Raw genomic sequence first — 57452 nt, 5'->3', positions numbered from 1 at the left:
CGCGGCTGATGAAATCGTCAAGAAGATCGGCGAAAAAGGCGAATATGCGGTTCTGGAAAATCCGGGCCAGAGTAACCACGATCTGCGCGTCACCGCCCTCATCGATTATATGGGGCGCACCTACCCGCAGATGAAGCTGGTTGGCCGTCAGGCGACCAATCAGGATTCGAACCTCGCCTATCAGGCAACTGGCGCATTGTTGCAGGCCAACCCCAATCTGGGCGCCCTGTGGATTCCCGAGGCCGGTTCGGCCGAAGGCGCGACGGCCGCTGTTATGGAGGCAAAGAAGAAGGTCCTGATCCTGCACGCGGACATTACGCCTGCGACGCTCGAGCATATCAAGCAGGGCAATATCTACATGTCCATCAATCCTAATCAGGGCGTACAGGGCTTTATGGGTTTCATGAACACCTTTCTGGGTGCCCATTCGGATCTGATCGACCCGTTCAACGACTATAAGGTGTCGGGCTTCAACCCGATGCAGGTTCCGTCGATGGACAATGGTTTTGCCGTGATTACCAAGGCGAATGCCGCTTCGTTTGATCTCAACGACTATATGAAGGGGCGCTGACGCGTCGCCCTTGAACCGGCGGGGTTTGAGCCTCGCCGGTCAAATGGGAAGCAGCTTCGGGAGGGCGTTATGGGCGAGGTCATCCTCAGCATGACGAATATTCATAAGGCGTTCGGCCCCGTGCGGGCGTTGCGCAGTGCCGCACTCGAATTGCGGCGTGGTGAAATCCACGCGCTGGCGGGTGAAAACGGTGCCGGCAAGTCGACGCTGATGCATATTATCGATGGCATTCTGCAGCCGGATGGCGGCGAAATCCTGCTGGACGGCAAACCGGTGCGGATATCTTCGCCCAATGCGGCGAACCGGCTCGGCATCGGTTTTGTCCATCAGGAAATTGCCCTTTGCCCGGAAATTTCGGTTGCCGAGAACATGTTCATGTCGGAGACGGGCCAAAGCCGCTCCTTGTTCATGAATTATCGCGATCTCGGCAAGCGGGCCGCAACCATCCTGCGGGAAATCGGCGATATCGACCCCGCCAGCCGCGCCGGTGATCTGTCGATCTCGCAACAGCAGATAGTCGAAATCGCCAAGGCGCTGACGCTGGATTGCCGTATCCTGATCCTGGATGAGCCGACGGCGGCTCTGACCGAAACTGAAGCCCAGACGCTTTTTCGTATCATGCATCGGCTGGCGGAACGCGGGATTGCGATCATCTATATTTCGCACCGGATGGCGGAGATTTTCGAGCATTGCGACCGCATCACTGTCATGCGCGACGGTTGTCACATCAAGACGGCGAATATCGCGGAGATTTCCCCGGAGGAGGTCGTCAACAGCATGGTCGGGCGGGTTCTGGATAAGCTTTATCCGCTGAAACTCTCGGACGATGAAAAGTCGGACGAAGTCATTCTGTCCGTTCGGGGATTGAACGAAGGAAAGCGGGTTTTTGATGTCGATTTCGATCTGCGTCGCGGTGAAATCCTCGGTCTTGCCGGTCTGATCGGTGCGGGCCGAAGCGAGATCGCACGAGCGGTTTGCCGGCTGGAAGGGAAACCCAGCGGCGAAGTTACGCTGCGCGGTCGGCCGCTGAGGCTCAAGGACTATCGCGACAGCATCCGCGAGGGGCTCGTCTACCTGTCCGAGGATCGCAAGGGTGACGGGCTTTTCCTCAATATGTCCATCGCCGAAAATGTCTCGGCACTCGATGTCGGCAGGATATCGAACGGCATGGGCTTCATCGAGCGGCGCAAGGAAATGAAGCGCGCCGATGAGTTGGGCAAGCGGCTGAAATTGCGGGCCAATAGCGTTGGCGACGCTGTCTCCACCTTGAGCGGTGGCAACCAGCAGAAAGTGGCTCTGGCAAAGATGCTCTCGGTGGAACCCGAGGTCGTCTTTCTGGATGAACCGACGCGCGGGGTGGATGTGGGTGCAAAGGCCGAAATCCACCGCCAGATACGGGAACTGGCGCGCGAAGGCGTCGGCGTGGTGGTCATATCCTCGGAGCTGCCGGAACTCATCGGCGTCAGCGATCGCGTGCTGGTCGTGCGCGAAGGGCGCATTGCCGGTGAGGTGCAGGGAGAGGACATGACGGAGGAGAAGATCATGCAGCTTGCATCGATCAATATTGTGCATAGCCCGGCCGGGGCTTGAGGGAGCGGGAAAATGGCAACATCGGAAACACCTTCAAGCCTTGCCGAGACGGCGGTTCGCCGTACTGCGTGGTGGGAGCCGGCGCTGAAAGCACGGGAAACCGGACTGATCGTCATCATCCTCGCGCTTTTCGCGGTGATGTCGTTCATATCACCGTATTTTCTGACCGTGGACAATCTGCGGGCCATGGCCATGGTTTTCGCCATCGAAAGCATCGTCGTGGTCGGCATGACGATCCTGTTGATCTCCGGTGGTATCGATCTGTCAGTTGGTTCCGTCACGGCACTTGCCATGGTCGCCGCCGGCTGGCTGTTCCTCAACGGTGTCGATCCCTGGGTGGCGGCCGGACTGGCGATCTGCCTCACCACATTGGTCGGCATGGCCATGGGCTTCCTGACAACGGTTATCGGCCTGCATCATTTCATCGTGTCGCTGGGCGTGATGGTGATTGCCCGCGGTGTCTGCCTGCTGGCAACGGGTGGTCGACCGCTCGGGCTCTTTTCCCTGCCGCCGGAATTCAAGTTCATCGGCCAGGGCGCGCTTGGTGGAATTCCGCTGGTGCTGATCATCTTCGCGGTGGTGGTGGTCTCGTTCGATCTATTGCTGCGGCGCACGACCGCCTTCCGCAAGGTGTTCTATACCGGCAGCAATCCCAAGGCGGCGGCCTATTCCGGCATCCGCGTCGGTCGGGTGGTCTTCGCCACCACCACGCTGTGTTCGATGCTGGCCGGCGTCGCAGGCGTGATCTACATGGCTCGCTTCGGGTCCGCCCAGCCGAGCTTCGGTATTGGCATGGAGCTTAACGTCATCGCGGCGGCGGTCATTGGCGGCGCCAGCCTTTCGGGCGGCTCGGGCACCATTCTAGGTGCGATCCTCGGGGCAATCCTTCTGTCGGTCGTTTCCAGCTCGCTTGCCTTGCTCAATGTGTCTGTCTACTGGCAGGACATTATCAGGGGCAGCATATTGCTGACAGCGGTTCTGTTCGACCACTATCTGGTCAGGCGTCGCCGCTGAGCGCCCATCGAGCGCGCATTGAACGCCTGAAGGTAACTGGAGAAAGATGATCATGCTGGATATCAAGGACGACTTCGATCAACAGAGACAGGTGTATTCCGTCCTCGTGCTGCATTTCATCGAGGGTGTAAAACAGTCGGAGATCGCCGAGCGGCTCAATCTTTCCCATACCAAGGTAAACCGCATGATTGCCGCCGGCCGCAAGGCCGGCATGGTGAAGATCACCATCGCCAGCCCCTATCAGCGGCTGGTGGATCTCGAAAACGAGATCACCCGCCGTTTCGGTCTCAGGCAGTCGGTGGTGACGCCGACGGTTTCCGATAATCCCGAAACCGCGCTGCAGATGGTCGGGCGGGTGGCTGCCAATCATTTGCTGGAGACGATCCGGGACGGTGACGTGATCGCGATTACCGGCGGCAAGGCGGTAAGCGCGGTTGTCGACAACCTGGAGGCGGAGCGCCGCTTCGATGTGCGGGTGGTGCCGCTGACCGGCGGTGTGCAGGGCAAACACTATACGGATGTGAACCATCTCGCCACGCAGCTGGCGGAAAAGCTCGGCGGCAGCGCCTCGCTTCTGCATGCGCCGCTGTTTGCCGAGGATGAGGAGCAGCGTGATCTGCTGATGAATGTCGCATCGATCCGCGAAGTGTTTGATCTGGCGCGGCAGGCGCAGGTGGCGCTGGTCGGTATCGGTTCGGTGGAGGCGCCGGGTTCCGGTTATTACGACCTTCTGCCGGATGTGGCCCGCGGCGGGCAGGCGCTGGTGGATGCGGGCATTGCCGGGGAATTCCTCGCCCACCTTACCATGGCGGACGGGCAGCTGGCGCGGATCGATCTCAACTCGCGCGTGGTGGCGCTCGACCCCGGGCAGCTTGCCCGGTGCCCGAACATCATTGGTGTGGCGGCGGGCGCCATCAAGGCAGGGCCGGTGGCGGCCACGCTTGTGGGCCGATATCTGACGTCGCTCGTCGTGGACGAGGCGATCGCTGGCTATTTACTGGATCAGGAAGAAGGGGAAACTTCGTGACGGACAATGCTATATTGACCCGGACGATTGGCGGCAGTGGCATCAGCGCTTCAGTCGTGGGGCTCGGCACCTGGGCGATTGGTGGCTGGATGTGGGGCGGCACTGATGAGCGGCAGTCCATCGCCGCCATTCAAGCCTCCATCGATGCCGGCATCTCCCTCATCGATACCGCACCGGCATATGGCATGGGGCTTGCGGAAACCATTGTCGGCAAGGCGATTGCCGGCCGGCGCGACAAGGTGGTGCTGGTCACTAAATGCGGCCTCGTCTGGCATGTGAACGAGGGCGCTTATTTCTTCCATCAGGATGGCAAGCCCGTTCACCGTTATCTCGGCGCGGCGTCGATCCGGCATGAGGTTGAAGAGAGTCTTAAGCGGCTCGGAACCGATTATATCGACCACTACGTCACCCATTGGCAGGACGCCACGACCCCGATTGCCGAAACGGTTGAGACTTTGGTGCGGCTGAAGGAGGAGGGAAAGATACGCTCGATCGGGGCAAGCAATGTCTCGCCTGGCGATCTTGAGGCCTATATCGACACCGGTGCGCTCGATGCCATTCAGGAAGAATATTCCATGGTGAAACGGGACATCGAAACGACGCTCCTGCCTCTGTGTCGAAAGAATGCCGTTTCCGTGCTCAGCTATTCGTCGCTGGCGCTTGGTCTGCTGTCGGGCAAGGTCGGGCCTGAGCGGATCTTTGCAGAGGATGATCAACGTCACGGCAATCCCCGTTTCAGCCAGTCGAACCGTCAGAAGATCGCCCGGTTGATGGGTGTGCTGGAACCGGTGGCGGCCGGGCATGGGGCCTCGGTCGCGCAGGTGGTGATTGCCTGGACGATTGCTCAGCCAGGCATCACATTTTCACTGTGCGGTGCGCGTGATCCAGCCCAGGCGGTCGAAAACGCCGCGGCAGCCCGCCTGCGCCTCACGGACAGTGAAGTGGCCCTCATCAGCGCCGGCGTTGCCGAGCATCTTGTGGGGCTTGATAGCTGAACACGTAGTCGGGACGGGTCTTACGGCGAATAGCAGATAATTTTCACCGCCCGTCTCTCCTGTCGCTTTGAACGGTCAACAACATTGGGACGCTGGTCATCCACCAGCGAACGGTATTTCTATGCCCAGTTTTCGCGAGGACGCTCTGCGTCGCATCCGGCAAGATGGTGATTTTGATGCCGTCGTCATCGGCGGCGGCATCAACGGCATCGCCGCCTATCGCGATCTCGCCTTGCAGGGCTTGCGGGTACTGCTGGTCGAGCGCAACGATTTTTCCTCCGGCTGCAGTGCGGCGCCGTCACGCATGATCCATGGTGGCCTGCGTTATCTCGAAAACGGCGAATTCGGCCTCGTGGCGGAATCTTTGCGGGAGCGCGATGCGCTGTTGACGCTCGCACCGCACATGGTTCATCCGCTGCCGACGACGATCCCGATTTTCTCGACTTTCAGCGGGTTGTTCAACGCGGCAGCGACCTTTTTCGGCTCCGGCGGCAAACCCGCGAGCCGGGGGGCGCTGGCCATCAAGGCGGGCCTCACGCTTTATGACTTCGTTACCCGCAAAAACCGGATCCTGCCCCGCCATGAGTTTCGCAGCGCCGGCAAGACGCTGCAGCACTGGCCGGGCCTGACACCTGACATCAGATATTCGGCCACCTATTACGATGCATGGATAAGCCAGCCTGAACGGTTAGCGCTGGAACTCCTGATCGATACTTATACGGATGCACCGCAAAGCATTGCGCTCAACTATGTGGAGCTTGTTCGCACCGGGGATGAATATCGTCTTCGGGTCGAGGAAACGTCAGAAAGTCTGGCCATCCGGCCCCGGATCATTGTCAATGCCACGGGTGCGTGGATCGACGAGACGATCGGCGCGCTGACGGAAGCTCCGACTGCGGAGAAAGCAAAACCTACGGTTTCCGGCACCAAGGGATCCCATTTGATCCTGGCGAACGAGGCGCTTCTCAAAGCCCTGAACGGGCATATGATTTTTTTCGAGAATGCTGATAACCGTGTCTGTATCCTCTTTCCCTATCTCGGCCGGGTTCTCGCGGGTTCGACCGATATAAAGGTAGATCGTCCTGAGCGGGTGCGATGCGAGCCGGAGGAGCGCGACTATATTCTCGATGCGATCCGACAGGTTTTTCCGGATATCGCTATCGACCATTCCGACATCGTCTTTAGCTTCAGCGGCATACGTCCGCTACCGCGCAGCGATGCCGCCTTTACCGGGAGAATATCGCGCAGCCATTTCATTCACCGCGTCGCAGGCGATCCGCCGCAGCTTTGCATGATCGGCGGCAAGTGGACGACCTTCAGGGCTTTTGGTGAGCAGGTGACCGACGAGGTTCTGGCCTTTCTCGGACGCAAGCGGCTGACCGGCACGATGGGTCGCCCAATCGGCGGCGGCAGGAATTTTCCAACCAGTGCCGGACGTCTGCCCGCCTTGCTATCAGAGGAGTTTTCGATCGGCAGGGACCGGGCCGAACATCTGGCGTCGGCCTATGGTTCACGTGCGCTTGAATTGATGGGCTTTTGCCGGGGCCGCGCGGATGACACACCGCTTTGCGAAAAACTGCCCGTCACGGTTGCGGAGGTGATCTGGCTGATCCGTTCCGAACATGTCCGGCACCTGACCGATCTCATTCTGCGGCGAACCACACTTGCCATAACCGGTCGCATCGACGCGGATCTGATCGACGCAATCCTCGGCGTCACGGCACGGGAACTGGGCTGGTCATCAAGCCAGGCGGTGGAAGAACGGCAGCGGCTTATTCATGAGCTGGAGACCTTTTATGGGGTCAGTCCGGCAATGCTTCAACACAGATGCAAGGAGAATGCATGATGATGCGGATTTCGAAAAAGGCGCGCATGAACCGGTTGTTCCGCAATGGCGGATGCCTTGATGTGGCCATCGATCACGGGGTTTGCAACGAGCCGAGTTTCCTCATCGGGCTTGAGGATATGCCGCAGACCGTCGAAAAGCTGGTTGAGGCCGGTCCCGATGCCATCCAGATGGTCTACGGGCAGGCAGATCTGTTGCAGCAGAGGCCGGAGCGGGACAAGCCGGCCCTCGTCATGCGCATAGATATGGGCAACCCCTATAATTCCACGCGCCACAGAACCATGTGGTCGCAGCTCCAGAATTATCACGATCCAATCATCGGCGCGCTGGAAATGGACGCGGCCTGCGTTGTCGTGAACCTGTTCATGCTGCCGGATGAGCCGGAACTGTTTCGCCAATGTGTCGAAAATATCAGCCGTGTGCGGGCCGATTGCCACCGCTTCGGCATGCCACTGATGATCGAGCCGCTGGTAATGCTGCCCAACGATGTGCGCGGGGGCTATCAGGTGGATGGCGATGCCGAAAAGATTGTTACGCTGGTGCGCCTTGCCTCGGAAATGGGTGCCGATATCATCAAGGCCGATCCCACCAGTGATCCGCAGGATTTTCACCGGGTGATCGAGGCGGCGCGCTGCCCGGTGCTGGTGCGAGGCGGAGGGCGAGAGGATTTGCGCAACGTGCTGGCAAAATCGGCGGCCTTGATGGCTCAAGGGGCGAACGGACTGGTTTATGGTCGCAACATCTATCAGCATGACAATCCGAAGGCCGTTGTTGCGGCCCTGATGGCCATCATCCATGAGGGTGCGAGCGGTGAGGAAGCATGGGACATCTATAATCGTGGCTGAGAAAAATCACATATTGGGTCTGGATGTCGGCAACACGGTCATCAAGGCCGTGCTGTTCGACACGGCGGGCCGGCAGGTCGCACAACATGCCATCGACGGCCATTCGACATTTCCGCAGCCCGGTTATGTCGAGCGCGACCTTGAAGAATTATGGCGCAATGGCTGCGAGGCGATCCGCCAGCTTCTGGCAAAATCCTCGGTCGATCCCAGAAGCATTGTGGCGGTGGGATGCGCCGGTCACGGCAATGGTCTTTACCTGCTGGACAAGCGGCAAAAGCCCTTGCTCGGAATCCAGTCGCTCGACAGCCGTGCCGCTGATATTGCGGCCGAGCTTGACGGGAAAAGCGGAGACTTGCTGCAGGTACGCTGCCTGCAGCGGCCATGGCCCGCGCAAACGCCCAGCCTGCTTGCCTGGGTAAAACGGCATGCACCTGACATTTACGCGCAGACCGGAACGGTGCTGTTCTGCAAGGATTTCGTCAATTTCCGTCTGACGGGCTGCCTTGCCAATGACATTTCCGACCTCAGCGGTGCGGGATTGCTTGCCTTCCCCGAAGCCGGGCTCGACCGAGAACTCCTGTCGCTTTATGGCCTTGATGATGCCGTTGCCTTTTTCCCGCGTCTTGTGGAATCGGCTGACATCGTCGGCCGCATCACAAGCGAGGCTTCAGAAGCAACCGGGCTCTCCGAAGGCACGCCCGTCATTGGCGGGTATTTCGATGTCGTCTCCAGCGCCATGGGGTCGGGTGTCATCAATGCCGGGGAAGCTTCCATCATTGCCGGCACCTGGAGCATCAATCAGGTTTTCGCAGACAAACCGGTCATCAGCCCGGATGTCTTCATGGTGACGACATTCGGCCGGGACCGCTATGTCAATATCGAATCCAGCGCCACATCCGCCGCCAATCTCGAATGGTACGTACACCGCATTCGCGACGACCATGGCGATCATGCCTTCGACCGGTGTAACGACCTCGTCGGCTCGGTTACGCCGCGCGCCGACGATCCGTTCTTTCACCCCTTCATCTTCGGTTCGCGGCTGGGTGCGGAATTCCGCGGCGGCTTTTACGGTCTGGCCGGCTGGCATGGCGAAGGTCATATGTTGCGTGCCCTGTTCGAAGGCGTCTGTTTCGAACATCGTCGCCATATCGGTGTCCTGCGTGAAGCCGGCCTGCCGGTCGAAAATGCCGTGATGTCCGGCGGCGGTTCCCGCAGCCAGCATTGGCCGCAGATCATGGCGGATGTGCTGGAAATTCCCCTGCGTGTCGCCGAAGCCCGCGAAACGGGCGCGCTTGGGGCGGCGATCGGCGCAGCCGTCGCTGTCGGTCTCTATCCCGGTTATGAGGAAGCGGTTGCGGCGATGACGCGCGTGGCGAGCGCCTACGAACCGAAAGAGAACCAAGTTCGGCATTACCGTCGGCGTTATGGTCTCTACACACAATTGACCGGCCAGTTGCGAGGCTTCTGGAATGCTCTTCGCCTGCAGGAATAGAGACTTCCGGCTCCGCGGTGCGCAATCACGCGCACCGCATTGCGCTTTCGAGAGTTCGAATATCGCGCAGTATTTTGTATATACTGCAATAATACAACTTCATGATGTATCTCGCTTCCCTTGGACTGCTTAAATGCAGGGTGGAAAGTAATTTTTAAGCATAGTTTTCTAATATTACCTTCCAGCCCGATCATTGACAGTTGCGGGCACCCGTAGCGGCGTCCGCCGTCGCGGCAGGGACTTTTGGGGGGAAGGGCATGCTGTTTAAATCGACTACGGGCCGCAATATCTTCGCGGTCGCCGCGTGCGGCGTAATTGCAACAATCGCGGCCTCTGCCGTGCTGTTTTATCGCTCCTTTGAGGATACAAAGACCAACAGCCTTGAGCGTATGCGGCAGATAGCGCATGCCGAAGCCTTGGTGACCGAAAAGAAGATCGGTGGCACCATTCATATCGTCAACAGTCTCGCTTCCGTTCTGGAATCCATGAAGCAGTCGGGCGAGGCCGATCGGAGCAAGGCTGATCAGCTTATCCAGCACATGCTGGCGAACAATCCTGAAGTCCTTGGTCTTTGGACCGGGTGGGAACCGAACGCCTTCGATGGCAGGGATGCGGACTTCGTCAACAAGGCGGGGTATGACGCAACCGGTCGTTATGTGCCCTATTGGGTGCGCAGCGGTGGCAAAATAAGCAATACCGCGTTGACGGACTATACCACTGCAGGCCCGGGCGATTATTATCAACTGCCCTTCACACAGAAGAAAACCGTCGTCATCGAACCCTATGCTTATGCGATCGACGGCAAGGAGGTTCTTATAACTTCGGTTGCCAAGCCGGTTGTCGTCGATGGTAAGCCATTGGGGGTCGCCGGCCTCGATCTTTCGCTGGAGGAAACGAGCAAGGCGCTGTCAACGGTTCGGCCCATGGGAACGGGTTTCGTAAGCCTTGTCAGTGGCAGCGGCAAGATCATCAGCCATCCGGATGCGGCGATCATGGGAAAAAGCCTCGCGGATGGCGGTGCGCAAACCGCCGGCTGGGATCAGCTGATCGCAAATCCCGGCGTCGAGCGGGAAATGACGGCACAGGACGGAACGGTTTCGCTTAACGTTGCCTCGCCGGTCACGCTGACCGGGGACATGAAATGGTACGCAATCGTCTCGGTGCCGGAAGACACGGTCTTTGCGCAGCTGCATGCGATGATGCGTGATGCTGCCTTGACGATCATGACGGCAGCGGTGCTTCTGGCGCTGGCGGGCTGGTTCATTGCCCGGCGGTTCATCGGCCGCATCACGAACATCATCGGTGAGACCGCCCAGATCGCACAGGGAAACCTCCAGCTGACATTGAAGGATATTGCGACCAGGGATGAGATCGGTGATCTGGCCCGCTCGCTGGACGTCCTTCGTGAAAGCAACCGGCAAAAGGCCGCGCTTGAGCACGACGCAGAGACCAATCGCACTCTCGGGGAACAGGAGCGCTTGACGCGCGAACGCCAGGCCGCCGATGAGGCGGGCAACATCCGGTTTGCCGTCGACAGTCTGGCTTACGCCTTGGCAAAACTTGCCGAGGGCGACGTATCGTGCCGTATCAATGAACCCTTTGTCGAACAGCTCGATGCGGTTCGTAATGATTTCAACGGCTCCTCCGGAAAGTTGCAGAATGCGCTGCTACGCGTGTCGGAAAATGCCTCCGGCATCGATTCGGGCGCTCATGAAATCAAGGCGGCGGCCGATGATCTGGCAAGGCGCACGGAGCAGCAGGCAGCTGCCGTGGAAGAAACGGCAGCTGCCCTTGAAGAGATCACTGTCACGGTGAAGGATGCCGCCAGCAGGGCGCATGAGGCGGGTCGGCTAGTCTCCCGCACGCGTATCGGCGCCGAACGATCGGGCGAGGTCGTACGCCAGGCGGTCATCGCCATGGAGCGCATCGAGAAATCGTCAAACGAGATTTCCAGCATCATTGGCGTAATTGATGAGATTGCCTTCCAGACCAATCTTCTGGCGCTCAATGCCGGCGTTGAGGCGGCGCGTGCGGGTGAGGCGGGCAAGGGTTTTGCAGTCGTCGCGCAGGAAGTGCGCGAGCTGGCGCAACGTTCCGCCGGTGCGGCGAAGGAGATCAAGTCGCTGATCACCAAGTCGAACCAGCAGGTGGAGGAGGGCGTGCATCTTGTCGGCGATACCGGCAAGGCGCTCGACGTGATTGTCGCCGAGGTGCAGGAGATCAATCAGCACGTGGCCGCGATCGTCGAATCCGCGCAGGAGCAATCGTCCGGCCTTCAGCAGATCAACATCGCCGTTAACCAGATGGATCAGGACACGCAGAAAAATGCTGCGATGGTCGAGGAAATGACTGCCGCAAGCCACACTCTGGCGGGGGAGGTTGATGCGCTAAACCGGCTGCTCGGCCAGTTCGAACTCGGTTCGGGAGCGGACGCTTATCGGGGGTCTCTGAAGGCAGCCTGAATGACGGCCTGACGGCCCTCTTGACGCGCAGTGTGGATCACTGTCCCCGTACCGCAATGCGGACGGGGACAGGCGGGGAAATGCAAGATGGACATTATCGGCAAATTGCGCATCTTATCCCTGCAAGCAGTAATGGGATAAGCAGCAGCAGATGGATATCAGGCGTCTGAAATCGTTTATAACGATTGTCGATATGGGGAGCATAACAAGAGCGGCGGATGTGTTGCATATCGCCCAGCCGGCGCTGAGCCAGCAGCTGGCGAGCATCGAGGAACATTTCCGCCAGAAACTGCTGACCCGAAGCCAGCAGGGCGTCGTCATGACCGATGCTGGCAAGGTCGTTTACAGGCATGCCCAGGTGATTTTGCGTCAGATGGAGCAGGCGCAGGCGGAGGCGCTGGAAGCGGGCGCGGTGCTGTCCGGCAAGGTATCGGTCGGGCTTGCGCCCTTCAGCAGCGCCGCCACATTGGCGCTGCGTCTGATGGAGGAAACAAAACGGCTTCATCCCGGCATTCTGCTGCACATCACGGAAAGCGTCAGCCAGCCCTATAGCCAGATGATCATGAATGGTCGTCTGGAGATGGGGTTGATCCACGGCACCGGGCCGATCCGTGGCGTCAAGTTCACGCCGTTATTGCGTGAGGAATTCGTGCTGGTCGTGCATCGCAGCTTCGGCGTGGAGCCCGGCGATGCACCTATCACAGTTGCTGATCTGGCATATCTGCCCTTTCTTCTGCCGCCGACCTATAATTTCGTGCGCCGGGCCATCAATCTCGCCTTCACCCGCAGCCGCAAGGATCTGCTCGTGATGGCCGAGCTGGAATCGGTAAGGACCATCGCACGTGGTGTGGATGCCGGGCTTGGCGCGACCATAACGCCCAAGGCTATCGCCGACCGTATCGTGGCGGAATCCAATGAGGAAATTGTCGTCCGGCAGATCGCCAGCCCGATGATCGAGGAAACCCTGTCCTTTTGCGTATCGGATAATACGCCGCTCTCCGAGCCCGCGCTTGCCGTGAAGGAAATACTGCTGCAGCTGGCGGAAACGCTGAAATAAAGGCGCACCGGCTTGTGATCACGCGCCGGCCTGTTTTCCGGCCCGGCGCGTGAAAAAAGACTAAAGCATCGATTCCTTGCGACAATTCACCAGCAATTCGGCCACCGAAAGATTGTTCGGCAGACAAAGCAGCGTTTCCACCATTTCGGCGAGATCTGCCGGCTGGGTCATATCCTCGCGGCGGACTTCGGTTTCGCCAGCTGTCATATCGGTTGCGATGTAACCGGGGCAGAGGGCGGTGGCGCGCACGCCGCTGTCCCACAATTCCTGCCGGATGCCGTGGGTAAGCGCGACGACGGCAAATTTCGTCATCGCATAACCGACATTCGAGCCGACACGCCGCCCCGCCAGCGAGGCGACATTGATGACCCTGCCCTGTCCGGTCTTCACGAGGTGAGGGATGGCGGCGCGGGTGACCCTGAGCGGACCCTTGACGTTGATACGCCACATCTGGTCGAGGCTTTCTTCGCCCGTATCCATGACCCGAACCTTGGGATTGATGCCGGCGCAATTCACCAGCCCATCGATCCGGCCGTATCTGGCGGCGACGGCATCAACCCAGGCTTCTGCCGATCCCGCCTCTTCCGCATCATATCGGTCGGCGGAAAGCCTGTCCTTCACCGCAACGGCGGATGGATTTCGCGCTCCCGCCGCGACGGTGAAACCGGCTTCGTGAAGCCTTGTGGTGATCGCAAGGCCAAGGCCTCGCGATGCACCGGAAACCATGATCACACGGCCACTTCCTCCCAGCATGCTGTTCTCCCTATTTCATTCCGTTGCAGAATTCGGCGATGCGGGCGCAGCCTTCGGCGAGGTTCTCCATGCTCGTGGCATAGGAAAGCCGGAAGAAGGGGCTCAGGCCATAGGCCGCGCCCTGCACCGTCGCAACGTGATGTTCGGCGAGCAGCGCCATGACAAAATCGGTATCGTTCTCGATCTTCGTGCCGCCCTTCGTGGTCTTGCCGATCAGCGCCGCAATGTTCGGGAAGATATAGAAGGCGCCTTCGGGCTTGTGGCAGCGAAGGCCGTCGATCTCGGCCAACTTGCCGAGCACGAAGTCGCGGCGCGTCTTATAGATATCGGCGCGCTCTTTCAGCAGATCCTGCGGACCGTCGAGAACCGCAACGGCGGCAGCCTGCACGATGGTGGCGACACCGCCGCTATTCTGGGTGTTGACGTTGCTGATGGCCTTGATGAGATCTTTCGGGCCACCGCAGAAACCGAGGCGCCAGCCGGTCATCGCATAGGCCTTCGATGCGCCGTTGACGGTCAGGACGCGGTCGTAAAGGCGTGGCTCGACCTCGGCGATGGTGCAGAATTCGAAGTCGTCATAGATGAGGTGCTCATACATGTCGTCAGTCATGATCCAGACATGCGGATGCCGCAGCATGACCTCGGCGATTTCCTTCATTTCCGCGCGGGAGCAGGCAGCGCCGGTGGGGTTGTTGGGGAAGTTGAAAAGCAGCCATTTGGTCTTCGGGGTAATGGCGGCTTCGAGATCTTCGGCCCGCAGGCGGAAACCGTTATTCTCCGGGCAAACCACCGGCACCGGCACCGCTCCGGCAAACTTGACGATATCGGCATAGCTGATCCACGACGGTGCGGGAATGACGACTTCATCGCCCGGGTCGCAGGTTGCCATGATGGCGTTGAAGATGATCTGCTTGCCGCCGCCGGCCACCAAAATCTGGCTTGGATCGTAGTCGAGATTGTTGTCGCGCTTGAACTTTCGCTGGATCGCGGCCCGCAAAGCAGGCGTTCCGTCAGCCGGCGGATATTTCGTATCGCCGGCAAGGGCTGCCGCATGCGCCGCCTCGACCGCATGGGCAGGGGTCGGGAAATCCGGTTCGCCGGACGACAGGCTGATGACCTTGATGCCCTGGGCTGCGAGGTCGCGGGCTTTCTGGGTCATGGCGAGCGAGGCCGAAACGGTGACGTTGTTGAGGCGCTGGGCGATAGTGGGCATGGATGATTTCCGATTGTAACGGTGAAGGCAGGCATCGTCGCGATGCCAGTGCATGACAAAGAGGTTACGGGAATTTTCCGCCGTTTCCCCAATACGACTTCGATGTGAGGTCATACGGGATTTTGATGCATCGCCTTCAAACGGGTGTGAAGTCCATATTCGTATGCGATGACCTCAGAGCAATAAAATATTATGCAGCTCGTCGGCTTAGACCCTAAGCTCGGCGTAACAACCAAGGGAACGACGCGTCGGGCAATATTGCCCAAAGAGGTAACCGACGCGAGCAAGCAGAAACATGCGACGGGTATCGGCAAAAGACCGGATACCTCGACAGGGAGCACACACCCAGCAAATTCTAGTCATAGGGCTTGGACGACCCTGTCGTTCGGCTCAACGCGATGCCTCGTGCCGTATTCACGCGACGGGAGTATAGATGTCGGATATTGCGATCATGAAACCCCATGCCCCGCCACGCCGTGGAATCTCCGGCTGGAAAGCCATTGAGCGTCGGCTGTTTTCGCCCGGCATACTCATATTGCCGCTTTTGATCTTTCTGCTGTTCTTTTTCTTTCTTCCGGCCATCCGCTTGATGACCTTCAGCGTCATGACGCAGAATTCGCAGGGGTTGATCGGTACACCCTTCACGCTTGCCCATTACATCAGGTTTTTCGAGGTCGATCTCTACCAGAAGGTGCTCTGGGCGACGATCCGTATCAGTCTCATCACCTCCATCATCGCCGCGATACTGGCCTATCCGGTCGCGACCGTTCTCGTGCGCGGCAATATCACCACGACCCGCATCATAACGCTGATCGTGATCGCACCGCTGGCCGTCAGCGTCGTGGTTCGCGCTTATGGCTGGCAGCTCATCCTCGGCAATGGCCCAACGGGTCTCTTGAATTATGTCCTGATGAATCTCGGCATTATCGACAGTCCGCTGACGCTGCTGTTTTCCGATGCTGCCGTCATCATCGGCTCCCTGCACATCTTCTTCCCGATGATGGTGCTGCCGCTGTCCTCCGCGCTTGGCAAGATCGATCCCAACCTGCAGCAGGCCGCCCGCACGCTCGGTGCGCCGGCATGGAAAGTGTTCCTGCGGATCACCTTCCCGCTCAGCCTTCCCGGCCTCGTCGCAGGTTTCACGCTGGTCTTCTCTCTGGCCTCGGCATCTTATGTCATTCCCGCCCTTATCGGCGGTCCCGGCTCGCAGATGCTGGGCAACATGGTCGAGCAACAGGTTCTCGCGGTCTATGACTGGCCGTTCGGCGCCACCATTGCCACCATCCTCGTCTTCATCGTCATTCTCATCAACGCCGTCTCGATGAGGCTGCTCGGCGGGCGTCGTATCAAGGCAAGCGCGTCATGAACAACAAGCTGACAGGCACTTCCGCCATCGTCCTTTATGCGATTACCGCCGCCATGATGGTCTTCATCCTGGCCCCGATCGTCCTCGTTGTCGCCATCTCGTTTTCCGACAGCTACTTCGTCACCTTCCCGCCGCAGGGCTTCACCTTCCGCTGGTATGCGGCGGTGATGCAGAACGAGGAATTCACCGCCGGCCTGACCTTCAGCGCGGCGCTGGCTGTCGCCACCACCATTCTTTCATTGGCGCTCGGTGTTCCCGCAGCCTTTGCGCTCTCACGAGGAAAATTCATCGGCCGCTCGCTGATGAAAGGGCTGCTGCTTTCGCCGCTGATCTTTCCCGTGCTGGTGACCGGTCTTGCGCTGCTGCAGCTCTTTTCCGGCTATGGCTGGATGGATACCAAGCTGAAACTTCTGATCGCCCACACCGTTGTCACCTCGCCCTATGTGATCCGCACGGTGCTGACCAGCCTCCAGCTCGTCAATGTCAGTCTCGAGGAAGCGGCGCGCACGCTTGGCGCCACCCGCTGGAAAACCTTCACGCGAGTGATCTTTCCGCAGATCGCGCCCGGCGTCGCCTCCGGCTCGATCTTCTGCTTCATGGTTTCTTTCGACAATTATCCCGTTTCGATGTGGCTGGCCGATTCCGCGAACCTGCCCGTGCCCATCGTTCTCTATCGCCAGATCGGCACGGTCTTTGATCCTTCGGTCGCGACCATGTCCACCATCATCATCCTTCTGGCGGTGACCGTCGTGCTCGTCCTCGACAGGCTGGTGGGTCTGCGCCGGGCAATGGCTATGTAAATCAACAACAAGAGGGGTACCGGAAATGACAGACAAGACCATCATCATGAAACGACGCAGTTTCCTGACAGTCACCGCAGGCGCGCTTGCCACACCCTATTTCTACACCGCGGCTTCCGCACAGGACCGCACCATGTATGTCGGCGTCTATAATTCGGCGCAGGGCGGACTGATCAAGAAGGAAGTCATCCCGGCTTTCGAAAAGGAATATAAATGCCGGGTGCTGACGACCGAAGGCGCGACGCTTGCCAATATCGCCACGCTGCGCGCCACCCGCGAAAATCCGCAATATAGTGTGATGTCGATGGACGATGTCGGCGTTCCGCAGGCCAAGGAGGAAGGCCTGATCGAACAATTGCCGATGGACGAAATCCCCAACCTCAAGAATGTCTATTCCCGTTATCTTTTCGAAGACAATTTCGGCGTCGGGTTTGCAATCTCTATCGCCGGTCTGTTCTACAATCCGACAACGGGCAAGCCGTTCGAAAGCTACGAACAGATGTTCGACAAGAAATATGCCCGCCGCATGCTGCTCAACACACCGAAGAACACACAAAGCGTTCTGATGCTGATGGTGGCGGCCGCCCTTGCAACCGGCAAGCCGCTGAAAGAAGCACAATATGATACGGATGCCGGCTGGGCCAAACTGGCCGATCTGAAGCCGAACGTGCTCTCAATCTATGACGCGGAAGCGCAGACGATGATGGTGGCGCAGGGCCAGGCGGATTTCGGCGGTATCGAATATTCCAAGGCGGTTTATCCGCACACCAAGAAGGGCGTGCCGCTCGACATGACCTTCCCGAAGGAAGGCGCTTTCACCGGCATCAACTCCATCGCGCTGGTAAAGGGCGGGCCGCACCGCGATCTCGCGCTTGCCTATATCAACCGCATTCTCGACCCCGGCGTGCAGAAGATGCTTTCGGAAGCCACCCTCAGCGCGCCTTCGGTCAAGGATGTCTCGTTTGGCGAAGATACCGCGAAATTCCTCGCTTATCCGGAAGCGAAAATGGAATCGCTGAACCTCTTCACGCCGGACTGGAAATACATCATTCCGCGCCGCGCCCAGTGGCTCGAAAAATACAACCAGACTTTTAACGGCTGAGGAACGCTGATGAAATCCGTAGAAGTCCGCCTGGAAAGACTGACCAAACACTACGGCGGTCAGGTCGTTGCCGTCGATGATGTTTCGCTGACCGTCAAGGCAGGGGAGATTCTCGCGCTTCTCGGTCCGAGCGGATGCGGGAAAACGACCTGCCTTCGCATGATTGCGGGGCTTGTCGATCCCACCTCGGGTGAAATCGTGGTCGGCGGCAAGCCGACCACGCGCACCCCGGTTCACCGCCGCAACGTTGGCATGCTCTTCCAGAACTATGCCCTGTTTCCCCATATGACCGTTGCCGAAAACGTTGCCTTCGGTCTCGAGATGCGGGGTATCTCCAAGTCCGACCGGGAAGGGCGCGTTAAACAGGCGCTCGATCTCGTTCAGTTGCATGCCTTCGGAGACCGGCTGCCGGCGCAGCTCTCCGGCGGCCAGCAGCAGCGTGTGGCTCTGGCCCGTGCCCTGGTGATCGAACCTTCCATGCTGCTTCTCGACGAGCCGCTCGGCGCACTCGACAAGGGCCTGAGGGAAAGCATGCAGGTTGAAATCCGCAGCCTGCAGCAGCGACTTGGTCTCACCACCATCATGGTAACCCACGATCAGGACGAGGCCCTGACCATGGCGGACCAGATCGCCGTAATGCGGGATGGTAATCTCGAGCAGATCGCACCGGCCGGCGAAATCTACCAGAAGCCGCTGACACGCTTCGTCGCCGGTTTCATCGGCGCTTCGAACTTCTTCGAGGCGAGCGTGGCAGAGCGCAATGGTCGTTCCGCAAGGCTGGTCACCGGTTCGGGCGTGCGGCTCGATGTTGAGGATATTGGGGCGGTTCAGGGCGAAAAGGTCGTCGTCACCGTTCGCCCCGAAGCGATCTCGGTCTCACCGCTTGCGGTGGGCGTAGATGAAAACGCCAGCAATTCCACCACGGCGCGGGTGGAGCAGGTCGTCTATCGCGGTTTCATGCTGCATTACTATCTGCGTCTCGACAATGGCGAGCCGATGATCGCTTACCGGCAGACCCAGACGGAAGGTTTCACCAATGCCGTCAGCGCCGCCGGTGACCGGGTGAGACTGAGCTGGACGAGCGACAGCAACCACGTGATCCAGCTGAATTGATGGTTTTATGGCCGGGGCGCTCATGCGGCCCGGCTTGTGAAGGGCGCAAATCCACATCGTAATTGCATAGCCGGCAAAATTACGGCACCGCGCTCCTGAATGGAATGCGGTGCCGTAACTTTTGGTACGTCAGAATATGAGGCGTGCCCCCGCTTCAGGCGATCACTTCGCGAGCCGGCACGACGCTGCCGCCGCAGGCTTCCACTTCGCTACGCACCGTGCGGGCAAGCTCCAGCGAGCCGGGTGTGTCGCTGTGAACAAGGATCGACCGGGCGCGAACGGGAATGATCTCGCCCTCGATGGTCGTGACCGTGCCTTTTTCCAGAAACTGGCGCACCCGCGCGCGAACTTTTCCCTCTTCCTTGATGACGGAATTGGGCAGCTTGCGTGGCACGAGCTGGCCCTTCACATCATAGGCGCGGTCGGCGAGGAAGAGATTGAGCACTTTTAGCCCGCAATCCAGCGCCGCCTTTTCGATCAGCATGTCCGGCATCGAAAAGACGATGAGATTGGGATCGACCGCCCTGATCTTTTTCATGATCCGTTCGGCAAGCGCCGCATCGCGATTGATCATGTTGCCCATGGCGGCATGGAAGCTGATATGGGAGAGCGCAACCTCCTGCGCCCTGGCAATCGCCGAAAGCGCGCCGAGCTGGTAGAGAACCTGCTGTTCCATTTCTTCCGCGTCGACGGGAATTTCGCGGCGGCCGAAGCCGAGACGGTCGGCGAGGCCGGGATGGGCGCCGACGCCGACGCCGTTCTGTTTGGCCAGACGCACCATGCGCGCCATCATTTCCGGATCGCCGGCATGGAAACCGCAGGCGACATTCGCCGAAGAGACGACTTCCATAAGCTTCTCGTCGTCGCAGACCTTATAGACGCCGAAACCTTCGCCCATGTCGGAATTAACATCGATCTTCATGGTTCCCTCTCCTTGTTCTTCAGGATTATCGTTTTGTCAGCGTGCCGAGTGCGGCGGTAACCAGCGGCAGGGTTCTGCGGATATCCGCGAAATAGGCGTCGATCGCCTTCTCGATCTCCAGCGCCTCCCGTACCGTTGCCTGCACGAAGCGGATGCGGCTGCCGATGCGGGCCTGGCCGAGACGCCACAGGTCACTGTCGATGATGCCGGCCATCTTGGGATAACCGCCGGCCGTGTTGGCGTCGCTCATCTGGATGATCGGCTCGCCACTTGGCGGCACCTGAACCACGCCCGGGATGACGCCATAGGAACGTAGTTCCACGGGAGCCGAAAGGGTCAGCGGTGTTCCGGCCAGCCGGTAACCGGTGCGGTCGCTCTGTGAGGTGATTTTCCAGGCTTCCGACCAGAAACGTTCGGCGTTGTCGCCGAAAAGATCATGTTCGGCGGCTGGAATGGCTCTCAGCAGCAATTCGCCGGTGTCGGACACCGGAAACATGTCCGGCATCGCTTCTGCAAGCGGCGTAAGGCCAAGGCCGCTTGCAGGCAGAGCGAGTGACTCGGATGGCAGAACGGGCAACCTGTCGCCAGTGGTGAGATGCCGTCCTTCGTGACCGCCGAATGAGCCGCGAAGAGAAGTGCTGCGCGATCCCATCACCACCGGAACATCGACGCCGCCCTGAAGGCAGAGATAGGCCCGCGCATTTTTCAGCGGGGTCGAAAGCTCGAGGATTTGACCCTTCTCGGCCCGCACACACCAGTAAGGCGGTAAATCCGCACCATCGAGCCGTGCAGCGCAATCCGCGCCGGTTACCGCGAAGGTCAGCGCCTCTTCGAATTCGATGCGGAAAGGAAAGGTCTGGATTTCAATCGCCGCGGCCTCTTCGCCGTTGCCGGCGAGAAGATTGCCGACCCTGAGCGCAATCGGGTCCATCGCGCCCGTGGCGGTGATGCCGATATTGCGGTAACCCGCGCGGCCGAGATCCTGCACTGTGTTCAGCGGTCCGCAGGCAAGAATATGGATCATAGTTCGATCCTTTCGGGAAGGAAGCGAACCCGGTCGCCGGGCGCCAGCACAGCTGGCTGTTCGGCCGTGGCGTCGAACATGGTGATTTCGGTGAAACCCAGCGAATTCCAGCCGTTTGGCCCGGTCAGAACCGAGATGCCGGACTGCATGCCGCCGATCGTCACCATGCCCTTCAGCATGCGCAGCGAAGGGACTTTCTTGCGCGGCATGAAAATGCGTGGATCGAGACCGCCGAGATAACCGAAACCGGGCGCGCTGCCGACGGCGAAAACCGTATAGGTGCGCTCGAAGTGAAGGCGCACGACCTCCTTATCGGGTAGGCCGGAATAATCGCAGATCGCCGCAAGGTCGATGGCGTGTTCGCCGCCATAGGTCGTGGGCACTTCGATGGTCTTGCCGAGAAGATCGAGCTCCGCCGTCCTTTGCCAGAGGTCGAGAAGCTCGTCCTGCAGATGCCCGGCATCTTCAGGCGTACCGCGCAGCACGATCAGCAGGTTGGTCATGCCGGGTATGAGTTCCAGCACCTCGGGACGATCTTTCAGCGCACGCGTCAGCGCCCAGATACGCCGCTGGGCGGGCAGGTCCAGCTCGCCGGGCGCTTCGATCAGAAAGGTCCTGTTGCCTATCATCGAGATTTTCGGCAGGCCCAGATGGGCGGGGGTGAGGTGGGGCGTTTTCAGCGGGAGGTTGCTCATCGACGTCACCATCATGTTTCGGTCTTGAGAAGGGTGGAGCCATAGCCGACAAGCACACCAGTTTCCGCCACGATTTCGCTGACGGTGCCGGCTTTTTCGGCGATGACCGGAACAAGCACGGGTCCAGCCGCGATGAATGCGACGATCTCGCCTTTCGCTACGGATTGTCCTGCCTGAACCGCCCGGTCTGGGCGCTGCGGATGGGCGGCTGTGAAGATGCCGGCCATCGGTGCACGGGCAAGAATATCCCCCGCCTTTACCGGCGCTTTGGTCGCTTCAATGGGCTGCTGTGCCGCAGAGGCCTGACCGCCTGCCATGGCAACGATCTTCAGTGACCCATCGGGGGTCTCGATCTCGATGGCGGAGACGTTGTTGCGCTCGAGGTGAGCGGCAAGATCGGCAATCGTGCCGGGCTTGCTGTAGCGGGATATGGAAACAGGCTGTCGTTTCACTGGGCACTCCGCGCTGCAAGCCAATGTTCGAGGTAGTGAATATCCGTGCCGCCTTCGGAGAAGGCCGGGTCGTCCAATATTTCCCGATGTAGCGGCAGGTTGGTGGAGACGCCTTCGATGCGCATTTCGCCAAGCGCGCGGCGCATGCGCAGAATCGCCTGTTCGCGCGTCGGCGCGTGGACGATGAGCTTGGCGATCAGGGAATCGTAGTGGGGCGAAACCCGATAACCCGCCGTCACATGGGTATCGACCCGCACGCCGGGGCCGCCCGGCAGGTGAAGGGCCGTTATCAGACCGGGGCAGGGAATGAAATTATAGGGGTCTTCGGCATTGATGCGGCATTCGATCGAATGCCCTTCGCAGGTGATGTCTTCCTGCGAAATCTCGAGCGGATGGCCAAGAGCGACGAGAAGCTGCTGGCGCACCAGATCCACACCTGACGTCATTTCCGTGACCGGATGTTCGACCTGCAGGCGGGTATTCATTTCGATGAAATAGAATTCACCGTTTTCATAAAGAAACTCGAAGGTACCGACGCCGCGATAACCGATCTGGCGGCAGGCTTCGACGCAGCGATTGCCGACGAAAGCGGCCACATCAGGCGGGATGCCGATGGCAGGGCCTTCTTCAACGACCTTCTGGTGCCGGCGCTGCATCGAGCAGTCGCGCAGCCCCACCCAGACGCCGCCGCCCTGGCCATCGCAGAGAACCTGAATTTCGACATGACGCGGATGTTCGAGGAATTTCTCGATATAGAGTTCCGGCGTTCCGAAAGCACGGCTTGCTTCCTCGCGGGTGACGAGAACGGCATCCTGAAGGGCGGAAGCCTCTCGAACGACGCGCATGCCGCGCCCACCGCCGCCGCCGGCCGCCTTGACGATGACGGGATAACCGATGTCGGCGGCGATTTTCGAGACTTCGGCCATGTCATCCGGCAGGGCGGAATCGGGGCCCGGAACGCAGGGCACGCCAGCCTCCATCATCGCCCGCTTCGCTGCGATCTTGTCACCCATGGTGCGGATGGCGTCGGCGCGTGGGCCGATGAAGACCGCTCCCGCCGCCTCCACGGCCTCCGAAAAAGACGCTCTTTCGGATAGAAAACCATAACCGGGGTGAACCGCGCCAGCGCCGGTCAGCTCCATTGCGAGCAATATGGCCGGCGCGTTGAGATAGCTCTGGCCGGGAGAGGCGGGGCCGATGCAGATGGCGGTGTCGGCCGCCTTCAGATAATCTGCGTCCTTATCGGCTTCCGAATAGACCATGACGGTCTTCAGGCCGAGTTCGCGGCAGGCGCGTTGCACGCGCAGTGCGATCTCGCCACGATTGGCGATAAGGACACTGTCGAATGCTCTTTGTTCGGCCGCTGCCTTTGGGAGTGACGCGTTCATCATTCGAACTCCAGCACCGGCTGTCCGAGTTCGACATCTTCGCCGTCATTGGCAATGAATCTGGCGATCCTGCCGCTGCGCTCGGCTCTCACGGTGTTGAACACCTTCATTGCTTCGATGATGAAGAGTTCCTGTCCATGCCTGACCTCATCGCCGGCTTCGACGAAAGGCGGCGTGCCGGGGCTTGGCGCGCGATGGAAAAGACCGAATGAGGGCGCTGCGACGATGCCGGATGGTACCGGAGCGGTGACGGTGGAGGCCGGCGCCTGTTCTTCGGCGCGCGGTGTCTCGGATGCTGTTTGCGCCACCGGAACAGGCTGGGGCTGCGGGGATGGCGATTGCAGTGAAACGGCGCTGTTTTCACGAATGATCCGGACCGTGGTTCCCTCCTGGCTCACGGTCAATTCGGACACTCGCGAAGAGCCGACAAACTCGATCAGTTTCTTGATCTTTTCCAGATCCATATTGGTTTCCAACGTCTTTTTGTATCCCCACGGCGACGGGCAAACGGAGCGGAATCCGCAGCCTGTCCATCAGCAATAGCTACCATGTGGGCAGCATTAATGGGGTCAGACGAAGTTCCTATGGACACTGCTTTGAGGTTTGATATCCAGCCTTTGCGTGGTGAAACGGTTCAAAGACGTCCGAAGGAACGAACCATGGAACCCCGCAAAGGCATTCTCCTTAAAATCTCCGCAGCACTTGCTCTGGTGTTGATGGGCGCCTGTATCAGCGGTCTCAAGGGCGAGATCCCCATCGGCCAGGTCGTCTTTTTCAGGTCGGCGGTGGCCATGCTGCCGCTCTGTCTGTGGATGGCTTCGCAGGGCGGTTTCCGGAGGCAGGTGGCCACAAGCCACATTGGCGGGCATCTGGTGCGGAGTTTCTCCGGCACCGGCGGCATGGTTTTCAGCTATCTGGCGCTGGCCTATATTCCGCTCGCCGATGCTACGGCCATCAGCTACGCGACACCGCTCTTCACGGTCATTCTGGCGATGCTGCTTTTGAAGGAAGTCGTCAGGATGTACCGCTGGACCGCGGTGGTCTTCGGGCTTTGCGGCATCGTGCTGATCCTGTCGCCACATTTTTCCTTCGATGTTGCGGATATCACTTCTGGCACCCGCGTTGCCATGCTCGGCGGTCTTTTTGGGCTCGCCGCGGCTTTTTTCTCCGCAATATCGATGATCCAAATCCGGCATCTGACGCAGACGGAAAATACCGGCGCGATCATCTTCTATTTCACCCTGCTCACCACCGTCATCGGTTTTGCGAGCATCGGCATGGGCTGGACAATGCCGACCGCGTGGCAATGGGCACTGCTGATCGGCACCGGTCTCATCGGCGGAACCGCGCAGATATTGGTAACGCTCAGCTTGCGCTATGCGGAGGCGTCGCTGCTGGCGCCGTTCGATTATACGACGATGATCTGGGCGCTGTTGATCGGTTACACCTTCATGGATCAGGTGCCGGCGCTCACCACCATTATGGGGGCGTCGATCGTGGTTGCTGCCGGTTTGTTCACGTTATGGCGGGAAAGGCGGCTGCATAAAAAGCGTATCACCGATGAGCTTACGCTCTCGGCTCCCTGATGGGTTGTTTCGCCAGCCGGCTTTCGCGCCACATGGCGAACAGTCCGGCAGCAATGACTGTCAGTGCGCCGACGATGGTTGCGCCAGTCGGAACTTCGGCCATGAAGAGATAACCGAGGGCGATCGCCCAGATCATCGTCGTATAATCGAAAGGCGCCAGCAGCGAGGCCTGGGCATGCCGCAGGCTGAGCGTCATGGTAATCTGGCCGATGCCGCCGGCGAGACCGCTGCCGGCGAGCAGCAGGAACTGGTGAAAATCCGGCATTTTCCATCCAAATATGATCGTGGTGAAGCCGGCGACAACTCCCGTCAGCGTATAGATGAGCACGATGCGTGACGGCTTTTCGATGCTGTTCAGGTGACGGACGGCGATGGAGGAAAAGGCGGCGCAAAGCGCACCGGTCAGCGCCAGTGCGGTTCCGATCATTGCAACGCCATCGATCCGGCCTGATGCGGTATCCAAGACCAGATTGGGTGATAAGGTGATAAAGACGCCGATGAAGCCGGTGAGCACGGCGGACCAGCGGAAAACCCGCACCTTTTCGCGCAAGAGCAGCGCTGCCAGCATGATGGTGAAAAGCGGCGTCGTGTAGCTCAGCACGGTCACATTCACCAGCGGCAGATAAGCGAGCGCCAGAAAGCCGAAGAACATGCCGCCAAGCCCGGCCGAGCTGCCCGCGAGCAGGCTGCCGATGTTTTTCCGGGCCGGGATGGTTATCCGCTCGGACGATGCGATGAACCAGAGACAGAGGGGAATGAGGGCAAAAAATCCCCGACAGAAAACGACTTCGCCCACCGGGATCGCCCCGTCCAGGCCCTTCACACAGGCGGACATGACTGTGAATGCCAGCATGGCCGTCAGCTTGAGCAAAATACCGGTCTTAGGATCCATCCCGCTCCCCATCGCAGCCAGGACCGTGTCATGGGAAAGAAGCGGAGAAAAGCCTTAGCCGGCTGTCATAAGAATCTTGTCTTACCCCATCACTTGCCCCATTGCCCACCTTTCGCGGAAAAGGGCTTTTTGCCCTAGGTCACGGCGGCAATTTGGTGTCATGATCACCTCGTGAACCGGCGGGAGGTGGAAGCGGGCATGTTGGATTTGCGCAGGCTGCGATATCTGGTCGCGATTGCCGATTGCGGCTCAATGTCGGCTGCGGCGCGGCAGTTGGGGATAGCCCAGCCGGCGCTCAGCCACCACATCACGGAACTCGAACGGCTGGTGGGTTTTCCCGTGCTGCACCGGCTGGCGCGTGGCGTGAAGGCGACGGAGAAGGGTGAAGTGCTTCTCGCCCATGCACGCGAGATCACCGAGAAGGTAAGGCAGGCGGAGGCGGAAATTCGCGCCATGGCCTATCTGGATGAGCGGGTGATCCGGCTGAGCCTCATCCCTTCCTGGGCCACGGCCTTTGCACCAAGCATCATCAGCGAGGTTGCCGCTTCGATGCCCAAGGTTTCGCTGCGGCTGATAGAGGCACGCAATGATGAATCGCTGCGCCTCATTCGTCTCGGCAAGGTGGATATGGCGGTTGCGCTTGTCGGTGCGGAAGAGAAGGCCGACGATCTCATCGTCAAGGAAAGCTTGTTTGCAGTTTCCTCAAGGCCACTCGGCCGGTCGATGCCGCTTGAGGCCGCGGCTAAGCTCAATCTGATCCTGCCGCCGAGAGATAATCCGCTGCGCGCATCGATAGACGAGGCCGCTGCCCGTGCCGGTATTGGGCTGAATGTGACGATGGAGATAGACGGGCAGGATACGATCAAACGGGCCGTAGGCGCCGGCATCGGTGCGACGATCCTGTCATGGAATTCGGTTCAGCAGGAGCAGGAGGCCGGCCAGCTTCAGGCCGCGCATATAACCGATCCGGTTATTTATCGCTCCATCCATCTGCTGAAGGGCAGGGAGGTGGATGAGCGCACCTTCAGGCTGTTTCGGGACCTGCTGCGGTCGGTCGCAAGGCGCGAACCTTCTTTCAACCCATAAAAGATTTGTATGGGTAGTTTGAAAACTCGGTATTTGTGTTGTTGATGGCTTGTTCCTAGCCTCCCCGGTGAAAGCGTATCGGGGAGGAAAAGATATGCGTTTGAAGACATCTCTGTTTGGCGTGCTGGCGGCTGCGGGAATCCTTGCTGCAGGAGGGGCGGCTGCGGAATATCCGGAGCGGCCGGTGACGCTGGTCATCGGTTATCCCGCCGGCGGCGGTACCGATATCCAGTCGCGGGCGCTGGTGCCTTATCTTGAAAAATATCTCGGCACATCGGTCGTGGTGGAAAACCGCGAAGGTGCCGGCGGGCTGATCGGCGCAACCTATATCGCCAATGCCAAGCCTGATGGCTACACCATCGGTGCGCTGAATTTTCCGTCCATGTATTCGCCGATCGTGCAGGGCAATGCCAGCTACAAGGAGGATGCCTTCACCCCGCTCGCAAACCAGATCGGCGGCGATCTGGCGCTGACGGTCAACAAGGTGTCGCCGATCAAGACCGCCAGGGAATTCGTCGAGGCGGCCAAGGCGAACCCGGTCGTCGTCGGCGTGACCGGCATCGGTCATCCGAGCCAGATCACTGCTCTGCTGTTTGAAGATGCGGCGGGCGTGAAGCTGAACTTCGTGCCCTTCAATGGCGGCGGACCGGCAAGGCTCGCCATGCTTGGCAACCACGTCACGCTCGGTTTCATGAACCTCAACGAGGTTTTTGCCGACAATCGTTCTGGCGCACTTCGTGTACTGGCCACATCAGGTACTGAGCGCTCGCCGCTCTCGCCTGACGTGCCGACCTTCAAGGAAGCCGGCTACGATGTTCAGTTCAGCCTGCTTGCCGGTTTCGGAGCGCCGAAAGGTCTGCCGGCGGATGTGGAGGCAAAGTTGGTCGATGCCTTCCAGAAGGCGCTGAAGGACCCGGATTATCTTGCCGACGCCAAGAAGCGCGAACTGACCACGCTGCCGCTGACCCAGGTCGAATTTGCCGAGGCGCTCAAGAAGGGCAACGCCAATCTGGCCGAGCTCTGGAAAAGCAAGCCCTGGACAAAATAAGCGGCCGGTACCGACCGCTTCTCGCCCCAACAAATAACGCTTGGGCCGGTCTGCGGCCCGGCTATGACCCACTGTTGAAAGGAACCAGGCCAATGGCCCATGTCATCCGCAATTTCCAGCGCCCTTCCAAGGCCGATATCGAGGCGATCAGCAAGTTCAGCCCCGCCACTATTCATGAGGCGCAGGGCAAGCTCGGCGCTCTCGATTATCGTATCAAGCCGATCAAGCCGGGCCTGAAAATTTGTGGCCCGGCGATCACCGCGAAATGCCACATCGGCGACAATCTGATGATTTTCGAGGCCATCAATCTGGCAAAGCCCGGTGACGTGCTGGTGATTGATGGCGGTGACAACCCCAATCAGGGCGGCTTCGGCGATGTGCTGGCTGCCGCCTGCATCGGCAAGGGCATTGTCGGCTTCGTGGTCAGCGCCGCCGTGCGTGATGGAAAGGGTCTGCGCGAGATCGGTTTCCCGGTTTTCTCACTCGGCCTTTGCATGAAGGGCACCTCAAAGGACACGCTCGGCACCATCAACCATCCGGTCGTGGTGGGCGGCGAATTGATCAGCCCCGGCGATATCGTCTGCGGCGATGATGACGGCGTTGTCGTCGTTCGCGAGAGCGATATCTCGAAACTCGTCAAGGCCTGCCGGGAGCGCGACGATCACGAGAACCACATGATGGAACTGCACCGTCAGGGCAAGATGGATATCGAGGATCGCTACGAAATGATGCGCTCGAAGGGATGTGTCTGGGCCGACTGAGCCAGCAATCCGGCATCTGAATACGCCGTGTCGGGAGGCGCGGCGTATTTCTCAATATGGAGGGGAGATAATCATGGCCGAACACGGCTCGAAACTGACGGCGAATATTCTGTCCGGGGCTTTCTTTCTGGTGGCCGCCGCGGGGCTTTATTACGGCGCGCGGCCGCTGAGCATGGGCACTAATTTCCAGCCCGGACCCGGCTATATGCCGACGGTGATCGCGGCTTTGATGTTCGCACTCGGCATCGCGCTGCTTTTGCAGGATTTACTGGGGAAGACACCGTCCGAAGCCTGGGTGGCGCCGAAAATGCGTCCGTTTCTGGCGGTCGCCGGCATTGTCGGTTTTGCGCTGCTGATCGAGCCATTGGGCTTCATTGCCGCCGCTTTCGTACTGATCGTGCTCGCCTGCATCGCCTATGGCAGGATCCGGCCGGTTGAAGTTCTGCTACTTTCGGCAGTGCTCATCCTTGCCTGCATCCTCATTTTCGTTGTCGGCCTCGGACAGAGGATACCGCTGCTGCCATGACCGATCTTCTTTCCAATATCATCCTCGGTTTCGGTGTGGCCGTCACGCCGGTAAACCTTTTCTACTGCCTGCTTGGCGTCACACTCGGCACGATGATCGGCATCCTGCCGGGCATCGGCCCTTCCGCCACCGTCGCGCTGCTTCTGCCCATCACCTATACGATGCCGGATACGGCGGCGCTGATCATGCTCGCGGGCATTTTTTATGGCGCGCAATATGGCGGCTCGACAACGGCGATCCTCGTCAACCTGCCGGGCGAATCCTCATCCGTCGTCACCTGCATCGATGGTTATGCAATGGCCCGGCAGGGCAGGGCGGGTGTGGCGCTGGCCACGGCGGCGCTCGGGTCGTTTTTTGCCGGCACGGTGGCGACTGTCTTGATCGTCGTTGTCGCAAAGCCGCTTTCGGCCGTGGCGCTTGCCTTCGGGCCGGCCGATTATTTCAGTCTGGTGATCTTCGGGTTGCTGTTTGCCGTTTTCCTGTCGAGCGGATCGCCGGTCAAGGCGGTCGGCATGATCGCCTTCGGTATCGCGCTCAGCCTCGTCGGCATAGATCCGACTTCCGGCGAGCAAAGGTTTACCTTCGGCATGGCGGAACTGTTCGACGGCATCGATTTCGTGGTGCTTGCCATCGGGCTTCTCGGCGTCAGCGAAATTCTCTTCAACCTGCAGCAGGGCGTGGAGCGGGATGCAGGGGCAGCAAAGACCGGATCGCTGATGCCGACCCGGCAGGATTTCAAACAGGCCTTTCCCGCCGTGTTGCGCGGTACCGCGCTCGGCTCTTTCCTCGGCGTGCTGCCCGGTGGTGGTGCGATCATGAGTTCGTTCGCGAGTTATGCGCTGGAACGCAAGATCGCCAAGGACCCGTCCCGGTTTGGCAAGGGCGCAATCGAAGGGCTGGCGGGGCCGGAAAGCGCCAATAATGCCGGCGCGCAGACCTCCTTCATTCCGCTTCTGACGCTCGGCATTCCCGCCAATGGACTGATGGCGCTGATGGTAGGCGCGATGATGATCCAGGGCATTACACCGGGACCTGAAGTCATGCAGTCGCGGCCAGACCTTTTCTGGGGGCTGATCGCCAGCATGTGGGTCGGCAATCTTTTGCTTCTGGTGCTGAACCTGCCGCTGATTGGCATCTGGGTTCGCCTTCTCGGCATTCCCTACCGGTTTTTGTGCCCCGCCATTTTGATGTTCTGCGCCATCGGCGCCTATGGCCTGTCCTACAGCGTCGTCGATGTTCTGTTCTGCGCGGTCTTCGGCATCGTTGGCTTCTTCCTGCGCAAGATCGGCTGTGAGCCGGCACCTCTGGTGCTGGGCTTCGTGCTCGGTCCGCTTCTGGAACAGAACATGCGCCTCGGGCTGCTGATCTCGCAGGGTAGTTTTTCGACATTCGTCACCCATCCGATCAGCGCCACCCTGCTCGCTTTGTCTGCCATCGTCGTCATCATGATGGCGATGCCGGCGATCATGCGCCGCCGCGAAGTGGTGTTTCAGGGTGACGAGGACTGACAATCAATCGAGCCGGCAATGCCGGTCAATCAAAGGTGAACCATGCATATTCTGATAATCGGCGCGGCCGGAATGATCGGCCGTAAATTGACACAACGCCTTACCGCGGACGGAACGCTTGGCGGTGTGAAGATCAGCCAAATGACGCTGACGGATGTTTTCGAGCCGGTTGCGCCGAAAGGCTTCGACGGCACGGTGACCCTCGAGCGCAGCGATCTGTCGAACGCCGGTGTTGCCGAAAAGCTGATCGCAAAACGGCCGGATGTGATCTTCAATCTCGCCGCCGTGGTTTCGGGCGAGGCAGAGGCCGATTTCGAGAAGGGCTATCGTATCAATCTCGATGGCGGACGTTCACTGTTCGAAGCCGTTCGTCTGGAGCATCAGAAGGACGGATACCGGCCGCGCGTGGTGTTCTGCTCGTCGCTCGCCGTGTTCGGCTCGCCATTCCCGAAGGTGATCGGCGATGAGTTCCTGACGGCTCCGCTGACCAGCTACGGTACGCAGAAGGCGATCGTGGAGCTTTTGCTCGCGGATTATAGCCGCCGTGGTTTCTTCGACGGTGTCAGCATCCGCTTGCCCACCATCTGCATCCGTCCCGGCAAGCCGAACGCGGCCGCCTCCGGCTTCTTCTCCAATATCCTGCGCGAACCGCTGGTGGGCCAGCAAGCGGTGTTGCCCGTTGCTGATACCGTGCGCCACTGGTTCGCCAGCCCGCGTTCGGCCGTCGCCTTCCTGCTGCGCGCCGCGACCGTCGATCTTTCCGGGCTTGGCGTTCGTCGCAATCTCATCATGCCGGGGCTTTCGGCCACGGTTGCCGACGAGATCGAGGCTCTGCGTGCCTTCGCTGGGGAAAAGGCTGTGGCACTTATCAAGCGTGTTCCCGACGAGCGGATCATCCGGATCGTCGACGGCTGGGCCGAGGATTACGATCCGCAGCTCGCTCTGTCCCTCGGCTTCCGGGCGGAAACATCCTTCGCCGAAATCATTCAGGCGCATGTGGAAGATGAGCTGGAAGGGAAAACGGCATGAGTGGTGGAAAGATCGCACTCGTCACGGGTGGAGGAACAGGCGTCGGCAAGGCGATTGCCGAGGCGCTTCTGGAAGATGGTTACAGCGTTGCGATCACAGGGCGGCGGCGTGAGGTTCTGGACGCCGCTTTCGGCGAATGGCGCGAACATCGAGACCGCGTTCTGGCCGTCACGGCCGATATTTCCGTTCCGGCCGATGTCGAACGGCTGTTCGCCGAGGTCACCGGTCGTTTCGGTCGTCTCGATCTTCTGGTCAACAACGCCGGCATGTCGGCACCGGCGGTCCATATCGAAGACGTGTCGTTCGAAACCTGGAACGCGGTGGTCGGGGCCAACCTCACTGGCGCTTTCCTCTGCACGCAGGCTGCGTTTCGCCAGATGAAGGCGCAGTCACCCCAGGGCGGGCGCATCATCAATAATGGCTCAATTTCGGCCACCACGCCGCGTCCGCGGTCCGCACCTTACACCTCGACCAAGCACGCCATTACCGGGCTTACAAAATCGGCCGCTCTGGACGGTCGGGCGTTCAACATCGCCTGCGGGCAGATCGATATCGGTAATGCCAGCACTGAGATGACCCGCGCCATGGCCACCGGCGTGCTGCAGGCTGATGGCAGCACCGCCATTGAGCCGACCATCGATGCCGGCATTGTCGCCAAAGCCGTGGTGCATATGGCCTCGCTGCCGCTGGAGGCGAATGTGCTGACCATGACCGTGATGGCGAGCGGCATGCCTTTCGTCGGTCGCGGGTAAGGAGCGCGTATGAAGCCCGATCTTCTGCAAACCTATCCGCTCCAGCCGCAGATCGAAGCTGAACTGCAAAAACGCTTCCGGGTCCATCGCTGGCACGAAATATCCGACAAGCAGGCATTTTTGCAGGCGGAGGCGGCGTCGATAAAGGCTGTCGTCACCGGCGGCCATATCGGCGTTGCCCCTGAACTCGCCACCTGCCTGCCGGCTCTTGAAATCGTCGCCATCAACGGCGTCGGCTTCGACAAGGTCGATCTCGATCAGGCCCGCGAACGCGGCTTCAGGGTAACGAACACGCCGGATGTGCTGACTGAGGATGTTGCCGATCTCGCCATCGGCCTCTCCGTCATGCTGCTACGCCAACTCGTCAACGCCGATCACCATGTCCGGTCCGGCGCATGGAAAAGAGGCGAGATGCCGCTCGGCAACAAGGCCTCGCGGCGCCGTTACGGCATTTACGGGCTCGGCCGCATAGGCCGGGCCATTGCGGCGCGGCTGGAAGCTTTTAACGCGGAGATTTCCTATTTCAGCCGGCAGAAGCAGGATGTGGCTTATGAATATCATCCAACGGCGGTGTCGCTCGCGAGTGCCTGCGACGTCCTGATCGTCGCGGCGGCTGCAACGCCGGAGACGAAACACGCCATCAACCGAGAGGTGCTGGAGGCCCTTGGGCCGGACGGGGTTCTCGTCAATGTTGCCAGAGGGTCGCTTGTCGATGAAAAGGCGCTGGTCGATATTCTCTTGGCGGGTGGGCTGAAAGGTGCGGCCCTCGATGTCTTCGAGAATGAACCGCATGTTCCCGAGGCACTCTTCGGCATGCGCAATGTGGTCCTCGCGCCGCATATCGGCGCCGCCACCCATGAGACACGGCTGGAAATGGGCGCGTTGGTTCTCGCCAATCTGGACGCGCATTTTGCGGGGAGAGACTTGCCGACGCCGGTCGTTTAGGCGATTTCGCCGGTTCTGGCGGTGACGGGGCGGTTGTGCCTTTTCGCCGGCCGGACTGATGCAGTGCCGAAAGTACCGTTCGCATCCGTCATCCATACAAGTTGCTTATTACTCCAAAAAAAATCGGTCTTAGGCAAGCGATGAAAGCTTCACTAATGTTTGGTCAACGATAGGGGACAAACATGCCATTCTCAGACTACAAGACCGCACTCGTGACCGGCGCATCTTCCGGAATTGGCGCCGCCGTTGTCGAGCGGCTTTGCCGTGAGGGGCTGGAAGTCCATGCGGTTGCCAGAAGTGCGGATGCGCTGAAGCAATTGGCGAAGCGCACGGGTTGCTTCGCGCATGTCATCGATGTGACTGACCGGCCTGCTCTTGCAAAGCTCACCAGCGAGGTCGCGTTCGATGTTCTCGTGAATAATGCCGGTGTCGACCGTCCGAAGAAATTTCTGGAAGCGGATGAAAGTGATATCGATCTCCTGATCGACGTCAACCTGCGCGCCGTGCTGCATCTCTGCCGCATGGTGGTGCCGGGCATGGTGGCGCGTGATCGCGGCCACGTCATCAACATCTCCTCTATCGCCGGTAATTATAATTTCGGCGGCAACTCCATCTATCATGCCAGCAAGGCGGGCGTGGCGATGCTGTCCAACCAGCTGCGGATCGATGCTTTCGGTAAACGTGTGCGGGTGACGGAAATTTGCCCCGGCCGCGTTGCAACCGACATATTTACGCATGTGCACGGCAATGATCCGAGCATTCGCGAGCGCTTCATCGACGGTTTTGAACTGCCGCAGGCGTCCGATATCGCCGATGCGATCGCCTTTGCCATCGCCGCACCCGTGGCCATGAATATCGGCCATATGGAAATCACCCCGACGCTTCAGGTCATGGGCGGGCTGCAGACGGCCAAGCCCCAGACGGTTGAAAATCGACCGGCTGAAAATAAAGCCGCGGCGGGCGGAGCCGGAGGAAAAGTCGCGTGAGCGGTTTTGACCTTTGGGCAATCCTGAGCAATGCGGACTATGTCTCGATGCTTTTGCATGGCATCCAGATGACGTTCATCATCTATGCCGGCTCATGGCTGCTCGCCATGTCGCTGGCCATTGTGCTGCTTGCCATTCGCCTGTCACCTTTCCGCTTCGGTGATCCGCTGGTGGCGGCCTATGTTTCCTATCACCGTAACGTTCCGACACTGGTGCAGTTGATGCTCTGGTATTTCGGCGTTTTCACACTGCTGCCAAGCGGGCTGGCGAACTGGCTGTCCAGCCACAACGCGGAATCGATCTTCGCCATCATCGGCCTCGGCCTCTGTCAGGCTGCCTATTTCAGTGAAGATCTGCGTTCCGGCGTGCGCTCCATCAATCCCGGTCAGATGGAAGCGGCGCGTGCACTCGGCCACAGCTACGTCTCGGCCATGCGTTTCGTCATCATGCCGCAGGGCGTTCGCAACGCACTGCCGCCGCTGATCAATCACAGCACCTCGCTGTTCAAGAACAGCAGTCTCGGGGTTCTGATCGGGGCACCCGAACTCACCCATGCGGTCAAGGAAGTCGAAAATCTCAGCTTCCGGACGTTTGAAGTCTATCTCGTCGCCACCGTGCTTTATCTGTTCTTCTCGCTGCTGATCATGGGTCTCGGAGCCTATATCTCCATGCGTGCCGATCCACTGCGGAGGGCACGGGCATGATCCATGACATGATCGCAATCGTGCAGGATTACTGGCTGCTTCTGCTGATTGGCCAATATCCCAACGGGCCGCTGGGCGGCCTTGCCAACACGCTCATCCTGTCGGCGCTCAGTATCGCGCTCGCCTTTCCCGTCAGCATCCTGATGGCGCTGGCGCGGCTGTCGAAATGGCGGCTCCTGCGCTGGCCAGTCACCGCCGTGGTGTATTTCACCCGTGGCGTGCCGCTGCTGATGCTCATCCTCTGGAGCTATTTTCTCGTTCCGTTGTGGACCGGTGCAGATGTGCCGAGCTTCGTTACCATGCTGGCAACACTCGTCATCTATCAGGGCGCTTTCATGAGCGAGGTTGTGCGCGCTGGCATCGTATCGCTTGGGGCCGGACAGATGGATGCGGCGCGGGCGCTGGGGCACGGATATTTCAGCGCGATGCGCTATATCATCCTGCCGCAGGCGCTCTACAACATGATCCCGAGCCTCATTTCGACTTTCGTGTCCACCATCAAGGACACGACGCTTGGTTATGTCATCAATGTGCCGGACCTGACTTTTGCGGCGAACCAGGTGAATAACCAGCTCCTGACACAGCCTTTCCAGGTCTTCCTCATTCTGGCGATGGTTTATTACATCATCTGCTGGTCGCTCACCCATGTCGCCAATCTTCTCGAGCGGCGCATCGCCCGCCGGCGGGCAGGCCCGCGCGGCAAGCTCGCGGCAGACGCACCGGCCCCCGCCAATATCGTTACGGAGCAGCTATGACCGCGCCAGTTTCCGCCACTCAGGAATACACCATCACGCTTTCGCAGGTCTGCAAAAGCTATGGCGATTATCAGGTGCTCAAGGATGTCAACGAAAACGTCACCCGTGGCGAAGTCGTTGTCATCTGCGGACCGTCGGGCTCCGGCAAGTCCACCCTCATCCGCACGATCAACCGTCTGGAGGAGATCAGCAGCGGCTCGATCATGCTGGATGGCAGGAACATCCATGCCCAGATGCGCGCAAAGGAGCTGAATGCCCTGCGCAGCCGGGTGGGTTTCGTCTTCCAAAGCTTCAACCTCTTCCCGCATCTTTCAGTGGTCGAGAATGTCTCCATGTCGCCGATCCGGGTGAAGGGCGTTTCTCCGGCTGTTGCCCATGACAAGGCGCTGAAGCTTCTTGATCGCGTTGGCTTGGCCGACAAGGCCAGCTCCTACCCGGCCCAGCTCTCCGGCGGCCAGCAGCAGCGCGTCGCCATCGCGCGGGCGCTTGCCATGGAACCGCCGGTCATGTTGTTCGACGAACCGACGTCTGCGCTCGACCCGGAAATGGTCGGCGAAGTGCTCGCTGTCATGAAGAGCCTCGCTGCCGAAGGCATGACGATGCTCTGCGTCACCCATGAAATGGGCTTTGCCCGTGAAGTGGCTGACCGCATCTGGTTCATCGACGCCGGGCGCATTCTCGAGACTGCCAAACCAGACGAGTTTTTCAAAAATCCGCAACACCCGCGTGCCCAGCGTTTTCTCGCTGATCTCAGGCACTAGGGCGAGCTGGCGACAAATATGAGCGGTTTCGCAAAAAAAACGCTCCGGACTGAATTACCAACCCAACCTCTATAATAACAGGGAGAACTGAAATGAACTGGAAGACAATTACGCTTACCGCTGCGCTTGCGACCTCTGCCGCGGTCCTGCCGGCCAAGGCCGACCAGCTCGACACGATCATGGCGAACAAGACGTTGCGTTGTGCCACTTTCGCCGACGTGCCGCCTTTCGCATCGCCGGATCCGAAGACGCGCGAAATGGCGGGCTTCGACGTTGACCTTTGCGGCGCCATCGCCAAGGAACTCGGCGTCAAGGCCGAGGTCAAGCCGGTGTCGGTCGAAGCGCGCGTCCCCGAAGTCAAGCTCGGCCGCGTCGATCTCTCGGTCGCCAACCTTGCCTATACCCAAAGCCGTGCAGAACAGATCCAATTCAGCGACCCTTATTACCTGGCTAAGGAAATGCTGATCGTTCCGGTCGATGACCCTGGCACCAAGAAGTCCGATTTTGTCGGCCAGCGCATCGCGTCCAGCAAGGGCTCGACATCGGAACTCTCTGTCAAGCTCAACAAGTCCGAGCCGCTGACGTTCCAGGATACGGCGTCCGCCTATCTCGCCGTTCAGCAGGGCAAGGCGCGCGGCATCGTCGGAAACACCATGACGATGACCAAGTTCGTCAACGAATCCAAGACCAAGGGCAAGCAGATGCGGATGATCGAAGAGCCGATGCTCTTCCAGCCTATCGGCATTGGCATGGCCAAGGACAATCCGGCGCTGACCGCCAAGATCAACGAAATTCTCCGCAAGCTCGATGCGGATGGCGAGATCAATCGCATTTGGGACAAGTGGCTTGGCCCGAACACCGAATACAAGATGACGCGCACCGACAAGGTTGTGCCTCTGTCCGAACTGAAGTTCGATCCGATCCCCTGAGCTTCGGCTCAGCTTCAGTCATCATTCCATCCATTCAACACCATCACCGGTCGGCGAGACGTTCTCGCCGACGGTTTCAACGTGGGAGGTTTTCATGATCCACATTAAAGATATCGCGCAACGTCCGGCCAAGGCCGATGTCGAGGCCCTTGCCAAATTCTCTCCTGCGACGATCCATGAGGCGCAGGGGCGTCGTGGCGCATTGTCTTCGCGGCTGAAGCCGGTCGATTATCGCATGAAGCTCTGCGGCCCGGCCTTCACGGTCAAATGTGCGCCGCGCGACAACATCATGCTGCAGCTGGCCATCAACTATGCCAAGCCGGGTGACATCATTGTCGTTTCCGCCGGTGAATATGAAGAAGCGGGTTCCTTCGGCGATGTGCTCGCCAATGCCTGCCTCGCAAAAGGCATCGGCGGTCTGGTGACCGATACCGGCGTGCGTGACACTCTGCAGCTGCGAGATCTCGGCTTTCCCGTCTTCTCGCTTAGCGTCTGCATCAAGGGCACGGTCAAGGAGACCATTGCCGCCGTCAACGATCAGGTGATCGTCGGCGGCGAAATCATCAATCCGGGCGATATCATCGTCGGTGATGCCGACGGTCTTGTCGTCGTCCGACGCGAAGAAGCGCAGGAATCGGCGAAGCTTTCGCAGGCCCGCGAAGATGCCGAGGCCGGTTACATCGAAGCCTACAAGCAGGGCAAATCGGTGATCGAGGTCAGCAAGCTCGAGGCTGTGCTGAAAGCCAAGGGCCTCGTGGTCGATATCTGAGACAAATCCAGGGAAATGGCCTGGCGGCAGTAGCCGCCATGCCGAACCCCCATGGGAGGAGCGAATATGAAAGCGGTTGTCATCCACGCGGCCAAGGATTTGCGGATTGAAGAACGGGAGGCGGAGCAGCCCGGCCCCGGACAGGTCGAGGTCGCCATCGAGGCGGGTGGTATCTGCGGCTCCGACCTGCATTATTACAATCACGGCGGCTTCGGCACCGTGCGGGTGCGGGAGCCGATGATCCTTGGCCATGAGGTCGCCGGCACCATCAAGGCTTTGGGAGAAGGCGTTTCCGGTCTTGCCGTCGGCGACCGCGTTGCCGTGTCGCCGAGCCGGCCCTGCAACCATTGCGAATTTTGCCTGAAGGGCCAGCAGAACCAGTGCCTGAACATGCGCTTTTATGGCTCCGCCATGCCGATGCCGCATATTCAGGGAGCATTCCGCCAGCGCCTCGTTGCCGAGGCCTATCAGTGCCACAAGGTGCGTGATGGCATCTCCATCCATGAAGCGGCCATGGCCGAACCCTTTGCAGTGACGCTGCATGGCGTTAACCGCGCCGGCGCATTGACCGACAAGCGTGTTCTGGTCACCGGCTGCGGGCCGATTGGTGCGCTTGCCATCATCGCCGCCCGCGCCCATGGCGCCCGGGAAATCATTGCGACCGATGTCATGGATGCGGTTCTGCAAAAGGCGCTTGCCGTCTGCGCCGACCGTGTCATCAATGTTGCCAGCGACCCGGATGCGTTATCAGCCTATTCGGCGAACAAGGGCTACTTCGATGTGCAATTTGAAGCCTCCGGAAACGAAAGGGCCGTCCGGTCGGGTCTCGAAGCGCTGAAACCGCGCTCCACGGTGGTTCAGCTCGGTCTCGGCGGCGATGTGTCCATTCCCCAGAACATGGTGGTCGCCAAGGAAATCGAGATGAAGGGCACGTTCCGTTTCCATGAGGAATTTGGACTTGCCGTCGATTTCATCAACCAGCGCCGCGTCGACCTGAAGCCTCTGCTGACCGGCACCTTCCCGTTGGAAGAGGCGGTCACGGCATTTGAAACCGCCGGTGACAGAAGCAAATCCATGAAAGTTCAGCTCGCCTTCTGATAGGTCCGATTTATGATCCGTAGACGGCTGCACGGTAACTTTCGGTGCGGCCGTTCATCCACCGGGATTAGCGATCATTCGGGCCGGGAACGAACAAAGCGCTGTTCCAGAACCTCGCTTCCCCATTGGCTACCAGGACGTTCTTCGACACAGGCGAAACCATGGGTCTCGTAAAGATGTCGGGCGGCCGAAAGGCCGTTGAATGTCCAAAGATGGGTTTCCGAAAAGGCCTTTTCATCCGCAAAGGCCAGAGCGGCTGCAAGCAGCCTGCGTCCGACACCGCCACCGCGAACACTGTCATCCACTATGAACCAGCGTAGATGCGCGTTGCCCGATCCAAGGTCTTCGCCGTCGATGGCGACGGAGCCGATAATCTCGTCGCCGCGCATCGCGGTCCATATCGCATTTTGCGGTCTTTCGAGCCGGCTGCAGAAGGAGGCGAGGCCTTCGGCGACAACGGATTCGAAGCGCTGGCCGAAGCCGGATGTCCGGGCGTAATAGAGCGCATGCATCTGTGTTATGCGGGCGATGATGCCCGGCTGGTATCCTGAGACGATATCGATAGCCGGAGTGGTGACATCGCCTCGGTCTCCCAGAGCATCGGCATAAAGGCGCAGCCCCGCAAGGATTGTGTTTGCATCTGCCGGTGTGAGCTGTGTCAGGGCGCCGGATACCTGCCGGTTGGCGAAGGCGTGAATGGCGCCGACCCGTTTTTGTCCCTTGTCGGTAAGAAACAGCAGCTTGATACGGTTATCCTGCCCGTCCGTCTTCTCCAGAATCTCTCCTGACAGCACGAGTTTGCGAAGCATGCGGCTGACGCTGGATTTTTCAAGCCGCAGAAGCTTTCCCAGATCACGCGCCGTAATTCCCGGGCACGTCTCGATCTCGATCAGGGCATGAACAGCGGAAGGTGGCAGATCGGTGCCTGCGAAATCGTCGCCCATGAAACCGAGTTCCCGGACAAGCCGGCGCGAGGTGAAGCGGATGTCATTTATGGGGAGAGACTGTTCGGACATGTTAAACCCATTATGGTTGTATCGTGCAACGATAATCATACTCACCACGATCTGCCAAGTTCGGTCTTCTTTAAAATGCTGGATTTCTCCGGGAAATCGGGCAAGCTCCCGTTCAGGATCGTTGGGGCGACTTCAGGAATGACCGCCATCGAGAAAAAAGCCATCCTCAAGCAGTCCGCGCGGAAGGTTTCGTACCGTTGCGATGTGTAATTACCCGGCTATGGAGCAGACATGCCCGATACGCCTCGCTTCTTCCGTTATGCTGTTCTCGCTGCGATGTTGCCCGTCGCCGTGCTCGGCATCACGACACCGCCGAATGAGTATCGCGCCGTCGGCATCGAGGCAGTCGATTGTGATGGGCCTATATCGGTTCTGATCCCTGCCGTGCCGGCACTTGTAGCCTATGCCATTATCGGCTGGGTGTTCCTGTCAGGTGCAAAGCGCCACCGTTCCCTGATCTCTGGCAGCATTTGTGTGGTGATATCCTTGGCGCTTATCTGGAATATCGGCGCAGCGCTGCTGGAACATCGGCGAAACGCCGCGGAAATGGCCTGTGATTACAGCGGGAAGCTGTAACCTTGCCTGGAAATGCGGAATACGGTTCTATCCGTGAAACCGCAGGTTCCGGCGCGTCAGCTGCTCGACAGTGGTGCAGCCCATCAGCTTCATGCCGCGCTCGATTTCGATGCGCATCATTTCCAGCGCCCTTTCTACCCCCGGCTGGCCGGCAGCAGCGAGCGGGAAAAGATAATAGCGGCCGAGCCCCACAGCCTTTGCGCCCAGAGACAGGGCTTTGAGAACATGGGTTCCGCGCTGTACGCCGCCATCCATCATCACATCGATCCGGTCGCCAACCGCATCGACTATCTCTGCCAGCTGGTCGAAGGCGCTGCGGGAACCATCGAGCTGGCGACCGCCGTGATTGGAGAGCACGATGCCGCTGCAGCCGATTTCGACAGCGCCCCGGGCGTCGTCAACCGACATGATGCCTTTGAGGCAGAAGGGTCCATCCCATTCTTTCACCATCTGCGCCACGTCATCCCAGTTCATGGAAGGGTCCAGCATCTCGGTGAAATAACGGCTGATGGAGAGCGCCCCGCCATCCATTTTTATGTGGCCGTCGAGCTGCGGCAGGCTGAAGCGCTCATGCGTCAGATAATTGATGCCCCAGGCCGGCTTGATGGCGAATTGCGCGATGCCGGAGAGATTGAGCTTGAAGGGGATGGCAAAACCAGTGCGCTTGTCGCGCTCGCGGTTTCCGCCGGTAATGCTGTCCACGGTCAGCATCATCGTCTCGACACCGGCACTTTTGGCGCGCGCCATCATATCGCGGTTGAGGCCACGGTCCTTGTGGAAATAGAACTGATAGACCTGCGGCCCGCCGCTGATCCGGCGTGCTTCCTCAAGGCTGGTGGTGCCGAGGGAAGAGACGCCGAACATCGTGCCGAACTTTCCAGCCGCGGCCGCGACCGCCCGCTCTCCCTGATGGTGGAAGAGACGCTGCAGCGCCGTCGGGGAACAATAGACCGGCATGGAGAGCTTTTGCCCCATGACGGTGACCGACATGTCCACGTCGGACACACCGCGCAGCACATCCGGAACAAGATCGCAGTTTTCAAAGGCGGCCGTATTTCGTCGATACGTTACTTCGTCGTCGGCAGCCCCATCTATGTAGTTGAAGATCGGTCCGGGAAGACGCTGTTTGGCCATACGGCGAAAATCGTGGAAATTATAGCAGTCTTTGAGTTGCATCTGTCGCTCGACCGGTCCGGTTTGAAAGCCCTGAAAAGATTGCTCGAAACCTATACCCGGGATTTGGGGCGGGCAATCGGCCTGCCGACGATTTCCGCAGGCTCGAAGCATGAATAATTCAGAGGCGGGGCGGAAGCGCTAAACGGGGCCTGCAAGCTGTTCGGTGGAGACCGCATGCAGCGCTTTGCCAGTGCTGATGAAGCTTTCAATATTGCCGATCGTGGTATCCGCAATGTTTTTGAGGGCTTCCTCCGTGAAGAACCCTTGATGACCGGTTACCAGAACATTGGGGAAGGTCAGCAACCGTGCAAAGACATCGTCGCGCAGCACGTCATTGGAAAGATCTTCAAAAAAGAGATCGGCCTCCTCCTCATAGACATCGATGCCGAGAGAACCGATCCTGCCGTCTTTCAGACCCGTGATCGCGGCGCGCGTGTCGATGATTGCGCCGCGGCTGGTGTTGATGAGCATCACGCCTTTCTTGAGGAGGGGTAGCGTCTCCTTGCGGATCAGGTGCCTGGTCTCCGGTGTGAGCGGGCACATCAGCGTAAGAATGTCCGATGTCCGGAACAATTCCTCCCGTGTCACATAGGCCACGCCCAACGCCTCGCAATCAGGATTCGGCTGAAGATCCTGGCCGATGAGACGGCAGCCAAAACCCGATGCAATACGCGCAAAAATCGCGCCGATCTTTCCAGTGCCGACGATGCCGATGGTCTTGCCGTGGAGATCGAAACCAAGCAGGCCATCGAGGGCGAAGTTGCCTTCGCGGACGCGGTTATAGGCGCGATGGATCTTGCGGTTGAGTGACAGGATGAGCGCCATCGTGTGTTCGGCAACCGCATAGGGCGAATAGGCGGGAACGCGAGCAATGGTCAGGCCCAGCTTTTCGGCAGCCACGAGATCGACCTGGTTGAAACCGGCGCATCGCAGGGCGACGAGCTGCACGCCCATTTCCGTCAGCCTTTCGAGCACGGGCCGCGACAGGTCATCATTGACGAAGGCGCAGATAGCACCTGCTCCCTCCGCCAGGGCAACAGTTTCAAGCGACAGGCGCGCTTCACAATATTGTATCCGCATGCCTGACCGGGCCGCGGCGTCAAGGAACTGCCTGTCATAGGGCTTGGCGCTGTAAACCACGATCCGCATCTGCTTCTCCAGTATCGAGTACGAAAGTTACCGTTGCGGAGACCCTGTGTCCGGTACGTGGCCTCAGCTGCGAAGGCCCGGTGCTTCCTGCCCGGTGCTTTCTACATATTCGGTGTAGCCACCGCCAAATTGGTGAATGCCATCCGGAGTCAGTTCAAGTACCCGGTTTGAGAGGGCGGCGAGGAAATGGCGATCGTGGGAAACGAACAGCATCGTGCCCTCATAATCCGACAGGGCCTTGATCAGCATTTCCTTGGTATCGAGATCGAGGTGGTTCGTCGGCTCATCGAGTACCAGGAAATTCGGTGGATCGAAAAGCATGGCCGCCATCACGAGACGGGCTTTTTCACCGCCGGACAAAACGCGACAGCGTTTTTCGACATCGTCGCCGGAAAAGCCGAAACAGCCGGAAAGCGCGCGGAGCGGCGCCTGTCCGGCTTTTGGAAAACGTTCCTCCAGCCATTCCAGAATGGTGCTGTCGCCATCCAGAACATCCATGGCGTGCTGGGCGAAATAACCGAGCTTGACGCTGGCGCCGAGCGTGACATTGCCGGAATCCGGCGCGGTCGTGCCGGTCACCAGCTTCAGCAGGGTGGATTTTCCAGCGCCATTCACGCCCATGATGCACCAGCGCTCCTTGCGCCGCACCATGAAATCCAGCTCGCCATAGATCGTGCGGCTGCCATAGGCCTTGTTGACCTTCTTCAGCGCCACGACATCCTCACCCGATCTTGGGGCAGGGGCGAATTCGAAAGCGACCGTCTGGCGCCGTTTTGGCGGTTCGACGCGGTCGATCTTTTCAAGTTTCTTGACGCGGCTCTGCACCTGCGAGGCATGCGAGGCACGCGCCTTGAAGCGTTCGATGAATTTGATTTCCTTGGCGAGCATAGCCTGCTGGCGCTCGAATTGCGCCTGCTGCTGCTTTTCGTTCTGTGCCCGCTGCTGTTCGTAAAAGCCATAATCGCCGGAATAGGTGGTGAGGTTGCCGGCATCGATCTCGATGATCTTGGTGACGATACGGTTCATGAATTCGCGGTCATGCGAAGTCATCAACAATGCGCCGTCATAGTTCTTCAGAAAATCCTCAAGCCAGATCAGGCTTTCGAGATCGAGATGGTTCGACGGTTCGTCAAGCAGCATCACGTCCGGGCGCATCAAAAGGATGCGGGCGAGCGCCACACGCATCTTCCAGCCACCGGACAGTTTTGAAACGTCACCGTCCATCATTTCCTGGCTAAAGCTCAAGCCATCCAGAACCTCACGGGCGCGGCCCTCCAGTGCGTAGCCGTCAAGCTCTTCGTAACGCGCCTGCACTTCACCGTAACGTTCGATGATGGCGTCCATTTCGTCGATTCGGTCGGGATCGGACATGGCGGCTTCCAGTTCCCGCAGTTCCGCCGCCACTTCGCTGACCGGGCCTGCGCCTTCCATGACTTCGGCGACCGCGGAACGCCCGGACATTTCACCGACATCCTGATCGAAATAACCGACCGTCATGCCCTTTTCGACGACGACCTGTCCCTCATCGGGCTGCTCCTCGCCGGTCATCATCCGAAACAGCGTGGTCTTGCCGGAACCGTTCGGCCCGACAAGGCCGATCTTCTCGCCGCGATTGAGCGCAGCGGAGGCCTCGATGTAAAGAATGCGGTGACTGTTCGACTTGCTGATATTTTCGATGCGGATCATGACAGGGCCTATGAATGGGAGCGGCCCTCCTATGCCACGGGTCGCAGCCGCTGTCACCTGCCGCGCATGTCTTGTCAGCCATGCAGAACCCGGGAAGACTGGCCTCCGGGGCAAATACCCCGGAAGCGATATGTTTGCGTCTTCGCCTGCCGAATTTTCGTCAGTTCGTCAGCGTGGCTATGCTGCCGGCTGCCTTGCGGGCGATTTCGCCAAAGGCGGTGACAATCTGCTCCATGTTTTCGGGCGCGTAATAATTGTCGAGGCTGGAAGCGCAATATTGCAGCAGCGACTTGCCCTTGTCCGGCGCCATGAAGGCGACGCTGAAGATCTTGATCCCGTCTTTCTTGGCGGTCTCGCAGGTGGTGCGCACCGACTGGTCGATGCTGGAACTCCACGAGGAGCTGTTTCCAGTCATTTCACCGTCGGTCATGAGAACGATATAGCGCTCGAAGGATTCGCTTTCCTGTGTCTTATGTGCGTTGGCTTCGTCCGGATTCGTTTTTTTAAGAGCGTTGTAAGCGGCATTCAGGCTGCTGCGGGCATCCGTGCCGCCAGTGGGAAATTCGGGAATCTGTTTATTAACGTAGCTGACAACGCTGTTCGTACCCCAGCTGATAGCCTGAGCCGCATAGGTCTCATGTGTATATACCGACGCGCCGGTCCGAACGAGCTGGGAGCCGCCACTTGCGGTGTAGGTCGGATCGGCCTTGTTCAATGTAGCAACTAGAAAGCTGACGGCGGTCTTCAACGATGTGGCCTTGTTGACATAACAGGGCGATGTCTTGCCGAGATTGGGATACTTGCCCCAGTTATCGGATGTGTAGTTCTGGCAGGACGTTTTAGCGCTGTCGACACTGTCCGTCTTGAAGGACATCGAACCGGAGCGGTCGAGCACCAGATACATGGATATCGGTGCGCCTTTGTTGACGGTACTTTTCGCGGTTCCGGTCGCTGCGATATCGAGTGTCTTAATACCGACGAACCCCAGCAGCGGATTGAGCTGCACCTGGCGGTATAGCGTGGTCTCGATGGTATAGGTCTTGCCGCGCGCATCTTCCTTAGCGGAAACGCCAACTGGGGAGTTCTTCTCCAGTTCCTTTTTCTCTTCCTCGGTCAGGCTCTTTTCCATCTGCCCAGCGATGAAGGCCTTGGCGATTTCCTTGATTTGTTCGTCTGTGAGCGCGCCTTCCTTCAGGCGTGCCTCGGTTGCTGCGGCGAGCGCTGCGGAATCCGCCGTGTTCTGCAGGTCGGCTTTCACCTGCATCACATTCGCCAGCTCCAGGCCGGCTCCGGCCACGCCCAGCAACATCGGTAGCAATATTGCCGTCATGATGCCGAAATTACCGCTGGTATCGGCAAGGAAACGGCGCTTCAGTTTTTTGTCTGTGGAGGCGGTCATGATGGGGCTCACCGATTAGAATATGCGACTGAGCGCAGAAAACCCGTAAAGGATATAAAATCCGCTAACACGAAGATTATAATTTTATGAATCGTTCAAATTGGTGCAGTTTTTGAAGTATTTTTAAGAATTAATTGGTTGGAAGATTGAAATAACACATATTGTGTCATTGCTGGACGGGAACCACATCCACCGCCTGTTTTATCTGCTGGTTGCCGTAGCTCTTCAGGACCCCGATCACCGGTGCGACATCCGAATAGTCGCGGCCATAACCGACGACGATGTGGTCGCTGCCGGCCACGATATCATTGGTGGGGTCGAGTTCCAGATAACCGGCCGCTTCTCCGCACCAGATGCGGACCCAGGCATGCATGGCATCGGCGCCTTCCAGCCGTTCCTTACCCGGAGGAGGAATGGTGCGCAGGAAACCGCTGACATAACCGGCGGGAATGCCGAGGCTGCGTAGCGCCATGATCATGATATGCGAAAAATCCTGGCACACGCCGCGCTTCAATTTAAAGGCTTCCGATGGTGTCGTATCCACGGTGGTCGCCTCGCCATCATAGGTGAAGTCCTTGTGGATGCGTTTGCACATGGCCAGCGCGATTTCGCGGATCGTCATTCCCGGGTTCAGCAACTCCCGCGCATAGGCGGATATTGCCGTATCCACTCCTATTCTGGGGCTCGCGCCAATGAAATGGTGTGGTGACTGGAAATCGATCGACCAGACATCGGCAAGGTTCTGCGGCAGGCGGGAAAGCTCGGGTGAAAAATCCGCCGTCATGGCCGGCGCTTCCACCATCACCCGCGCCTGCATGCGGATATCCAGCTTTTCATGCGGCGCGCGCAGATGCACAGACGTCGCCGATTGATGAAAGAAATCGTCAAAGACGGCACGTTCTTCCGGCACGGGCGAAACATCGATGGAGCCTGCGACTAGTCTCTGCCGACCCGGGATCGACAGAGGCAGCACACGGATAATGTGGCGTGCGCCATGGGCCGGCGTGTCGTAGGTGTAACCCATATGCAGGGAAAGATCGTAAAGCATAGGGTTATCCGAGATATGTGCGGGCCAGAACATCGGACAGATGTTCCATGTCGGTTTCAAGCTGGCGATAGATCGCACCGTTCATATTTTCCGGCGTCATGACGGCGAGCCCGGAATGAAGACGCATCGTTTCGCGGTAAAATGGCGACATCTGGCCGTTCACAAAGGCATTTGGAAGCTGCTCCACCTCGGTGCGGATTTCGTTCAACTGGAACAGGATCGAGCGCGGATTGAGCGGATCAAGTGCCAGAAGATCGGTGACCGTCAACCCCGCCGTGGCGACATTGTAGCGGCGGCGATGGGTCATGACGCTGTCGCCGATTTCGAGCAGCATGTCATAGGAACCATCAGGCGCGTCCGGCCCGGTCATGTGGCCGAGAAGCCGTGTCATGTGCAGGCCGCGTTCAAGATAACGGCCGATCGACAGGAAACGCCAGCCGGTGAAACGGTACATGTTTTCGTGCACGAGACCGGCAAAGCCGGCAAGCTTGCGCAGCAGGATGGTCATGGCGTGGGTAGCATCGTCGCCGGGCGCCACTTTCGCGTGGAAACGGCGGGCGGTCTTGGCAAGGTCGTTCAGCGCCAACCATCCATCGGGTGAAAAGCGGTCGCGGATATTGCTGGCGGAATAAAGCGCGCTGTTAATGTTGTTCAGCAGGCTTTCCGGCACGGCATCGTTCATCTCCACGTCAAGCGCTTCGAGATACCGCGTCACATGGGCGAGCAGGGGTTGGCGCGGATCGGCCGATTCAGCATAACGCCCGTGCCAGGCGCGCAGGATGCGTAACGCGCCTTCAGAACGTTCGATATAACGGCCGAGCCAGAAGAGGTTGTCGGCAGCCCTGCTGGGCAGGCTGCCCGGCATGTTGCGGGTAAAGCTCTCTTCCGCCGGCAGAAGCGTGGTGCGTTCCACCGGTTTTTCGCTGACGATCCAGACATCCGCCGCGCTGCCACCCGATTGCATGGCAATGGCGGAAACGTCATCGCCGCTTCCAATTCGGGCAAAGCCACCCGGCATGATCTGCCAGCCATTCTGCGTGCGGGCGGCAAAGACGCGAAGGCTCATCGGGCGCGGTACGAGCTTGTTGCCGATATAGGCCGGCGTGGTTGAAAGCTTCACAACTTCCTGGCCCACCAGCCTGTGGCCGTCAGAGGCAAGCCAGTCGCTGATCGATTCCTTCGCCGTCTCGCGCAAGGACGAACCGAGCACGGATTGGCCGTTATCGTCGAAGAAGGGCAGGCGGGAATAGGCCGGGCCGATGACCATGCCTTCGATATTGCCGGCAACATGGCGGCGCTCGGATTCCTGTCCGCACCACCAGGTAGCGATCGACGGCAGCTTCAGCTCCTCGCCCAGAAGGTGGCGGCAGATGCGCGGCATGAAGGCAAGCAGTGCCCGCGTTTCGAGAATGCCGCTGCCGAGGGCGTTGACGATGGTGAGCGCTTCGTTGCGCAACGCCTGCACCATGCCGGGCGTGCCGATATGGGATTGCTGGTTGAGTTCCAGCGGATCGGAATAGGAGGCGTCGAGACGCCGCCAGAGCACACCGATCGGCTTCAACCCGGCCACGGTTCGAACCATGACGCGGCCGTTGACGACGGTCAGGTCCTCACCCTCCAGCAGCATGAAGCCCAGATAACGGGCGATATAGGCGTGTTCGAAATAGGTTTCGTTGGCGGGGCCGGGCGTCAGCACCGCGATGCGATCGTCCGGGTGCTTCCTGTGGGCCTGCAGCGTGTCGCGGAAAGCGCCGAAAAACGAGGCCAGCCGGTGAACATGGGTTTCGGCGTAGATATCGGACAGTGCGCGGGTGGTGGCTACCCGGTTTTCCAGCGCGAAACCAGCGCCGGAAGGCGCCTGCGTCCGGTCGGCCAGCACCCACCAGTTTCCATCAGGTCCGCGTCCTATTTCGAATGAGCAGAAATGCAGGTAATGGCCGCTTGCCGGTTTGACACCAACCATCGGCCGTAAATATTCCGGATTGGAAGCGATCAGCGCCGGCGGCACGTAACCTTCGTTCACCAGCCGGTTTTCGCCGTAAAAATCGGCAACCATGGCCTCCAGAAGATCGGCGCGCTGTTTCAGCCCTTCGGAGAGAACCGTCCATTCCCTGTCATCGATCAGTACCGGAATATGCGAGATCGGCCAGTTTCGTTCGCTGCTGCCCTTGCTATAATCGCGGTAGAACACGCCTGCGTCGCGCAGATAGCGGTCGGTGCGGGCAAAGCGCTCGTGCAGTTCGCGTTCGGACATGCGCGAGAGCGCACCGAGCAGGTGCTTCCAGACCGGCCTCACCTTGCCGTCGGTATCGAGCATTTCGTCGGCCACGCCCGGCAAGGTGGAATAGCCAAGCCCGCGCAGCGGTGCGCCGGTTTCCGTCTTGCGTTCCGTTGCCGGGGCTTTGGACAATTTAAACTCCGTATGGCCGACGCAGATCGAGCGTCAGCGGAAATTCTGGCGACACGGTTTCCGCATGAAGCGGATATTGTCCTGCCGTATGTCCCCATGGTTCGAAACGGGCAAGGCGGCGTGCCTCGGCCTCGTTGCCGTTGACGGGAAACGTCTCGTAATTGCGCCCGCCCGGATGGGCAACATGATAGATGCATCCGCCGATCGATCGCCTCGACCATGTATCATAAATGTCAAAGGTCAAGGGTGAATTGACGGGCAGAACGGGATGCAGGCCGGAAGCGGGCTGCCATGCCTTGAAGCGCACGCCGGCAACCGCGACGCTGCGGTTCTCCGTCGGGGTCAGCGGAACGACGCGGCCGTTGCATGCAACGGCGTAACGCGCTGGGTTGGAGGTTTCCAGCCGTACCTGCAAACGCTCGACCGAGGAATCGACAAAACGCACGGTTCCGCCGATGGCGCCCTGTTCGCCCATCACATGCCAGGGTTCCAGCGCCTGACGCAACTCCAGTTTCGAGCCTTCATATTCCACTTCGCCGAAGAAGGGGAAACGGAACTCCTGCTGGGCGGTGAACCATTCGGGTTTCAGATCGAAACCGTTTTCCCTGAGATCGGCGAGCACATCCAGAAAATCCGCCCAGATATAATGCGGCAGCATGAAGCGGTCGGCGAGTGCCGTGCCCCAGCGCACGAATTTGCCGCCGGCGGGGTTTTTCCAGAAGCGGGCGATAAGCGCGCGCACCAGCAATTGCTGGGCCAGCGACATGCGGGCGTTCGGCGGCATTTCGAAGCCGCGAAATTCCACGAGCCCGAGGCGTCCGGTCGGTCCGTCAGGCGAAAACAGCTTGTCGATACAGATTTCCGCGCGGTGGGTGTTGCCCGTCACATCCGTCAGGAGGTTGCGGAACAGGCGGTCAACCAGCCATGGCAGCGGTGGCGCGCCCTCACCGGGCGCAGGCACCTGCGCGAGTGCGATTTCCAACTCATAAAGGCTGTCGTGGCGGGCCTCGTCGATACGCGGGGCCTGACTGGTCGGGCCAATGAACAGGCCGGAGAAGAGGTAGGAAAGCGAAGGGTGCCGCTGCCAGTGCAGAACGAGGCTTTTCAGAAGATCGGGCCGGCGCAGAAAGGGGCTGTCATTGGGGTTGGCGCCGCCGACGACCACATGGTTGCCGCCGCCGGTGCCGGTGTGGCGACCGTCGATCATGAACTTGTCAGCACCGAGACGTGTCTGGCGTGCTTCCTCATAAACCGCCGAGGTGATGTCGACGCATTCCTTCCAGCTTGCAGCGGGATGGATGTTGACCTCGATGACACCCGGATCGGGCGCGACGCGGATGACATTGATGCGCTCGTCATGCGGTGGCGCATAACCCTCGATATGAACAGACAGTCCCAGCTCGGCCGCCGCGGCTTCCGCGGCTGCGACTAGCTCGAGGTAGTCTTCGATGCGTTCGACCGGCGGCATGAAAACACAGAGACGGCCGTCACGCGGCTCAACGGAGAGCGCGGTGCGCACCGCACCGCCGATTTCTCCAAGCGTCTGTTCGACACGCGCTTGGGTGGCAGCCTCATCCACCTGGAAGGACGCTGCCGGCATGGCGCGGCCAGACGGCGAGGCGAGATCGGGAAGCGGGTCGCGAGGGATCGATGGATCGGCCTCGTGGATATAGGGGTAAGCAGAGGGTGGTACATATGGCAGGGTGCCGAGCGGCAGGCGGTAACCGACCGGGCTGTCACCCGGAACGAGAAAAATCTTGCCGCGCCGCGTTTTCCATTTTTCGCTGACCCAGCGTTTGCCGTCTGCCTTGGCGTTCCACGCCTGGACGGGAAGAATATAGCCCGTCGGCGTCGTAAGCCCGCGTTCGAACACGCGGGCTATGCGGTTTCGCTCTTCGGGATCTTTCAATTTGGAATTGGACGGGTCGACATTATCGGGAAGGCTGCCTTCCTTGATGATCCATTCGGCCGGATCCTCATAAGCGGGCAGTACAAGATCAGGCTCTATGCCAAGCTGCGTGGCGATACCGTTCAGTAATCGCTGCGCATCTTCGGGCAGGACCTTGGTGTATGAGCCTTCCTCGGCGATCAGTGCCGGGTTTTGCCAGATCGGCAGGCCGTCCTTTCGCCAATAGAGCGAAAAGGTCCAGCGCGGCAGGCTTTCGCCCGGATACCATTTGCCCTGCCCATAATGCAGAAAGCCGCCCGGCGCGAAACGCTCGCGCAGGCGGCGTATCAGGGCGTCTGCTTTTTCGCGTTTTGTCGGTCCAACCGCGCCGGTGTTCCATTCCTCGGTTTCGAAATCGTCGATGGAAACGAAGGTGGGCTCGCCGCCCATGGTCAGCCGGACGTCATGCGCGTTCAGGACATTATCGACCACTTCGCCAAGCGTGTTGAGGTCTTCCCAGCTGTCATCGGAAAAGGGTTTGGTGATGCGCGGGGTTTCGGCAACGCGCCGGACCTGCATGTCGAAGGCGAATTCGGTATTGGCGTGGCCGAAATAACCGCCCGAAATCGGTGCGGCGTTGCGATAATGTGGTGTTGCCGCCAGTGGAATATGGCTTTCACCGGTCAGAAGCCCAGATGTGGGATCAAGACCGATCCAGCCAGCGCCTGGCATATAGACCTCGGCCCAGGCGTGCAGGTCGGTGAAATCCACCTCGGTGCCGGAAGGGCCGTCCAGCGCCTTGAGATCGGGCGTCAACTGGATGAGGTATCCGGATACGAAACGCGTGGCGAGGCCAAGATGCCTCAGAACCTGTACAAGCAGCCAGCTGGTGTCGCGACACGATCCCTTGCCAGAGGCCAGTGTTTCCTCCGGCGTCTGGACGCCCGGTTCCATGCGGATGACATAACCGATTTCCTGTTGCAGGCGGGCGTTGAGGCCCACAACCATATCGACCGTCGGCTGGCCGGGTGTGTGGTCAACGGTCGCCATGAAGGCTGCGAGCAGCGGGCCGGTCGGCTCCGGTTTCATGTAGATGGATAAATCGTCCCGCAATTCCTGCGGATAATCGAACGGCCATTTGGTCGCTTCTTCCTCGACGAAGAAATCGAACGGATTGTAAACCGTCATATCGGCGACAAGATCGACCTCGATCTTGAATTCCGTTGCCGGCTCGGGAAAGACGAAGCGGGCGAGGTAATTGCCGTAGGGATCCTGCTGCAGGTTTACGAAATGATTGGATGGCGAAACCTTGAGCGAATGGCTGATAACGCGGGTTCTGGAATGCGAGGCGGGCTTTAATCTGATGATTTGTGGTCCAAGGCGAACCGGATTGTCATATTTATAATGCGTCAGATGATAGATGCTCGCTTTGATCGCCATTAATCTGCCTTGCCCGGTTTTTCCGGTCTATGCGGTTTATCCGCCCCTCTGAAATTATTCGGATTTTGTGCAATGCAGGAAAAGAAAGCAAGGATCATTTCCGGGGACATCCGCATTGTTGCTACGGGCCGAAAGGTTTGCCCGCGCGAAGATTTATCCGCGCTTTTCAATCGCCGCCGCCGGGATTTCGCCGGGATTGTGGACAAGGTCGAACGGCGTGTTATTGCTTGGCATCGCAAGGCGCAGAATCGCGACCCGCTTTCTTTGCCGACAGACGTTTCGGAATGGAATGAATGGCAACAACGGTGACCGACGATCAGCGCAAGAGCGCGGCTAACCCTTCGGGCTTCGATCTCGATTTTCCTGCGCAATTGCGCATGATGGGCAATGCCTTCTGGACCTCACCGGTGCGCAACCGGCTGATATTGCTGTCGTTTGCCCTATTGACGGTAATATTGCTGACGGCCTATGGCCAGATCCGCCTCAACGAGTGGAACGCGCCTTTCTACAATGCGCTGGAGCGGCGCGATCTTGATGCCTTCATTCACCAGCTCGAGGTCTTCGCGATCATTGCCGGGCTGCTGCTGCTGCTCAACGTCATCCAGACCTGGCTCAACCAGATGACGGCGCTGAACATGCGCGAGGGTCTTGCCAAGGATATGGTGGACCAATGGCTGAAACCGGGCCGCGCCGCCCGTCTTGCCGGTTTCGGCACGATCGCCATCAACCCCGACCAGCGTTTGCACGATGATGTCCGCAACCTTGCCGAAAGCAGCACCGCGTTGTCCATCGGCCTCGTGAACGCAACAATCCTGCTTATCAGCTTCATCGGTGTTCTCTGGGGCCTGTCAGCGGGCTTTTCCATCACCATCAATGGCGATCTTGTCCCCATTCCTGGCTATATGGTTTGGGCGGCGATCCTTTATGCCGGTTCCGCATCTTTGCTGAGCAACCTTGTCGGTTATCGTCTGGTTGGGCTGAACGCTGAACGTTATTCGAAAGAGGCGGAACTGCGCTTTTCCCTGATGCGCGCCAGCGAAAATCTGGCCGCGATCGCTTTGGCGCGCGGTGAAAAAAACGAGCGGCGGCGGATCGGTGTCGATATCGATGCCGTGCTTGGTGTGATCCGGGGGCTGGCCATGGCGCTGACGCATCTAACCTGGGTCTCGTCGGGCTATGGTTGGCTGGCGGTCGTCGCGCCGATCCTGATCGCGGCGCCGGTTTATTTTTCCGGCAACCTCACCTTTGGTGGGCTGATGATGGCTGTCGGCGCCTTCAATCAGGTCAATACCGCGCTTCGCTGGTACATCGACAATTTCGGCCCGATTGCCAGCTGGAAGGCGACGTTGCAGCGCGTCTCGGTGTTTCGCAACGCCTTGATCCAGATGGATAGTGTCGAACAGCACGGGCTGGCGATCGATCTGCAGCGGAGCGCGCAGAATGAAAAGATCCGCCTTCAGTCGGTCACGATCTGCCGCGATGCAGGTGGGCAGGATGTGGAGCGCGGTTTCCGGCTGCGTGAGGCGAATGTGGAGATCGGGCCGGGCGAGCGGCTGATGATCAATGGCGAGCAGGGCGTGAACCGGCGGCTGTTATTTGCCGCCATGGCGGGACTGTGGCCCTGGGGGCAGGGCAGAATAGAAATGCCCGAGCAATCCGACACGCTGTTCATTGCCCAGCATGGCTATTTGCCGACGGGTTCGCTGCGCGAAATTCTCGCCTATCCGCGCGCGCCGCAGCGGTTTGCCGAGGAGGATTATGTCGCGGCGCTCACCGCGTGCGGGCTGGGCGATATGGCGCCCCGTCTCGATGAAAACATCCGCTGGGACAAGAAACTGGATCCGGATGAGCAGGCCAGCATCCGTGTCGCCAATGCCCTGTTGCTGAAGCCGAAATTTGTCGTCATCGACGATTTGCTGGAAGGGCTGGAGAAACAGACGCAGGATACGCTGGCTGCAGTTCTGAACGGCATCGATGGCGCGGCGATCATCTATATTGGTCGCTCAGAGACGTTTCTGTCGGTTCTTTCTCCGGCTGTGGCGCATCTCGACCATGCCGTACCAAAGGAAAATATCGCCAAGCGTGATGGCAATTCGCAATAGCCGTTTCGCTATGTCATCATTTGGGTCGGTTGCGGCGGATCAAAGCCGCAAATGCCACTTTTCCAGGTCGAGCCGCTGTTGTTTGGCGAGATTTATGGTGGTCTCCGGTCCCGCCTGCGAGCGCAGCGCAATGGTTCCGGTCGCCAGACTAACGGCGATAACGCTTGCGACCACCACAATGATGCGGTCGTAACGTTGCTGTATCGTGTTGTTCCCACTCCAGTCATAGGCCATTCGCACGCCCTCGCGTTTTTTGGAATCGTGCCCCATCATGGTTAACCGAAGCTTACGATGGCTGTGTGATTCCTTGCTGTTTTGGAAGGGCTGCCGCGATAAATCGGCTATTGGCTGATGAGGCGCGGTTGTCTAAGTCCGGTAGCGGGAGGTTTGTGAAAGGAATTTGACATATGGACCAGCAACCGCCCGCCGACATGGAACTTACCCTCAGAACGCTTGCCATGCCCGCCGACGCCAACCCGGCCGGTGATATTTTCGGCGGCTGGGTGATGTCGCAGATGGACCTTGCCGCTTTCGTCCGCGCCAATGATGTGGCCGGCGGCCGCACCGTGACAGTGGCTGTCAACGAAATCGTCTTCAAGAAGCCGGTCAAGATCGGCGATACATTGTGCGTCTATACCCGGATAGAGAAGGTCGGGCGCACCTCCGTCACGCTCAAGATCGAGGCCTGGACCCGCAGGCATTATCAGGATTCACGCGAAAAGGTCACGGAAGCCGTCTTCATCATGGTCGCGGTGGACGATAAGGGCGAGCCGCGCCCCGTCCGCAAAGAGGTGTGATGCGGTTCCCGTTCAGTTCGAAGCAAATTCCGAAGCGCTGAAAGAAGCTCAGGAGAGTAAGAAGCGCTTCGGCGCCGGCAATTCGATCGTCGCCGCTCAATACTTTAGAAATATCCAATTTATTTATCAATTTTTGCGATCAAGGTACGGAATAGGACGGGGATCAGGCTTTGACCATTCCAGGTGTTGTTATTGTCGGCGGTGCTCACGGCACGCTTGCCCTTGCCCGCAGCCTCGGCGCCCTGAATGTGCCTGTCTATTATCTCACCCATGATTCACCTCTGCCGGGCTGGTCGCGCTTCGTGCGGGAGACGATCCGCTGGGCCGGCCCGCACGATGCCGGGGCGTTGCCCTTTTTGCGGGAAATGGCCGAAAAACATCATCTGAAGGGCTGTCTGCTCGTGCCATCCGGGGATGGCGAGGTACAGCTTGTTTCGCAACACCGCGACGAACTCTCCGCCCTTTACAAAATCATCCTGCCGGATTGGCCATCCCTGCAATGGTTGTGTGAGAAGCCGCTGCTCTATAAACGCGCGGCGGAGCTTGGCGTCTCGTTCCCCCGGACGTATGCGCTGACATCGGCCGATGACATCGATGCGCTGGACGTTACGTTTCCCGTTATCCTCAAGCCGAATATGGGTGGCGGGGATACCGTGATTTCCCGCGCGAAGGTGATCCGCGCCGATGACCGGCAGGCGTTGAAAACCGCCTTTGCGGATGCGAGCGCGGAGATCGGCGCGGGCAATGTCGTGGTGCAGGAACTCATTCCCGGTGGGGGAGAAAGCCAGTTTTCCTATGCGGCGCTATGGCGCGACGGCGATCCGGTTGCCGAGTTCACCGCCCGGCGCACGCGTCAATATCCCGTCGATTTCGGATATACCAGCACCTGCGTCGAGGTTGTGG

General features: G+C 59.4%; 53 protein-coding genes (2 of these 53 running past the window's edge). 35 read left to right on the top strand and 18 right to left on the bottom strand.

From position 1 onward, the window contains the following. The 10 genes from EXN68_RS15335 to EXN68_RS15290 form a co-directional block, all read left to right on the top strand. Positions 1-571, top strand: the 3' portion of a protein-coding gene (locus tag EXN68_RS15335; RefSeq protein WP_142841689.1) for a substrate-binding domain-containing protein. The gene continues 443 nt to the left of window position 1, outside the view; only the last 571 of its 1014 coding nucleotides appear in the window; the start codon falls outside the window, past its left edge; the stop codon is at positions 569-571. 69 nt (positions 572-640) lie between these two features. Further along, a complete protein-coding gene (locus EXN68_RS15330) occupies positions 641-2161 on the top strand; it encodes a sugar ABC transporter ATP-binding protein (RefSeq protein ID WP_142841688.1) in 1521 nt (506 codons plus the stop codon). 12 nt (positions 2162-2173) lie between these two features. Next, positions 2174-3175: an ABC transporter permease gene (locus EXN68_RS15325; protein ID WP_142841687.1), complete on the top strand. Its 1002-nt coding sequence runs from the start codon at positions 2174-2176 to the stop codon at positions 3173-3175. A 52-nt stretch (positions 3176-3227) separates the two neighbouring features. Next, positions 3228-4202 carry a sugar-binding transcriptional regulator gene (locus tag EXN68_RS15320; RefSeq protein WP_161991353.1) on the top strand — a complete coding sequence of 325 codons (975 nt, stop codon included), beginning with the start codon at positions 3228-3230 and terminating at the stop codon, positions 4200-4202. Beyond that, positions 4199-5197, top strand: a complete 999-nt coding sequence (locus tag EXN68_RS15315) for an aldo/keto reductase (protein WP_142841686.1) — start codon at positions 4199-4201, stop codon at positions 5195-5197. The genes EXN68_RS15320 and EXN68_RS15315 overlap by 4 nt, the downstream gene beginning before the upstream one ends. 121 nt (positions 5198-5318) lie before the next feature. After that, the gene (locus tag EXN68_RS15310) at positions 5319-7043 is read left to right on the top strand and encodes a glycerol-3-phosphate dehydrogenase/oxidase (protein ID WP_142841685.1); all 1725 of its coding nucleotides are present in this window, start codon (positions 5319-5321) and stop codon (positions 7041-7043) included. Between the two features lie 2 nt (positions 7044-7045). Continuing rightward, the gene (locus tag EXN68_RS15305) at positions 7046-7888 is read left to right on the top strand and encodes a class I fructose-bisphosphate aldolase (protein ID WP_142841774.1); all 843 of its coding nucleotides are present in this window, start codon (positions 7046-7048) and stop codon (positions 7886-7888) included. Continuing rightward, positions 7881-9380: an FGGY-family carbohydrate kinase gene (locus tag EXN68_RS15300; RefSeq protein WP_161991352.1), complete on the top strand. Its 1500-nt coding sequence runs from the start codon at positions 7881-7883 to the stop codon at positions 9378-9380. The genes EXN68_RS15305 and EXN68_RS15300 overlap by 8 nt, the downstream gene beginning before the upstream one ends. A gap of 257 nt (positions 9381-9637) precedes the next feature. Beyond that, the gene (locus EXN68_RS15295; RefSeq protein WP_142841684.1) at positions 9638-11842 is read left to right on the top strand and encodes a methyl-accepting chemotaxis protein; all 2205 of its coding nucleotides are present in this window, start codon (positions 9638-9640) and stop codon (positions 11840-11842) included. 151 nt (positions 11843-11993) lie between these two features. Then, positions 11994-12899 carry a LysR substrate-binding domain-containing protein gene (locus EXN68_RS15290; RefSeq protein ID WP_142841683.1) on the top strand — a complete coding sequence of 302 codons (906 nt, stop codon included), beginning with the start codon at positions 11994-11996 and terminating at the stop codon, positions 12897-12899. A gap of 60 nt (positions 12900-12959) precedes the next feature. On the opposite strand, the gene EXN68_RS15285 is transcribed toward EXN68_RS15290, so the two are convergent. Together EXN68_RS15285 and EXN68_RS15280 are read right to left on the bottom strand one after the other, a co-directional pair. Then, positions 12960-13652, bottom strand: coding sequence for an SDR family NAD(P)-dependent oxidoreductase (locus EXN68_RS15285; protein WP_142841682.1), 693 nt, complete (start codon positions 13650-13652; stop codon positions 12960-12962). 10 nt (positions 13653-13662) lie between these two features. After that, positions 13663-14865: a pyridoxal phosphate-dependent aminotransferase gene (locus EXN68_RS15280; protein ID WP_142841681.1), complete on the bottom strand. Its 1203-nt coding sequence runs from the start codon at positions 14863-14865 to the stop codon at positions 13663-13665. A gap of 433 nt (positions 14866-15298) precedes the next feature. Here EXN68_RS15280 and EXN68_RS15275 point away from each other — a divergent pair, with 433 nt between their 5' ends. Genes EXN68_RS15275 through EXN68_RS15260 form a run of 4 tightly spaced genes read left to right on the top strand, consistent with a single transcriptional unit; the run spans position 15299 to position 19246 of the window. Then, entirely contained in the window at positions 15299-16231 is a 933-nt protein-coding gene (locus EXN68_RS15275; RefSeq protein WP_142841680.1) for an ABC transporter permease, read from the top strand. Further along, a complete protein-coding gene (locus EXN68_RS15270) occupies positions 16228-17031 on the top strand; it encodes an ABC transporter permease (RefSeq protein WP_003519698.1) in 804 nt (267 codons plus the stop codon). Before EXN68_RS15275 ends, EXN68_RS15270 begins: the two co-directional genes overlap by 4 nt. A gap of 25 nt (positions 17032-17056) precedes the next feature. Then, entirely contained in the window at positions 17057-18133 is a 1077-nt protein-coding gene (locus EXN68_RS15265) for an ABC transporter substrate-binding protein (protein WP_142841679.1), read from the top strand. Between the two features lie 9 nt (positions 18134-18142). Further along, positions 18143-19246 carry an ABC transporter ATP-binding protein gene (locus EXN68_RS15260; protein WP_142841678.1) on the top strand — a complete coding sequence of 368 codons (1104 nt, stop codon included), beginning with the start codon at positions 18143-18145 and terminating at the stop codon, positions 19244-19246. Between the two features lie 154 nt (positions 19247-19400). Here EXN68_RS15260 and EXN68_RS15255 read toward each other — a convergent pair whose 3' ends face one another. The 6 genes from EXN68_RS15255 to accB are packed head-to-tail and all read right to left on the bottom strand — an operon-like array spanning position 19401 to position 24191. After that, complete coding sequence (locus EXN68_RS15255) at positions 19401-20168, bottom strand: 5-oxoprolinase subunit PxpA (RefSeq protein WP_142841677.1); 768 nt, start codon at positions 20166-20168, stop codon at positions 19401-19403. A gap of 25 nt (positions 20169-20193) precedes the next feature. Next, the gene (locus EXN68_RS15250) at positions 20194-21192 is read right to left on the bottom strand and encodes a 5-oxoprolinase subunit C family protein (RefSeq protein WP_142841676.1); all 999 of its coding nucleotides are present in this window, start codon (positions 21190-21192) and stop codon (positions 20194-20196) included. Continuing rightward, a complete protein-coding gene (pxpB, locus tag EXN68_RS15245; RefSeq protein ID WP_135396973.1) occupies positions 21189-21902 on the bottom strand; it encodes a 5-oxoprolinase subunit PxpB in 714 nt (237 codons plus the stop codon). The genes EXN68_RS15250 and pxpB overlap by 4 nt, the downstream gene beginning before the upstream one ends. Beyond that, a complete protein-coding gene (locus EXN68_RS15240) occupies positions 21899-22339 on the bottom strand; it encodes an acetyl-CoA carboxylase biotin carboxyl carrier protein (RefSeq protein WP_142841675.1) in 441 nt (146 codons plus the stop codon). The genes pxpB and EXN68_RS15240 overlap by 4 nt, the downstream gene beginning before the upstream one ends. Beyond that, positions 22336-23730: an acetyl-CoA carboxylase biotin carboxylase subunit gene (accC, locus tag EXN68_RS15235; RefSeq protein WP_142841674.1), complete on the bottom strand. Its 1395-nt coding sequence runs from the start codon at positions 23728-23730 to the stop codon at positions 22336-22338. The genes EXN68_RS15240 and accC overlap by 4 nt, the downstream gene beginning before the upstream one ends. Continuing rightward, complete coding sequence (accB, locus tag EXN68_RS15230) at positions 23727-24191, bottom strand: acetyl-CoA carboxylase biotin carboxyl carrier protein (RefSeq protein WP_142841673.1); 465 nt, start codon at positions 24189-24191, stop codon at positions 23727-23729. Before accB ends, accC begins: the two co-directional genes overlap by 4 nt. Positions 24192-24386: 195 nt before the next feature. Here accB and EXN68_RS15225 point away from each other — a divergent pair, with 195 nt between their 5' ends. Next, positions 24387-25313, top strand: coding sequence for a DMT family transporter (locus EXN68_RS15225; protein ID WP_142841672.1), 927 nt, complete (start codon positions 24387-24389; stop codon positions 25311-25313). Here EXN68_RS15225 and EXN68_RS15220 read toward each other — a convergent pair. Further along, the gene (locus EXN68_RS15220; protein WP_142841671.1) at positions 25294-26205 is read right to left on the bottom strand and encodes a DMT family transporter; all 912 of its coding nucleotides are present in this window, start codon (positions 26203-26205) and stop codon (positions 25294-25296) included. The genes EXN68_RS15225 and EXN68_RS15220 overlap by 20 nt on opposite strands. 198 nt (positions 26206-26403) lie before the next feature. On the opposite strand from EXN68_RS15220, the gene EXN68_RS15215 reads away from it, so the two are divergent. The 15 genes from EXN68_RS15215 (at position 26404) to EXN68_RS15145 (ending at position 39862) form a co-directional block, all read left to right on the top strand. Beyond that, positions 26404-27291 carry a LysR family transcriptional regulator gene (locus EXN68_RS15215; protein WP_142841670.1) on the top strand — a complete coding sequence of 296 codons (888 nt, stop codon included), beginning with the start codon at positions 26404-26406 and terminating at the stop codon, positions 27289-27291. Between the two features lie 94 nt (positions 27292-27385). Next, positions 27386-28339, top strand: a complete 954-nt coding sequence (locus EXN68_RS15210; protein ID WP_142841669.1) for a tripartite tricarboxylate transporter substrate binding protein — start codon at positions 27386-27388, stop codon at positions 28337-28339. Between the two features lie 92 nt (positions 28340-28431). Continuing rightward, positions 28432-29100, top strand: coding sequence for a 4-carboxy-4-hydroxy-2-oxoadipate aldolase/oxaloacetate decarboxylase (locus EXN68_RS15205; protein ID WP_127755462.1), 669 nt, complete (start codon positions 28432-28434; stop codon positions 29098-29100). 73 nt (positions 29101-29173) lie between these two features. After that, entirely contained in the window at positions 29174-29626 is a 453-nt protein-coding gene (locus EXN68_RS15200) for a tripartite tricarboxylate transporter TctB family protein (RefSeq protein ID WP_065117261.1), read from the top strand. Then, positions 29623-31134: a tripartite tricarboxylate transporter permease gene (locus EXN68_RS15195; protein ID WP_142841668.1), complete on the top strand. Its 1512-nt coding sequence runs from the start codon at positions 29623-29625 to the stop codon at positions 31132-31134. The genes EXN68_RS15200 and EXN68_RS15195 overlap by 4 nt, the downstream gene beginning before the upstream one ends. 42 nt (positions 31135-31176) lie before the next feature. Next, a complete protein-coding gene (gene denD / locus EXN68_RS15190) occupies positions 31177-32163 on the top strand; it encodes a D-erythronate dehydrogenase (protein WP_142841667.1) in 987 nt (328 codons plus the stop codon). Next, complete coding sequence (locus tag EXN68_RS15185) at positions 32160-32915, top strand: SDR family oxidoreductase (RefSeq protein ID WP_142841666.1); 756 nt, start codon at positions 32160-32162, stop codon at positions 32913-32915. Before denD ends, EXN68_RS15185 begins: the two co-directional genes overlap by 4 nt. Before the next feature lie 9 nt (positions 32916-32924). After that, positions 32925-33860 (top strand): 2-hydroxyacid dehydrogenase, encoded by a 936-nt coding sequence (locus EXN68_RS15180; RefSeq protein ID WP_142841665.1) that lies wholly within the window; start codon positions 32925-32927, stop codon positions 33858-33860. A gap of 182 nt (positions 33861-34042) precedes the next feature. Then, positions 34043-34846: an SDR family oxidoreductase gene (locus EXN68_RS15175; RefSeq protein ID WP_142841664.1), complete on the top strand. Its 804-nt coding sequence runs from the start codon at positions 34043-34045 to the stop codon at positions 34844-34846. Further along, the gene (locus EXN68_RS15170; protein ID WP_142841663.1) at positions 34843-35550 is read left to right on the top strand and encodes an amino acid ABC transporter permease; all 708 of its coding nucleotides are present in this window, start codon (positions 34843-34845) and stop codon (positions 35548-35550) included. Before EXN68_RS15175 ends, EXN68_RS15170 begins: the two co-directional genes overlap by 4 nt. Beyond that, positions 35547-36305: an amino acid ABC transporter permease gene (locus EXN68_RS15165; RefSeq protein WP_142841662.1), complete on the top strand. Its 759-nt coding sequence runs from the start codon at positions 35547-35549 to the stop codon at positions 36303-36305. Before EXN68_RS15170 ends, EXN68_RS15165 begins: the two co-directional genes overlap by 4 nt. Beyond that, positions 36302-37066 carry an amino acid ABC transporter ATP-binding protein gene (locus EXN68_RS15160; RefSeq protein ID WP_142841661.1) on the top strand — a complete coding sequence of 255 codons (765 nt, stop codon included), beginning with the start codon at positions 36302-36304 and terminating at the stop codon, positions 37064-37066. The genes EXN68_RS15165 and EXN68_RS15160 overlap by 4 nt, the downstream gene beginning before the upstream one ends. A 92-nt stretch (positions 37067-37158) precedes the next feature. Continuing rightward, complete coding sequence (locus EXN68_RS15155; RefSeq protein WP_080819608.1) at positions 37159-37995, top strand: ABC transporter substrate-binding protein; 837 nt, start codon at positions 37159-37161, stop codon at positions 37993-37995. A 94-nt stretch (positions 37996-38089) separates the two neighbouring features. Next, on the top strand, positions 38090-38764 hold the full coding sequence (locus EXN68_RS15150; RefSeq protein WP_142841660.1) for a 4-carboxy-4-hydroxy-2-oxoadipate aldolase/oxaloacetate decarboxylase: 675 nt from the start codon (positions 38090-38092) through the stop codon (positions 38762-38764). A gap of 66 nt (positions 38765-38830) precedes the next feature. After that, on the top strand, positions 38831-39862 hold the full coding sequence (locus EXN68_RS15145; protein ID WP_142841659.1) for an L-idonate 5-dehydrogenase: 1032 nt from the start codon (positions 38831-38833) through the stop codon (positions 39860-39862). 74 nt (positions 39863-39936) lie between these two features. Here the strand turns inward: EXN68_RS15145 and EXN68_RS15140 are convergent, their stop codons facing one another. Further along, entirely contained in the window at positions 39937-40878 is a 942-nt protein-coding gene (locus EXN68_RS15140; RefSeq protein WP_161991351.1) for a bifunctional helix-turn-helix transcriptional regulator/GNAT family N-acetyltransferase, read from the bottom strand. A 231-nt stretch (positions 40879-41109) separates the two neighbouring features. Between EXN68_RS15140 and EXN68_RS15135 the strand changes: the two genes are divergently transcribed. After that, a complete protein-coding gene (locus EXN68_RS15135; RefSeq protein ID WP_142841658.1) occupies positions 41110-41454 on the top strand; it encodes a hypothetical protein in 345 nt (114 codons plus the stop codon). 27 nt (positions 41455-41481) lie between these two features. Here the strand turns inward: EXN68_RS15135 and EXN68_RS15130 are convergent, their stop codons facing one another. From EXN68_RS15130 to EXN68_RS15100, 7 genes are all read right to left on the bottom strand, one after another. Continuing rightward, positions 41482-42630 (bottom strand): alpha-hydroxy acid oxidase, encoded by a 1149-nt coding sequence (locus tag EXN68_RS15130; RefSeq protein ID WP_142841657.1) that lies wholly within the window; start codon positions 42628-42630, stop codon positions 41482-41484. A gap of 138 nt (positions 42631-42768) precedes the next feature. Then, positions 42769-43779: a 2-hydroxyacid dehydrogenase gene (locus EXN68_RS15125; RefSeq protein WP_142841656.1), complete on the bottom strand. Its 1011-nt coding sequence runs from the start codon at positions 43777-43779 to the stop codon at positions 42769-42771. Positions 43780-43842: 63 nt separating this feature from the next. Then, the gene (locus tag EXN68_RS15120; RefSeq protein WP_142841655.1) at positions 43843-45465 is read right to left on the bottom strand and encodes an ABC-F family ATP-binding cassette domain-containing protein; all 1623 of its coding nucleotides are present in this window, start codon (positions 45463-45465) and stop codon (positions 43843-43845) included. A 160-nt stretch (positions 45466-45625) separates the two neighbouring features. After that, positions 45626-46864: a vWA domain-containing protein gene (locus EXN68_RS15115; RefSeq protein ID WP_142841654.1), complete on the bottom strand. Its 1239-nt coding sequence runs from the start codon at positions 46862-46864 to the stop codon at positions 45626-45628. A 166-nt stretch (positions 46865-47030) separates the two neighbouring features. Beyond that, entirely contained in the window at positions 47031-47912 is an 882-nt protein-coding gene (locus EXN68_RS15110; protein WP_142841653.1) for a transglutaminase family protein, read from the bottom strand. Positions 47913-47916: 4 nt separating this feature from the next. Next, positions 47917-50322: a circularly permuted type 2 ATP-grasp protein gene (locus EXN68_RS15105; protein WP_142841652.1), complete on the bottom strand. Its 2406-nt coding sequence runs from the start codon at positions 50320-50322 to the stop codon at positions 47917-47919. 1 nt (position 50323) lies between these two features. Then, positions 50324-53650 carry a transglutaminase family protein gene (locus EXN68_RS15100; RefSeq protein ID WP_142841651.1) on the bottom strand — a complete coding sequence of 1109 codons (3327 nt, stop codon included), beginning with the start codon at positions 53648-53650 and terminating at the stop codon, positions 50324-50326. Positions 53651-53722: 72 nt separating this feature from the next. On the opposite strand from EXN68_RS15100, the gene EXN68_RS27440 reads away from it, so the two are divergent. Next, complete coding sequence (locus EXN68_RS27440) at positions 53723-53959, top strand: hypothetical protein (RefSeq protein ID WP_161991350.1); 237 nt, start codon at positions 53723-53725, stop codon at positions 53957-53959. Further along, on the top strand, positions 53944-55752 hold the full coding sequence (locus tag EXN68_RS15090; RefSeq protein WP_142841650.1) for an ABC transporter ATP-binding protein/permease: 1809 nt from the start codon (positions 53944-53946) through the stop codon (positions 55750-55752). Before EXN68_RS27440 ends, EXN68_RS15090 begins: the two co-directional genes overlap by 16 nt. Positions 55753-55791: 39 nt before the next feature. On the opposite strand, the gene EXN68_RS15085 is transcribed toward EXN68_RS15090, so the two are convergent. Then, entirely contained in the window at positions 55792-55986 is a 195-nt protein-coding gene (locus EXN68_RS15085) for a hypothetical protein (RefSeq protein ID WP_046799408.1), read from the bottom strand. Positions 55987-56159: 173 nt separating this feature from the next. Between EXN68_RS15085 and EXN68_RS15080 the strand changes: the two genes are divergently transcribed. After that, positions 56160-56549, top strand: coding sequence for an acyl-CoA thioesterase (locus EXN68_RS15080; protein ID WP_142841649.1), 390 nt, complete (start codon positions 56160-56162; stop codon positions 56547-56549). A gap of 170 nt (positions 56550-56719) precedes the next feature. Continuing rightward, positions 56720-57452, top strand: the beginning of a protein-coding gene (locus EXN68_RS15075; protein ID WP_142841648.1) for a polysaccharide deacetylase family protein. It continues 1511 nt past the right edge of the window; the window shows 733 of its 2244 coding nt (coding positions 1-733); the start codon lies at positions 56720-56722; its stop codon lies beyond the right edge, outside the window.

The organism is Martinezella rhizogenes, assembly GCF_007002745.1.
Lineage (GTDB): Bacteria > Pseudomonadota > Alphaproteobacteria > Rhizobiales > Rhizobiaceae > Agrobacterium > Agrobacterium cucumeris.
The sequence above is the reverse complement of the archived record's forward strand: the minus strand, read 5'-3'. Positions and strand labels throughout refer to the sequence as shown.

Excerpts from the sequence above, each read along its gene's own strand:
- EXN68_RS27440 (WP_161991350.1), top strand. The coding sequence starts at position 53,723 with ATGCAGGAAAAGAAAGCAAGGATCATTTCCGGGGACATCCGCATTGTT.
- EXN68_RS15280 (WP_142841681.1), bottom strand. The coding sequence starts at position 14,865 with ATGCCCACTATCGCCCAGCGCCTCAACAACGTCACCGTTTCGGCCTCG.
- EXN68_RS15265 (WP_142841679.1), top strand. The coding sequence starts at position 17,057 with ATGACAGACAAGACCATCATCATGAAACGACGCAGTTTCCTGACAGTC.
- EXN68_RS15310 (WP_142841685.1), top strand. The coding sequence starts at position 5,319 with ATGCCCAGTTTTCGCGAGGACGCTCTGCGTCGCATCCGGCAAGATGGT.
- EXN68_RS15285 (WP_142841682.1), bottom strand. The coding sequence starts at position 13,652 with ATGCTGGGAGGAAGTGGCCGTGTGATCATGGTTTCCGGTGCATCGCGA.
- EXN68_RS15100 (WP_142841651.1), bottom strand. The coding sequence starts at position 53,650 with ATGGCGATCAAAGCGAGCATCTATCATCTGACGCATTATAAATATGAC.
- EXN68_RS15185 (WP_142841666.1), top strand. The coding sequence starts at position 32,160 with ATGAGTGGTGGAAAGATCGCACTCGTCACGGGTGGAGGAACAGGCGTC.
- EXN68_RS15125 (WP_142841656.1), bottom strand. The coding sequence starts at position 43,779 with ATGCGGATCGTGGTTTACAGCGCCAAGCCCTATGACAGGCAGTTCCTT.
- EXN68_RS15250 (WP_142841676.1), bottom strand. The coding sequence starts at position 21,192 with ATGATCCATATTCTTGCCTGCGGACCGCTGAACACAGTGCAGGATCTC.
- EXN68_RS15180 (WP_142841665.1), top strand. The coding sequence starts at position 32,925 with ATGAAGCCCGATCTTCTGCAAACCTATCCGCTCCAGCCGCAGATCGAA.
- EXN68_RS15225 (WP_142841672.1), top strand. The coding sequence starts at position 24,387 with ATGGAACCCCGCAAAGGCATTCTCCTTAAAATCTCCGCAGCACTTGCT.
- accC (WP_142841674.1), bottom strand. The coding sequence starts at position 23,730 with ATGATGAACGCGTCACTCCCAAAGGCAGCGGCCGAACAAAGAGCATTC.
- EXN68_RS15110 (WP_142841653.1), bottom strand. The coding sequence starts at position 47,912 with ATGCTTTACGATCTTTCCCTGCATATGGGTTACACCTACGACACGCCG.
- EXN68_RS15255 (WP_142841677.1), bottom strand. The coding sequence starts at position 20,168 with ATGAAGATCGATGTTAATTCCGACATGGGCGAAGGTTTCGGCGTCTAT.
- EXN68_RS15220 (WP_142841671.1), bottom strand. The coding sequence starts at position 26,205 with ATGGATCCTAAGACCGGTATTTTGCTCAAGCTGACGGCCATGCTGGCA.
- EXN68_RS15305 (WP_142841774.1), top strand. The coding sequence starts at position 7,046 with ATGCGGATTTCGAAAAAGGCGCGCATGAACCGGTTGTTCCGCAATGGC.
- accB (WP_142841673.1), bottom strand. The coding sequence starts at position 24,191 with ATGGATCTGGAAAAGATCAAGAAACTGATCGAGTTTGTCGGCTCTTCG.
- EXN68_RS15270 (WP_003519698.1), top strand. The coding sequence starts at position 16,228 with ATGAACAACAAGCTGACAGGCACTTCCGCCATCGTCCTTTATGCGATT.
- EXN68_RS15290 (WP_142841683.1), top strand. The coding sequence starts at position 11,994 with ATGGATATCAGGCGTCTGAAATCGTTTATAACGATTGTCGATATGGGG.
- EXN68_RS15085 (WP_046799408.1), bottom strand. The coding sequence starts at position 55,986 with ATGGCCTATGACTGGAGTGGGAACAACACGATACAGCAACGTTACGAC.
- pxpB (WP_135396973.1), bottom strand. The coding sequence starts at position 21,902 with ATGATGGTGACGTCGATGAGCAACCTCCCGCTGAAAACGCCCCACCTC.
- EXN68_RS15210 (WP_142841669.1), top strand. The coding sequence starts at position 27,386 with ATGCGTTTGAAGACATCTCTGTTTGGCGTGCTGGCGGCTGCGGGAATC.
- EXN68_RS15160 (WP_142841661.1), top strand. The coding sequence starts at position 36,302 with ATGACCGCGCCAGTTTCCGCCACTCAGGAATACACCATCACGCTTTCG.
- EXN68_RS15135 (WP_142841658.1), top strand. The coding sequence starts at position 41,110 with ATGCCCGATACGCCTCGCTTCTTCCGTTATGCTGTTCTCGCTGCGATG.
- EXN68_RS15090 (WP_142841650.1), top strand. The coding sequence starts at position 53,944 with ATGGCAACAACGGTGACCGACGATCAGCGCAAGAGCGCGGCTAACCCT.
- EXN68_RS15145 (WP_142841659.1), top strand. The coding sequence starts at position 38,831 with ATGAAAGCGGTTGTCATCCACGCGGCCAAGGATTTGCGGATTGAAGAA.
- EXN68_RS15155 (WP_080819608.1), top strand. The coding sequence starts at position 37,159 with ATGAACTGGAAGACAATTACGCTTACCGCTGCGCTTGCGACCTCTGCC.
- EXN68_RS15175 (WP_142841664.1), top strand. The coding sequence starts at position 34,043 with ATGCCATTCTCAGACTACAAGACCGCACTCGTGACCGGCGCATCTTCC.
- EXN68_RS15115 (WP_142841654.1), bottom strand. The coding sequence starts at position 46,864 with ATGACCGCCTCCACAGACAAAAAACTGAAGCGCCGTTTCCTTGCCGAT.
- EXN68_RS15215 (WP_142841670.1), top strand. The coding sequence starts at position 26,404 with ATGTTGGATTTGCGCAGGCTGCGATATCTGGTCGCGATTGCCGATTGC.
- EXN68_RS15330 (WP_142841688.1), top strand. The coding sequence starts at position 641 with ATGGGCGAGGTCATCCTCAGCATGACGAATATTCATAAGGCGTTCGGC.
- EXN68_RS15325 (WP_142841687.1), top strand. The coding sequence starts at position 2,174 with ATGGCAACATCGGAAACACCTTCAAGCCTTGCCGAGACGGCGGTTCGC.
- EXN68_RS15165 (WP_142841662.1), top strand. The coding sequence starts at position 35,547 with ATGATCCATGACATGATCGCAATCGTGCAGGATTACTGGCTGCTTCTG.
- EXN68_RS15275 (WP_142841680.1), top strand. The coding sequence starts at position 15,299 with ATGTCGGATATTGCGATCATGAAACCCCATGCCCCGCCACGCCGTGGA.
- EXN68_RS15130 (WP_142841657.1), bottom strand. The coding sequence starts at position 42,630 with ATGCAACTCAAAGACTGCTATAATTTCCACGATTTTCGCCGTATGGCC.
- EXN68_RS15120 (WP_142841655.1), bottom strand. The coding sequence starts at position 45,465 with ATGATCCGCATCGAAAATATCAGCAAGTCGAACAGTCACCGCATTCTT.
- EXN68_RS15200 (WP_065117261.1), top strand. The coding sequence starts at position 29,174 with ATGGCCGAACACGGCTCGAAACTGACGGCGAATATTCTGTCCGGGGCT.
- EXN68_RS15205 (WP_127755462.1), top strand. The coding sequence starts at position 28,432 with ATGGCCCATGTCATCCGCAATTTCCAGCGCCCTTCCAAGGCCGATATC.
- EXN68_RS15150 (WP_142841660.1), top strand. The coding sequence starts at position 38,090 with ATGATCCACATTAAAGATATCGCGCAACGTCCGGCCAAGGCCGATGTC.
- EXN68_RS15295 (WP_142841684.1), top strand. The coding sequence starts at position 9,638 with ATGCTGTTTAAATCGACTACGGGCCGCAATATCTTCGCGGTCGCCGCG.
- EXN68_RS15140 (WP_161991351.1), bottom strand. The coding sequence starts at position 40,878 with ATGTCCGAACAGTCTCTCCCCATAAATGACATCCGCTTCACCTCGCGC.
- EXN68_RS15080 (WP_142841649.1), top strand. The coding sequence starts at position 56,160 with ATGGACCAGCAACCGCCCGCCGACATGGAACTTACCCTCAGAACGCTT.
- EXN68_RS15195 (WP_142841668.1), top strand. The coding sequence starts at position 29,623 with ATGACCGATCTTCTTTCCAATATCATCCTCGGTTTCGGTGTGGCCGTC.
- EXN68_RS15320 (WP_161991353.1), top strand. The coding sequence starts at position 3,228 with ATGCTGGATATCAAGGACGACTTCGATCAACAGAGACAGGTGTATTCC.
- EXN68_RS15260 (WP_142841678.1), top strand. The coding sequence starts at position 18,143 with ATGAAATCCGTAGAAGTCCGCCTGGAAAGACTGACCAAACACTACGGC.
- denD (WP_142841667.1), top strand. The coding sequence starts at position 31,177 with ATGCATATTCTGATAATCGGCGCGGCCGGAATGATCGGCCGTAAATTG.